The organism is Ketobacter sp. MCCC 1A13808 (assembly GCF_009746715.1).
Classification (GTDB): Bacteria; Pseudomonadota; Gammaproteobacteria; order Pseudomonadales; family Ketobacteraceae; genus Ketobacter.
Window position 1 is genome coordinate 173,015 of sequence record NZ_VRKW01000005.1, and the last position, 57,671, is coordinate 230,685.

The 57,671-nt window shown below is 50.0% G+C and carries 54 protein-coding genes and 1 pseudogene (1 of these 55 cut by a window edge); 31 read left to right on the plus strand and 24 right to left on the minus strand.

Features of this window, described 5'->3' with window-relative positions:
- Window positions 1-130 precede the first annotated feature (130 nt).
- Window positions 131-1,123 (minus strand): GlxA family transcriptional regulator, encoded by a 993-nt coding sequence (locus FT643_RS11990; RefSeq protein ID WP_156871638.1) that lies wholly within the window; start codon window positions 1,121-1,123, stop codon window positions 131-133.
- 131 nt (window positions 1,124-1,254) lie between these two features.
- Between FT643_RS11990 and FT643_RS11995 the strand changes: the two genes are divergently transcribed.
- From FT643_RS11995 to bfr, 6 genes are all read left to right on the plus strand, one after another.
- Window positions 1,255-1,779, plus strand: coding sequence for a hypothetical protein (locus tag FT643_RS11995; protein WP_156871639.1), 525 nt, complete (start codon window positions 1,255-1,257; stop codon window positions 1,777-1,779).
- 13 nt (window positions 1,780-1,792) lie between these two features.
- Window positions 1,793-2,596: a thioesterase family protein gene (locus FT643_RS12000; protein ID WP_156871640.1), complete on the plus strand. Its 804-nt coding sequence runs from the start codon at window positions 1,793-1,795 to the stop codon at window positions 2,594-2,596.
- A gap of 186 nt (window positions 2,597-2,782) precedes the next feature.
- Window positions 2,783-4,132 carry a DegQ family serine endoprotease gene (locus FT643_RS12005; protein WP_156871641.1) on the plus strand — a complete coding sequence of 450 codons (1,350 nt, stop codon included), beginning with the start codon at window positions 2,783-2,785 and terminating at the stop codon, window positions 4,130-4,132.
- 280 nt (window positions 4,133-4,412) lie between these two features.
- A complete protein-coding gene (locus tag FT643_RS12010) occupies window positions 4,413-4,646 on the plus strand; it encodes a hypothetical protein (RefSeq protein WP_156871642.1) in 234 nt (77 codons plus the stop codon).
- A 98-nt stretch (window positions 4,647-4,744) separates the two neighbouring features.
- Window positions 4,745-4,924 carry a (2Fe-2S)-binding protein gene (locus tag FT643_RS24040; protein WP_156871643.1) on the plus strand — a complete coding sequence of 60 codons (180 nt, stop codon included), beginning with the start codon at window positions 4,745-4,747 and terminating at the stop codon, window positions 4,922-4,924.
- A 102-nt stretch (window positions 4,925-5,026) separates the two neighbouring features.
- Window positions 5,027-5,497, plus strand: a complete 471-nt coding sequence (gene bfr, locus FT643_RS12020; protein WP_156871644.1) for a bacterioferritin — start codon at window positions 5,027-5,029, stop codon at window positions 5,495-5,497.
- Window positions 5,498-5,532: 35 nt separating this feature from the next.
- On the opposite strand, the gene FT643_RS12025 is transcribed toward bfr, so the two are convergent.
- The 9 genes from FT643_RS12025 to FT643_RS12065 form a co-directional block, all read right to left on the minus strand.
- On the minus strand, window positions 5,533-6,486 hold the full coding sequence (locus tag FT643_RS12025; RefSeq protein WP_198043504.1) for a DUF4123 domain-containing protein: 954 nt from the start codon (window positions 6,484-6,486) through the stop codon (window positions 5,533-5,535).
- A gap of 4 nt (window positions 6,487-6,490) precedes the next feature.
- Complete coding sequence (locus tag FT643_RS12030) at window positions 6,491-7,231, minus strand: hypothetical protein (protein WP_156871646.1); 741 nt, start codon at window positions 7,229-7,231, stop codon at window positions 6,491-6,493.
- Window positions 7,232-7,570: 339 nt separating this feature from the next.
- Window positions 7,571-8,533: a beta/alpha barrel domain-containing protein gene (locus FT643_RS12035; RefSeq protein ID WP_156871647.1), complete on the minus strand. Its 963-nt coding sequence runs from the start codon at window positions 8,531-8,533 to the stop codon at window positions 7,571-7,573.
- Complete coding sequence (locus FT643_RS12040) at window positions 8,523-9,182, minus strand: tetratricopeptide repeat protein (protein ID WP_156871648.1); 660 nt, start codon at window positions 9,180-9,182, stop codon at window positions 8,523-8,525. Before FT643_RS12040 ends, FT643_RS12035 begins: the two co-directional genes overlap by 11 nt.
- A gap of 159 nt (window positions 9,183-9,341) precedes the next feature.
- Window positions 9,342-10,139: a potassium channel family protein gene (locus FT643_RS12045; RefSeq protein ID WP_156871649.1), complete on the minus strand. Its 798-nt coding sequence runs from the start codon at window positions 10,137-10,139 to the stop codon at window positions 9,342-9,344.
- Complete coding sequence (locus tag FT643_RS12050) at window positions 10,140-11,162, minus strand: AraC family transcriptional regulator (RefSeq protein WP_156871650.1); 1,023 nt, start codon at window positions 11,160-11,162, stop codon at window positions 10,140-10,142.
- Between the two features lie 296 nt (window positions 11,163-11,458).
- Window positions 11,459-12,121 (minus strand): TIGR04211 family SH3 domain-containing protein, encoded by a 663-nt coding sequence (locus FT643_RS12055; protein WP_156871651.1) that lies wholly within the window; start codon window positions 12,119-12,121, stop codon window positions 11,459-11,461.
- Window positions 12,122-12,180: 59 nt separating this feature from the next.
- On the minus strand, window positions 12,181-12,480 hold the full coding sequence (locus FT643_RS12060) for a YciI family protein (protein WP_156871652.1): 300 nt from the start codon (window positions 12,478-12,480) through the stop codon (window positions 12,181-12,183).
- Between the two features lies 1 nt (window position 12,481).
- On the minus strand, window positions 12,482-13,066 hold the full coding sequence (locus FT643_RS12065; protein ID WP_156871653.1) for an inner membrane-spanning protein YciB: 585 nt from the start codon (window positions 13,064-13,066) through the stop codon (window positions 12,482-12,484).
- Between the two features lie 108 nt (window positions 13,067-13,174).
- Here FT643_RS12065 and FT643_RS12070 point away from each other — a divergent pair, with 108 nt between their 5' ends.
- The 6 genes from FT643_RS12070 (at window position 13,175) to rluB (ending at window position 18,928) form a co-directional block, all read left to right on the plus strand.
- The gene (locus tag FT643_RS12070; RefSeq protein ID WP_156871654.1) at window positions 13,175-14,014 is read left to right on the plus strand and encodes a PHP domain-containing protein; all 840 of its coding nucleotides are present in this window, start codon (window positions 13,175-13,177) and stop codon (window positions 14,012-14,014) included.
- A gap of 32 nt (window positions 14,015-14,046) precedes the next feature.
- A complete protein-coding gene (locus FT643_RS12075) occupies window positions 14,047-14,667 on the plus strand; it encodes an L-threonylcarbamoyladenylate synthase (protein ID WP_156871655.1) in 621 nt (206 codons plus the stop codon).
- A 172-nt stretch (window positions 14,668-14,839) separates the two neighbouring features.
- A complete protein-coding gene (locus FT643_RS12080) occupies window positions 14,840-16,054 on the plus strand; it encodes a tryptophan--tRNA ligase (protein ID WP_156871656.1) in 1,215 nt (404 codons plus the stop codon).
- Between the two features lie 2 nt (window positions 16,055-16,056).
- On the plus strand, window positions 16,057-17,097 hold the full coding sequence (locus tag FT643_RS12085; protein WP_411267810.1) for a segregation and condensation protein A: 1,041 nt from the start codon (window positions 16,057-16,059) through the stop codon (window positions 17,095-17,097).
- Window positions 17,087-17,917: an SMC-Scp complex subunit ScpB gene (scpB, locus tag FT643_RS12090; RefSeq protein WP_156871657.1), complete on the plus strand. Its 831-nt coding sequence runs from the start codon at window positions 17,087-17,089 to the stop codon at window positions 17,915-17,917. Before FT643_RS12085 ends, scpB begins: the two co-directional genes overlap by 11 nt.
- 171 nt (window positions 17,918-18,088) lie before the next feature.
- On the plus strand, window positions 18,089-18,928 hold the full coding sequence (rluB, locus tag FT643_RS12095; RefSeq protein ID WP_156871658.1) for a 23S rRNA pseudouridine(2605) synthase RluB: 840 nt from the start codon (window positions 18,089-18,091) through the stop codon (window positions 18,926-18,928).
- An 86-nt stretch (window positions 18,929-19,014) separates the two neighbouring features.
- Here rluB and FT643_RS12100 read toward each other — a convergent pair whose 3' ends face one another.
- Genes FT643_RS12100 through FT643_RS12115 form a run of 4 tightly spaced genes read right to left on the minus strand, consistent with a single transcriptional unit; the run spans window position 19,015 to window position 22,552 of the window.
- Entirely contained in the window at window positions 19,015-19,773 is a 759-nt protein-coding gene (locus FT643_RS12100) for a YciK family oxidoreductase (RefSeq protein WP_156871659.1), read from the minus strand.
- A gap of 58 nt (window positions 19,774-19,831) precedes the next feature.
- Window positions 19,832-20,512, minus strand: coding sequence for an HAD-IA family hydrolase (locus FT643_RS12105; protein ID WP_156871660.1), 681 nt, complete (start codon window positions 20,510-20,512; stop codon window positions 19,832-19,834).
- 7 nt (window positions 20,513-20,519) lie between these two features.
- Window positions 20,520-21,218, minus strand: coding sequence for a bifunctional 2-polyprenyl-6-hydroxyphenol methylase/3-demethylubiquinol 3-O-methyltransferase UbiG (gene ubiG / locus FT643_RS12110; protein WP_156871661.1), 699 nt, complete (start codon window positions 21,216-21,218; stop codon window positions 20,520-20,522).
- Window positions 21,215-22,552, minus strand: coding sequence for a TRZ/ATZ family hydrolase (locus FT643_RS12115; RefSeq protein WP_458859526.1), 1,338 nt, complete (start codon window positions 22,550-22,552; stop codon window positions 21,215-21,217). The genes ubiG and FT643_RS12115 overlap by 4 nt, the downstream gene beginning before the upstream one ends.
- Window positions 22,553-22,748: 196 nt before the next feature.
- On the opposite strand from FT643_RS12115, the gene mtnA reads away from it, so the two are divergent.
- The 9 genes from mtnA to FT643_RS12160 all read left to right on the plus strand — a co-directional run bounded on the left by mtnA (window position 22,749) and on the right by FT643_RS12160 (window position 35,954).
- Entirely contained in the window at window positions 22,749-23,822 is a 1,074-nt protein-coding gene (gene mtnA, locus FT643_RS12120; protein WP_156871662.1) for an S-methyl-5-thioribose-1-phosphate isomerase, read from the plus strand.
- 224 nt (window positions 23,823-24,046) lie between these two features.
- Window positions 24,047-26,719: a DNA gyrase subunit A gene (gene gyrA / locus FT643_RS12125; RefSeq protein ID WP_156871663.1), complete on the plus strand. Its 2,673-nt coding sequence runs from the start codon at window positions 24,047-24,049 to the stop codon at window positions 26,717-26,719.
- Window positions 26,720-26,724: 5 nt separating this feature from the next.
- A complete protein-coding gene (gene serC, locus FT643_RS12130; RefSeq protein ID WP_156871664.1) occupies window positions 26,725-27,804 on the plus strand; it encodes a 3-phosphoserine/phosphohydroxythreonine transaminase in 1,080 nt (359 codons plus the stop codon).
- Between the two features lie 8 nt (window positions 27,805-27,812).
- Window positions 27,813-28,913 (plus strand): prephenate dehydratase, encoded by a 1,101-nt coding sequence (pheA, locus tag FT643_RS12135; RefSeq protein ID WP_156871665.1) that lies wholly within the window; start codon window positions 27,813-27,815, stop codon window positions 28,911-28,913.
- Between the two features lie 64 nt (window positions 28,914-28,977).
- Window positions 28,978-30,078, plus strand: a complete 1,101-nt coding sequence (gene hisC, locus FT643_RS12140; RefSeq protein WP_156871666.1) for a histidinol-phosphate transaminase — start codon at window positions 28,978-28,980, stop codon at window positions 30,076-30,078.
- A complete protein-coding gene (locus FT643_RS12145; protein ID WP_198043505.1) occupies window positions 30,075-32,324 on the plus strand; it encodes a bifunctional prephenate dehydrogenase/3-phosphoshikimate 1-carboxyvinyltransferase in 2,250 nt (749 codons plus the stop codon). The genes hisC and FT643_RS12145 overlap by 4 nt, the downstream gene beginning before the upstream one ends.
- Window positions 32,317-33,015 carry a (d)CMP kinase gene (cmk, locus tag FT643_RS12150; protein ID WP_156871667.1) on the plus strand — a complete coding sequence of 233 codons (699 nt, stop codon included), beginning with the start codon at window positions 32,317-32,319 and terminating at the stop codon, window positions 33,013-33,015. The genes FT643_RS12145 and cmk overlap by 8 nt, the downstream gene beginning before the upstream one ends.
- A gap of 287 nt (window positions 33,016-33,302) precedes the next feature.
- Window positions 33,303-34,982, plus strand: coding sequence for a 30S ribosomal protein S1 (gene rpsA, locus FT643_RS12155; protein WP_156871668.1), 1,680 nt, complete (start codon window positions 33,303-33,305; stop codon window positions 34,980-34,982).
- Between the two features lie 138 nt (window positions 34,983-35,120).
- The gene (locus FT643_RS12160) at window positions 35,121-35,954 is read left to right on the plus strand and encodes an SDR family NAD(P)-dependent oxidoreductase (protein ID WP_156871669.1); all 834 of its coding nucleotides are present in this window, start codon (window positions 35,121-35,123) and stop codon (window positions 35,952-35,954) included.
- Between the two features lie 82 nt (window positions 35,955-36,036).
- Here the strand turns inward: FT643_RS12160 and FT643_RS12165 are convergent, their stop codons facing one another.
- Window positions 36,037-37,371 carry a TolC family outer membrane protein gene (locus tag FT643_RS12165; protein ID WP_198043506.1) on the minus strand — a complete coding sequence of 445 codons (1,335 nt, stop codon included), beginning with the start codon at window positions 37,369-37,371 and terminating at the stop codon, window positions 36,037-36,039.
- Window positions 37,372-37,468: 97 nt separating this feature from the next.
- Here FT643_RS12165 and FT643_RS12170 point away from each other — a divergent pair, with 97 nt between their 5' ends.
- Entirely contained in the window at window positions 37,469-37,813 is a 345-nt protein-coding gene (locus FT643_RS12170) for a YqcC family protein (protein ID WP_156871671.1), read from the plus strand.
- Here FT643_RS12170 and FT643_RS12175 read toward each other — a convergent pair.
- The 3 genes from FT643_RS12175 to FT643_RS12185 all read right to left on the minus strand — a co-directional run bounded on the left by FT643_RS12175 (window position 37,802) and on the right by FT643_RS12185 (window position 42,874).
- Entirely contained in the window at window positions 37,802-40,243 is a 2,442-nt protein-coding gene (locus FT643_RS12175) for a hybrid sensor histidine kinase/response regulator (RefSeq protein ID WP_156871672.1), read from the minus strand. The two genes, FT643_RS12170 and FT643_RS12175, sit on opposite strands and share 12 nt — an antisense overlap.
- 91 nt (window positions 40,244-40,334) lie before the next feature.
- The gene (locus tag FT643_RS12180; RefSeq protein ID WP_156871673.1) at window positions 40,335-40,754 is read right to left on the minus strand and encodes an HIT family protein; all 420 of its coding nucleotides are present in this window, start codon (window positions 40,752-40,754) and stop codon (window positions 40,335-40,337) included.
- Entirely contained in the window at window positions 40,754-42,874 is a 2,121-nt protein-coding gene (locus tag FT643_RS12185; RefSeq protein WP_156871674.1) for a carboxy terminal-processing peptidase, read from the minus strand. Before FT643_RS12185 ends, FT643_RS12180 begins: the two co-directional genes overlap by 1 nt.
- A 414-nt stretch (window positions 42,875-43,288) precedes the next feature.
- Between FT643_RS12185 and FT643_RS12190 the strand changes: the two genes are divergently transcribed.
- The 6 genes from FT643_RS12190 to FT643_RS12215 all read left to right on the plus strand — a co-directional run bounded on the left by FT643_RS12190 (window position 43,289) and on the right by FT643_RS12215 (window position 48,273).
- Entirely contained in the window at window positions 43,289-44,158 is an 870-nt protein-coding gene (locus FT643_RS12190) for an OmpP1/FadL family transporter (protein WP_156871675.1), read from the plus strand.
- A complete protein-coding gene (locus tag FT643_RS12195) occupies window positions 44,095-44,925 on the plus strand; it encodes an OmpP1/FadL family transporter (protein WP_156871676.1) in 831 nt (276 codons plus the stop codon). The genes FT643_RS12190 and FT643_RS12195 overlap by 64 nt, the downstream gene beginning before the upstream one ends.
- Window positions 44,926-44,973: 48 nt before the next feature.
- Window positions 44,974-45,525: a histidine phosphatase family protein gene (locus tag FT643_RS12200; protein ID WP_156871677.1), complete on the plus strand. Its 552-nt coding sequence runs from the start codon at window positions 44,974-44,976 to the stop codon at window positions 45,523-45,525.
- The gene (locus FT643_RS12205; RefSeq protein WP_156871678.1) at window positions 45,526-45,816 is read left to right on the plus strand and encodes a DUF503 domain-containing protein; all 291 of its coding nucleotides are present in this window, start codon (window positions 45,526-45,528) and stop codon (window positions 45,814-45,816) included.
- Between the two features lie 492 nt (window positions 45,817-46,308).
- Window positions 46,309-47,829 carry a porin family protein gene (locus tag FT643_RS12210; protein ID WP_156871679.1) on the plus strand — a complete coding sequence of 507 codons (1,521 nt, stop codon included), beginning with the start codon at window positions 46,309-46,311 and terminating at the stop codon, window positions 47,827-47,829.
- Between the two features lie 12 nt (window positions 47,830-47,841).
- A complete protein-coding gene (locus FT643_RS12215) occupies window positions 47,842-48,273 on the plus strand; it encodes a phosphate ABC transporter substrate-binding protein (RefSeq protein ID WP_156871680.1) in 432 nt (143 codons plus the stop codon).
- Between the two features lie 61 nt (window positions 48,274-48,334).
- Here FT643_RS12215 and FT643_RS12220 read toward each other — a convergent pair whose 3' ends face one another.
- Window positions 48,335-49,372, minus strand: coding sequence for a DUF2804 domain-containing protein (locus FT643_RS12220; RefSeq protein ID WP_156871681.1), 1,038 nt, complete (start codon window positions 49,370-49,372; stop codon window positions 48,335-48,337).
- A gap of 20 nt (window positions 49,373-49,392) precedes the next feature.
- On the opposite strand from FT643_RS12220, the gene FT643_RS12225 reads away from it, so the two are divergent.
- Window positions 49,393-49,779 carry a SirB2 family protein gene (locus FT643_RS12225; RefSeq protein ID WP_156871682.1) on the plus strand — a complete coding sequence of 129 codons (387 nt, stop codon included), beginning with the start codon at window positions 49,393-49,395 and terminating at the stop codon, window positions 49,777-49,779.
- Window positions 49,780-49,814: 35 nt separating this feature from the next.
- On the plus strand, window positions 49,815-50,600 hold the full coding sequence (locus FT643_RS12230; RefSeq protein ID WP_156871683.1) for a thioesterase family protein: 786 nt from the start codon (window positions 49,815-49,817) through the stop codon (window positions 50,598-50,600).
- Window positions 50,601-50,622: 22 nt separating this feature from the next.
- Here FT643_RS12230 and FT643_RS23900 read toward each other — a convergent pair.
- Window positions 50,623-51,232 (minus strand): annotated as a pseudogene (locus FT643_RS23900) (SDR family NAD(P)-dependent oxidoreductase).
- A 93-nt stretch (window positions 51,233-51,325) separates the two neighbouring features.
- Entirely contained in the window at window positions 51,326-52,462 is a 1,137-nt protein-coding gene (locus FT643_RS12240; RefSeq protein ID WP_156871684.1) for an acyl-CoA dehydrogenase family protein, read from the minus strand.
- Window positions 52,463-52,747: 285 nt separating this feature from the next.
- On the opposite strand from FT643_RS12240, the gene FT643_RS12245 reads away from it, so the two are divergent.
- Window positions 52,748-53,746 carry an AraC family transcriptional regulator gene (locus tag FT643_RS12245; RefSeq protein ID WP_317622013.1) on the plus strand — a complete coding sequence of 333 codons (999 nt, stop codon included), beginning with the start codon at window positions 52,748-52,750 and terminating at the stop codon, window positions 53,744-53,746.
- A 7-nt stretch (window positions 53,747-53,753) separates the two neighbouring features.
- Here FT643_RS12245 and FT643_RS12250 read toward each other — a convergent pair whose 3' ends face one another.
- From FT643_RS12250 to FT643_RS12260, 3 genes are all read right to left on the minus strand, one after another.
- Window positions 53,754-55,475 (minus strand): ATP-binding SpoIIE family protein phosphatase, encoded by a 1,722-nt coding sequence (locus FT643_RS12250; RefSeq protein WP_156871686.1) that lies wholly within the window; start codon window positions 55,473-55,475, stop codon window positions 53,754-53,756.
- Complete coding sequence (locus tag FT643_RS12255) at window positions 55,468-55,764, minus strand: STAS domain-containing protein (protein ID WP_156871687.1); 297 nt, start codon at window positions 55,762-55,764, stop codon at window positions 55,468-55,470. The genes FT643_RS12250 and FT643_RS12255 overlap by 8 nt, the downstream gene beginning before the upstream one ends.
- 79 nt (window positions 55,765-55,843) lie before the next feature.
- Window positions 55,844-57,671, minus strand: the 3' portion of a protein-coding gene (locus FT643_RS12260; protein ID WP_156871688.1) for an ATP-binding cassette domain-containing protein. Its footprint extends 92 nt past the window's final position; the window shows 1,828 of its 1,920 coding nt (coding positions 93-1,920); its start codon lies beyond the right edge, outside the window — the gene reads right to left on this strand; it ends in the stop codon at window positions 55,844-55,846.

The following is a 57,671-nucleotide window of genomic DNA, read 5'->3' on the forward strand; positions in this document are numbered from 1 at the left end:
TTTTTAATTTAGCAGCTAGCCGCGCGTTTCCCGAACGCTTTGGTCTGTGTGCCGCAGCGATTCCTTGCTGCTGAACATGTTATTCCCAGATCGGTAATGCGGATCGGGGAAACCATTCGCTTACATTAAATTATTGAGTGAAGCGTTTGCGGTATTCTGTAGGGGATAACGCCACCTCGCGTTTGAATAAACGGCGGAAGGAGCTAACGTCGACGTACCCCACCTTTTCTGTAATATCATCCACACTCAACTGGGTCGATTCTAAAAGTCGCTTGGCTTCGTCAATGCGCAGCTTCTGAAAATATTGTTTTGGCGGCTTACCGGTGGCCTGATTAAAGCGGCGTATAAATGTACGTGGACTGACGGCGAGCTGGCTGGCTAAGTTATCCAGGTGGAAATCCTGATCCAGATTTTCCTGCATCCATTTTACAGCATTGCGAATGAGTTCATCTTTCTGCTTGAAATGGTGCGGTACCGGAATGTAGGGGGCTTGAGTGGTTTCTTTATTTTGCAACATGACTGTTTTTGCACAGCACTTGGCGATGCTTTCCCCGGCAAATTTTTCGATAAGCCGGATGCACAAATGCATGTAGGCCGTCATCGCTCCGGAACAAAAAATGTTGTTGTGTTCTGTGACCATTTTTTCAAGCTGCAGACGGACTTTAGGAAAGGAGTGGCTGAAATGGTGTGCCAGCCACCAGCTCGTGGTCGCCTCTTTTCCGTCCAGTAATCCTGTGTCAGCCAGTAAAAATGAGCCGCTGCAATTGGACGCGATAACGGCGCCCTGACTATGGTGATGCTTGATCATGTGTCCCAGGGTGGAACGCATTTCTACTGTCTTGTTCGTTACTTCTGAACCAAAGGCATGATCGATACCAGGAATTAAACACAGGTCAGGATTGCCAGCTTGATTATAGTGTCCGTCCACCGCAATGGTAATGCCGGTTGAGGTGTGAACCGGTTTGCCATCAGGCGAATATATTTTCCAGGAAAACAACGGATTGTCGCTGTTCTCTTTGCGGATTCGTTGGTGGATATTCGCAATATGGAATATATCGGTGGGGCCGGTCACGGAAGTCGATAAACATCCGTCATAGGCGAATATTGCCATTTTTGTTGTCATGTAAAAGCCCTCTCGGTGGCAAAATAAGCATTTGTGTTGTCATAAATGCCACTTTTGCGGTGTCGAGTCAAGAGGTAGTCTTAACCTTGCCAGCTAACCAACGTTTACCTTAAGGAAACAGGAGACCCGTCATGGCAACGCTCATACATGCTTTATCAAATATCTTCAGACAGCAAACGGCACCTTCGCGCACACCCTGGCGTGCAGATCCGAATCCGGGTGTATTCAGGCCCATGATGCTGTCGGCATTACAAGAAAGCACGGCACTTGTCTTGAATGTTGTCTCGAGAACCTTGTTGGGCGTATTGGTTGTGGTGGTCGTTGCAGTATCACTTCCATTTGCGCCTGGGATCGGGTTCTATTCTGCGCTTAGTGCCTCCCTTGCCCTGGTTTACATTGCCAGCCTGACGGATGTCAGACGCGTTCGGGACGCAATTTATCTGGTGACCGTTGCGGTATTTGTCGTTACCGTATTGGCGTTTAATCCGCTTCACCCGGTATGGGTCGGGTTAACGCTGTTCACTCATGTATTCATGTCCTTTTCCACGGGGCTGTCCCGTACCAGCGGTAGTCTCAATGAATTGAATCTGTGGCCGGTCTTATTTGGTATTGAACTTTCTGTTCTTTTGTTTTTTATCGATCAGATTTTGGTGTAGAGGAGAGGCGGGCATGACCACCGAGTGTTTATTTACCGAGGATAAGTCTGAGTTCTTACCGACTGCTTTGGCAGGAAGCCCCTGGCACCCAGGGATTCTGCACGGTGGCGCACCAGCGGCCTTGTTCGCTTACTGTTTCGAGAAGGGCGTGACACCTGAGCTGGTGCCGGCACGGCTTTCGATAGATTTGCTACGCCCGGTACCGAAAGCGCCTTTAACGGTGCATACGGAATGTGTGCGACGGGGTAAGCGAATACAGCTGTGGCAAGCGCGTATGGAGGCGGGTGGTACGCTGGTGGCTTTAGCTAATGCATTATTTGTAAAACAACGGCCGGTGCAGTTGCCAGATTATGCTCCGCAAATTCAGCCGTTGAACGTAAGCCCGGACCAGTTACAGGATGTCTGTTTCGGTGAAATCCTTTTCTCCCAGGCTAAAAATGTACCGCCAGGCCTGCATACCTGCATCCGCTTGCGCCCGGTTACGCCCTTGCAGGAGAAAGGGCGGGGAACGGCATGGCTGTCGTTGCCTTTAGACGTTATTGAAGCCCGTTCCACTACCCCATTTATGCTCGCCGCTCTGGCGTCGGATTTCGGTAACGGTGTCGGGCAACTTAATCTGGGTAGCGAAACCGGAACGATTAATGCGGATATACAGCTGATGCTCTCAAGGCCGGCCTCGGGCGAATGGATCGGATTACAATCAGAGGCGTTGATGGGGTCTACGGGAGTAGGCCAGGTGACAACCGCTCTTTTCGATACCCGTGGCCGCATCGGCCAGGTGGTCCAAACGATTATGCCGATGTCGGATTTGAGCTGATGGGTTTCTGATTGAGTATTTCGGGCTTCACTCCCAGTTTATGTTTGTCTGTTTTATCTTTCGTCCCGCTTGACTGCTAGCAGAGCCGGAACTTCTCATATTCAGCCGGGTCGAAATTCGGCAGATAAATGTTCCGGATTTTTGTTAACCGTTTAACCTAGAGAATGCGTTTTGAGGAGTGTAGCGATGCAATTAAGCCGACGTGCATTGGCGATGGTGCTGTTGATCTTTGTCAGTTTTCCGGCGATGGCCGTATGGCCTTTTGAGGATAGTAGCGGGCGAGAGTTACCCTCACTTGCGCCGATGCTAGAAGACGTGAACCCTGCAGTAGTGAATATTTCTACTTTTGCTGCCCGTCAGGAAACGAACCCCCTGATGAATGATCCCTTCTTCCGCCATTTTTTTGGTCCTAACCAATATCAGCAACCGCAAGCAAGGCGGTCGCAAAGCGCCGGCTCAGGCGTGATTGTTGATGCGAAAAAAGGCACGGTTATTACCAATTTCCATGTCATTGATGGAGCAGACGAAATCAAAGTGGGGCTCAACGATGGACGTTCCTATGTGGCAACCTTAGTGGGTTCTGATCCGGATGTGGACATCGCTATTTTGCAGATCGAAGCCGATGACATTAAGGCGATTAAAATTGCAGACTCGGAAGAAGCCCGGGTAGGGGATTTTGTGGTCGCTATCGGCAACCCTTTTGGGCTCGGGCAAACCGTCACCACCGGCGTCGTTAGTGCCATCGGGCGGACCGGTCTTGGTATTGAAGGCTATGAAAATTTTATTCAAACAGACGCATCAATCAACCCGGGCAATTCCGGTGGTGCATTGGTGAATCTGAATGGCGAGCTGGTTGGAATCAATACCGCCATTATTGCACCGTCCGGTGGCAACGTCGGAATCGGCTTCGCTATTCCGGCCAACATGGCGAAGCACAGTCTGGAACAGATTCTTGAGCACGGTGAGGTTAAGCGTGGCCAACTAGGGGTTGTAATCCAGGACCTCACACCCGATTTGGCGGAGGCATTCGACCTGAAAGGTGTTAGCGGCGTTGTGGTTTCGGAAGTACAGGAAGGCTCTGCTGCCGAGAAAGCCGGAATCGAACAAGGTGATGTACTGACTAAGCTGGATGGTAAAACCCTGAAAAGCTCCGCTCAGCTCAGGAATGCGGTAGGGGTTCGGAAAGTAGGTGCGCCCGTTGAATTGACCCTTATTCGTGACGGTAAGGAAAAGGTGATCAAGGCTAAAATCGGCGAGCCGAGTGGTGAGCAGATTGCTTCAACTGGGATACGCAAGTACCTCGATGGAGCACGGTTGGCCCCCAGTCGAGATCCTAAAGGTGTCTTGGTCGAGTCGCTTGAGCCGGGCTCGACCGCGCAAATCGCGGGGTTACGTGTAGGGGATATCATTACCAGCGTGAATAAGGCGCGCGTAGAAAGCCTGAATGACCTGAAGAAAGCCACTCAAAAGGATGGTAGTCAGCTTTTAATCCGGGTTTTAAGAGGCAATGCCGCGTTATATCTGGTGCTGAGATAGTCTGACGGCTCACCCGAGCATATACCCAGTCCAAACATTGCGGCCTGCGGGCCGCAATTTTAAACCGCACCCTGCTTACGGAATTGCTTCCCCCTCGGTAATTTTTTAAGCTCTTTTTACCTCCAGGTAGTACACCTCTTGTTCAGTTATCGCGGATAGTGGATAATCCTTCAATCGGAATAAACGGTTATAAACATGGCTATTCTTAGAAGCTGATCCCTCTTTGATAGCTTAACTGCATATTTTTCAAGGATTTGGATATCTCTCAAAGCATTCTGCTATGAAATTATCATTCTTTTCGCGCTTTTCTCGAAAAAAGAGAGTTACGGACCACGCGCCTGCGCAAGCAGCAACCCCGGAGGACATCCGCAGAAAACTGGAGAACTACCAGAAGCGGGAAGGTCCCGCAAATTTCGGTAGTGCGGAGTTGTATTTCGTCAGTGAAATCGATCAGGAACCGGAGGTAGAAGCCGGTCGGCTTTCCTCTCAAAGAGAGCCGGAGATAGAGAGCTAAAATTTAGTAAAGAAAAATATCAAATCTCACAACAAATGTAATTGACAATAATTCGCATTCAAAATATGATTCTCTCGTATAGTCAGAGGGAATCCCAAATGTATATATGCGTTTGTAAAGCGGTTACAGAAAAACAAATACAACAAGCCGTTCGTGAAGGTGCAAGCGATTATAAATCTCTGCGTGACAAAACGGGTGTCGCTTCAATGTGCGGCAAATGCGGTAATGAAGCAAAATCCTGCCTAAGACAACAACACCTCGGCCAACCTGCGTTTTAACTTCAAGTCTGTCCTCAAAATACACAAAGTTTTTGCAATGATGCCAATATCGGGTTAGTTTCACTAATTCGATTCAGGCGTGCTTGTGATGAGGAGATAGACATGAAGGGCGACGCGAAAGTACTTGAATATCTTAATAAAGTTCTCGGGAACGAGTTGGTTGCCATCAATCAATATTTTCTCCACAGTAAGATGTACAAGAATTGGGGGCTGGGGGAGTTGGCGGACCATGAGTATCATGAATCCATAGATGAAATGAAGCACGCCGACAAGCTGACGGATCGCATTCTTTTGTTAGAAGGCCTGCCTAATTACCAGCATTTGGGCAAATTGAGGATCGGCGAAGACGTCAAGGAGATGCTGGAATGCGACCTAAAGTTGGAAATGGATGCCTTACCGGATTTAAAAGAAGGCATAGCCTACTGTGAAAAGGTTCAGGATTACGTCACACGTGAATTGTTCGTAACAATTCTCGATTCAGAAGAAGATCATGTTGATTGGTTAGAGACGCAATTGGAACTCATCGATAAGGTGGGTATGCAGAATTTTCTGCAGGCTAAAATGTCCGAATAGTCGTTGTAGTTTGCTTGACGGGTGGGCGATCAGGCTCACCCCTTAGCCGTCCCCTCTGTTAATTCCCCGCCCTGGCTTTGCTGAACCTGCATTAGCCTTCTTTCAAACTCGATATCTGTATTTTTCTGACTCCAGATGGGCAGCCATAACGGTTGTCGCCAGAACGTCGGTAATTCCTTGAGCTGCAGGTAAATAAATCGAACCATATTGGCTTCTTTACGTACGCCCAGATCTTTTGCTTGCTTTATGCCGGATTGAATAATCTGCGGGATGAGTGGGGGGTAGACATGTCCCATCTGTAGCGGATACTGACGCCAGAGCTGGTCTTGAATATCACTTTCCTGAACCTGGTCGAACTGACGTCCGAAAGCAGTTAAGTGGTGTGAGCGGATCTGCCACCAAGCATCGTGATTATTGGTGGGTGTAGACGCCGGGCACTGGCTCAAATCTTTGCTTAACCAATGGTTATCTGCCGGTGCAAACAGAGTGTGTACTGGAGCAAATAATTGCTTGAGTTCGCTATCGGACAGAACGTTTAAATAGTTTTTGATAACGAAGCCGTCCCAGAAGCGATGCAGTATACGTTCGCCGAAGGGGGAGGTGGCATAGATTAAGCTTTGCCAAAAGGGGACTTGTTGTTTCAGGTTGAGATGGGACAGAAACCAAGTGATGTCACCGTCTGCTCGGCAGCCACTAGTCCTCAGGTAATCTGAATGGCGGGCTTCAGGCATTACCAAAAGGGGGCTGCGTGGGAAGCAGGGCTCTTTATCTGTTTTCAGAAAAAGAGGGAAATATTCGGCGTCCCATGCACAACGAAAAAAATCAGGTGCGGCCTGGTTGTTTCCGGTGGCGTCAATAAAGCCGTAAAGACGCAGGTCTCCGCCGTCGCTGGTGTTTTTGTCGATCGAAAGAAAATCGCTAAGCGTAGTAGCGAGTTCGATTTCGGAATAGGTGTCTTTTAACGTTTTTAATCCCACTTTACCGTTCAACTGTTTATTTTCGATGCAAGCAATCCTGAACCGCTTCGAACAGGTGAGGAGGCACAAGTTCGATCATTTTTTTGCGGGCGTTCAGCAGCATTATACGGACGTTAGTCACGCTATGGCCGGTTCGCTGAGAAATCTCGTGGGAATTCAGCCCGTCGCAGACCGCGTATCGAATATGCTTGTATTGAACCGGAGTTAAATGTCCGCGTAGCATTTCCACCATGACGGAAATGCGATCACTTTCAACTTGCTGTTGACGATCGGATTCTTCATGGAAGGAGTCCATGGATTCAGCCGCGAAAAAAGCGGATTCTGCGGACGGCATCTGCAAAGGTACAAATTCTGCTTGGTAGCTTTGATGCGGTGCGTCTTGAATCGTCTCATCTTCGGAGTATTCACCAAATTGCTCCAGTGCAATATAGGATGGGAACTCTTTGATTACAGCTTGAATCATTCTGGTGAATGCAATCATTTTAAGCGTTCCCAGCATAATCTGGTTGCGCCGGTCACCTGCGGCATCCATATTTTTTTTGTGCACCGTTTGTAGGGGTTTATATGCAACATCACAAAAAATACCGAGTAACGATTCTGTGGCGTCGCTTGGTAAATATTGTAGGCCAATTTTTTTAATCAAACTGGAACAGTAGCGATTAAAATTGGCTGCGATAAATAGATGAATATCAATATTCTGCCATTCTTCTGAGGACCAGTCCGCTAAATTGCGAAAGCGTGCCATACCTTTTTTCATAGTAACTCCCATCCTTAGAATCAAAGGTCAAAACCTGCAAAACATAAGCCCCCGCTTATGACAACTACAAAGTGCTATACAAAGACAGCTACATGGTTTTGCCCGGCTTACTCTTTTGGTTCGGTAAGCGTTGCGTAGAGTAGCAATCAGGTTTTGTCAAAACAATAGTCCTGCATCATTTTGAGCAATTTCTTACACGAAAATGTGATTAAGATTTCATTATTTGTGATTGCATTTCTTCTCATACAATAAATGTTGGAAATTGTTTTTTTTCTTGGCTGTTGTGTACACGAATACCTTTTCCTGAAAGAACTGTGCAACTAATTGCACAGTTCTTTTTTAGTTAAGATATCTGCGGATCGATCTTGCTGTAAAAACTAAATTCAGATTGTGATGCTGTCTTGTATGTTCCGGCTGAGTTAATGCTTGTATCAAAGCCTGGGTCATTAACGTGATATTTAATGGGCAAACGTCCGCGTTTTTATAAAGATTTATTAAATCGATATAAGCCTGCCAGGTTTGTTGTTCATCTGGTGCTTCGCCGATATTGCGCAGTAAAGCAATATGTTCAGGACTGAAAATAGTTTTTAGGTTTTGCCCCAATTGGCTCGGTTGTGTTGTGCAGTCTCCCGTTGACGAAGCAGGCTCCAGAAATAAAGTGTGAGAAATTTCCGACAGCATGAGTGTAAGCTGCTTTGAGTGGTAGTCGGTGGTGTTGCTGAATTCATCGATGGGGGTGTTTTCTAATGCGTGCCTGCCCTTTTCCGGTGCGCCGCCAAGTACTTCGTAGCGCGCAACTTTAGGTATGATGCTGCTTAGATCGCTTTTGTCTTCAATCGCTTGACGATACATCTCGCGCTTGATGTTGTCCGCTGTTTCATCGAGTAAATTCAGCGTCAGGTATTCGATCAGTAAAAGTTGGGGCAAGGGTGAATTCAAATCCAGAAGTGGCTGCTGTACTGAACTGACTTGCGTGATTGCTTTTTCGAATTGTTTTTCTTTCAAAAGGGAAAGGTATTCCTCTTCGTGATCGAGGATTTTCTTGATTCGCAGATACTCATCTGACCTTTTACTGATGTCTATCGTTGTTCCGATACCGTTAGCATCCAGCTCGTATTGCAGGTGCAGACGGGCTTCCTGAAGTTCAGGAGAGTCCGTGTCAGCTTGTAGCCGCTGATCGATATAGTGAAGAAAGCAATTAAGGTTTGGCGAGCGGTCGCAGGATGCGATAGCCGACACCGGGGAAGCCACAGTCAGCAATGTGGCTGCAATTACAAGAATTTGAATTTTCTTAACAAGCATCAGCGGTTCGTAGCGTCGGAAATCCGCGCTTTTCCAGCCATAGCAACGCGCGTTCCCGGCCAGGTGCCTTGTGCTCCCATTCAAGAAATTCTTTTGTGTGAGGGACTTGTCCGGTTGACTCGACTAGTTGGTGACAGCATTCGTGGTACACCAGATATTTTAGAACGAACAGCGGGGTGGGTAATTGGTTCAGGTGCGGGTGGATGGCAATTGTAGCCTGATCACTGTAGTAGCAAGCCGCTGGCACCGCTCGTACCGATTCGATATGTTTATTGTAGGACTGAGCGTAACGTTGCCATAAATTGTTACCAGCCCGTTTGTACAAGTGGCTCAGCAATAATTTGGATTCGGGGTGATTGGCATCGGCGCACTGGGACAGAAAAGGAATGGCTTCGAGATGTCTGCCCGATTGCAAAAGCGTCGTTGCCGTGTCAAACGCCGAATGTAAGGGGCTGCCTGGGGTGAGTGTTATTCCGCGCTCACCAATGAACATGGATACAGTGCCCTTGGGTACCTCCCAGGCAATATTCGCGGTGATGCGACTATTAAAATAACGTCGGTTCACCAGGTCGAGTATTTCCTGAAGTGATTTGTTGCAGGTTGATTCATTCCCTACCAAACATGGAGCGGGTTTGGCTACAGCTGTCATTGGGCTTCCCTGTCCTGTCGGATTCTGTTCCAGCCAGTTATTAAGCACACCGATCCGTGAATGCCGGAGCTGAAACTGATTTAAATGTATGGGTTGCGATTATAGAGACAGGGGGTGCGCAAAAATGTGGGAGATCTCTTACGATTTTGTGCGCTATTTTTACTTTTTCGTCGTAGTGTCAATCAAATGGTCAATTTTCTTTTCTATGGCTCGGATTCTTTCTTCAAGCTCCAGTAATTTTTTTAATTCCTGTTTCTCGTAGCGCGCCTTTTTCTCGTTGGAGCGTGATAGCAAATACGCGGAGACATTGGCTGTGATTAATGAGACTAGAGTGATGCCGGTCAGGATCAGCAACGATGCAAACACTCGCCCGGTTGCGCTGACCGGCACGACGTCACCGTATCCTACGGTGGTGACGGTAACCCATGCCCACCAGATACCGTCCGCCGGATTGGTGATGGCTGGATCGATTGCGGCGATCAGAATGCCGCCTCCGGTGATGAAAAACACCGCAACAACCAGGGTTTTGCCCAGGTTGTTCTGGGATAGCACATTTCGGATGGTGCGGAAGTTATGGCTCACGAACCCCACCAGGAAGAACATTCTGAGTAAACGCAGCAAGCCGAATTGTTGGTGCATGTCAAAAAGCGGCGGGAAACCAAGTAAAATTATGGCTACATTTGACCAGTTTCGTTTCAGGTGCCGTAATGGCTGGTCGCAGAGTCTGTATAAGATTGCGGTTTCAACCAAAAAGAAACTCCACACCAGCCAGTCATAAAGAGTCCGTTGTGAGTCGCTGGTCATGCCTTGGCTACTCATATACCAATCGACAATAATCCACAGCGCAACAAGGAGCATGGGTATTTCGAAGTAAGAGCCCCACCTTAATGCTCTGTCGTTTTCGGCAGCATGTACACCACCAAACCCGAACAACGCGTCCGCCGAGCGCCTTTCCATTTAGATATTCCGGTCCAAATCGTTATTCTGGCGATAGGCTCCCGGAGTCAAGCCTGTCCATTTCTTGAAAGCTCGGTGGAATGTACTGGGCTCAGAGAAGCCCATTAATTCGGCAATTTCATTGATAGTGGCTTGAGATCGATTCAAATAGTAAATGGCTGCGTCCCGTCGCATGGTATCTTTGATCTCCTGATAGGATGTACCTTCCTGTTTTAGATGGCGTCGGAGGGTTTGGGGTGTGCTATTTAGATTACGCGAAACAGTTTCAAAATCCGGGAATTCGTGGCGGAAATCGCTACCGATAATGGCGCGAATTTTAGCAGTGAGGCTGTCGTCATTGTCGGGAATTATGACGAGATTATAGGGCGCTTCACCGAGAAAGCGCTTCAATCCCGCCTCATTCTGAACAATGGGGTTGTCCAGGTACTTTTGTTTAAAGTGAAATGCGTTTTGGCTTTGGTTGAAAAGGATGCGGGTTCGAAATAGCCGTTGGTACTCCTCCCTGTATACCGGAGGCTCTCCGCTAAGGGTTACCTGAGTCAGTTCAAGGCGCTGCCCAATCAGCCAACTGAAAAAACGGTGCAATAGAACCAGACAACTGTCGGTCGTGGAGTGGTCCCAATCCAGTCCGGGGTCTTTGAAGTGAACGCTGACCATTGCATCTTCATTTCTTCGTTGCAGCTTGAAACTGACGTCGTCCAGAAATAAATTGTAGAATTGGAAGCTGCGCAGGATGCCCCGTTGTAAACTACCGCTTCCGATGACTGCGTGACACATCAAGGCAAAAGTACCCGGTTTGGTGCGTGTGATGCCGCCAAGCTTAAAAAATTCATCCCCGGTGGCCCTCACCAGGCGCATAGCCATACGTACGTATTCCTCGCTGGGGACGCGTGCAGTGGGGTCTTGCAGAATCTCCGGAGCGACATCCAGCCGATCTATAAAGGGTTGGATTTCAATGCCCGCTTGTTGAGCTCGTGCCAAAGCAGCGTTGACGTAATGTACGGATACTGTGCTAGTTTTCATTGCAGCGAGTCGTCTGTGCCTATCGATGTTGGTAGCTGAAGGTCAGCCCGGAATGTAGCTGCGGTAGCCTTTAGACCAGTAAAAGCAGTGACCAGGATTAAAAAAGTCCCCGCTGATCCGAGTCTGCTCTAACAATATACCCGATACCAGTCTGTAGTTGGTTTGCATTATTTACTATAAGGCATTATTCGGCTTTCATGACGGGGCTGATCCAGTGTGTGCAGACACGAGCGGGTGCGTTCGGAGCGCCCCAGGCCTGGAGTGGTATCGCTGGCCTGGGGTGTAAGTAAGCGCGTTTACCACTCGCTACGACGTTTTTTTGCGGTGCTTTTGGAGATCAGCCACGCCAGAATAATGCCCAGTATGACGGCCCCGACACCCCATTGTATGCCGGCTTTCAGGTTGTCTTCCGAGAGGCGGACGTTTTCTACCTTTAATTGTTCGATATCCACTTTTAACAGTTCCGCCTCTTCCTGCAATTGGCGATACGCTGTTTCGGTTGCCATGGCATTGCGCGAGACTTTTTGAATGCGGTCCAACTCCTCTTGCAACTTTTCTGTGCTGGAACTCATTTTGTTGTGGTCGGATTTGAGGCCGCCCAGTTCGCTGCGGGTGGTATTTAATTGTTCTTTTAGGGATTCGTTTTCCTTTTTAAGACTGTCCACTTGTTTGAATGCCGCAGCCAGCTGATCACGGGCAATGGGCTCTTCACTGGTGTATTGGGACTGAATCCAGCCTTGTTTTCCACCCGTCCTGACAAGTATCCAGTCGCCGGATTCCTGCAGCGTTTCCAGCCGTGTGCCGCTGCGTAAAAAATCAATTATTCGGTATTCAAGGCTGGCTCCGGAACGCATGTCTACCCGTAAATTGTCGTGGATATAGAGCGTTTTCGCGTTCGCGTGTTGTAAAAAAAGGAGGCTGAAGATTAAAACGAAAAAGGCGCGAGTAGAATGTTTCACTTTGGTTCCCCGTAGCTCGTAGTCTGGCGCAAAGTTGTAGTTAGTATTGTATAGGGCTGCTAAGGCAGCACTTTTTTGAAGGGTTTCACGGTGACATGGCGATAAACACCGGCTGTAATATAGGGATCGGCATCGGCCCAGGCCTGAGCGGATGTCAGGCTTTCGAATTCGGCAATGACGATGCTGCCGGTAAATCCTGCGGCTCCCGGATCGTCGCTGTCGATGGCGGGGCTGGGGCCGGCAATCAGCAAACGGCCCTGTTCGGTGAGTTGCTGAAGGCGGGCGAGGTGAGCCGGGCGGGCACTCTTTCGTTTTTCCAGGCTATTTTCAACATCTTCACTGACAATGGAATAGAGCATACTAGCTTTGTGACTCCTGTTTGTTTTCGGGTTCCACCTCTTCTATATACCGAGAGAGGTAAAGAAACTGTGCAACGAAGAAGACCAGGTTAATAACGGTAAAACCAACCAGTTTGAAGGTAACCCAAAAATCTTCCCCGAACTGAAAATAAACATAGAGGTTAATAACGCCAAGCGCCACAAAATAAAGTATCCAGGTGACACAGATTGGAGCCCATTTATTTTCCGGGAGATCCAGGCTCAGATGCGGAGCCTGTTTTAGAAAGGCCAGTGCCGCTTTGCGTACCAGGTTTTTTCCAAATACCAGACTGACCAAAAGCACACTGGCCAAGGTCCAATTGACGATGGATGGCTTCCAGACGACAAAAATAGGATCGTCCAGGAACAGGGTCAGGCCCCCCATAACAATCACGATGGCAAAAGTGACCAGATGCAGTTTCTCGACTTTGCGTTTCCACACCCAATAACCGGCAATTTGAACCAGGCTGGCGCCCATCAGGACTTTAGTTGCCAGCATAAAATCCTTGCTCATGGTGTAAGCTATAAAAAACAGCAACACCGGGAAAAAATCGAAAAACTGTTTCATTCTTAATAAATCCTGTTAACAGGCGTGATTACCTCCTGCGAGGCGCTGCCCAATGATAGAATATTTGGCCTGTCTAAGCACCTATCAACCCTTTTTATTGGATTTTCAATGCAAAATGTAGCTTCAGAAGTGGATTTTCATCTGCATACCACCGCATCCGATGGGGAGTTAACGCCGACAGAGCTGGTTGAGGCAGCGGTGCAGGCGGGTGTTACCTGGCTTGCGGTTACAGACCACGATACCGTGGCAGCGGTTCCTGAAATGCAGGCGCTTTGTTCCCGTAACGGTATTACGCTAGTAGCCGGTGTGGAAATTTCATCTCGCTGGCAGTCTCAGGATATTCATGTTGTGGGCTTGGGTGTGGATATAGGTCAACCCCACTTTAAAGACCATTTGGCAGCTCAGATGCAGCGGCGCAGACTTCGTGCGCTGGCGATGGGTGAGCGGCTGGAAAAACTTGGCATACAAGGCGTGTTCCAAGCCGCAGCAGCCATAGCGCCGCAAGGCATTCCTGCGCGTCCTCATTTCGCTCAGGCTTTGGTGGGCGCGGGGGTCTGCAAAGACCGAAAGCAGGCTTTTCAGCGTTATCTTGCGGTGGCTAAACCTGCTTACGTGAAAACCGACTGGCCGGAATTGGAACAGGTAGTGAACTGGATTTCTGCGGCGGGTGGGGTGGCTGTCTTGGCTCATCCCGGTCGATATAAGCTGACTCGGACCAAGTTGGGGCGCTTGGTGGAAGCGTTCTGTGCCGCTGGGGGGCAGTGTCTGGAAGTGGCGGTGGCAACACACAGTCCCGACATGGTGCAATATTTAGCCGGGCTGTGTGTGAAATTCGGGCTTTATGCTTCTCAGGGAAGCGACTATCATGGCCCGTCCATGCGCTGGGTCCAGCTGGGGAAAATGCCACCACTGCCCTCATGTTGTCGTCCCGTTCGAGACATTCTATAACTTTTCCAGTTCCCGCAGCAGGTGCAGTAGCGATGACCCAGATATTCAGAATTCACCCTGAAACGCCGCAAAAGCGTTTAGTAAAGCAGGCTGTTGATTGCATTCGATCAGGTGGGGTCGTGGTATACCCCACCGACGCTGCCTATGCCATCGGCTGCGCCTTGGAAAATAAACGGGGCCTGGAGCGAATAATCCGCATAAGGGAATTGGATGATAAGCACGAATTCACCATTCTGTGCCGGGACCTTTCTGAATTGGCGACCTACGCCAAGGTGGAGAACTGGGCTTTCAGATTGTTGAAAGCCCACACGCCGGGCCCTTATACCTTTATTCTGCGCGCAACCAATGAGGTGCCCAGACGCCTGATGCACCCGAAAAAGAAAACGCTGGGTCTGCGTGTGCCGGAAAACGCGGTGGTGCTGGCTCTGCTCGAAGAGTTGGGGGAGCCTCTGATGAGTACCACCCTCAAATTCCCGGGTGATGAGTACCCCTTGATCGACCCGGAAGAAATCTATGAACGCGTCGGCAGTCGCGTGGATCTGGTGCTGGATGGGGGCTGGGGTGAGATGGAAACCAGTACGGTGGTGGATCTGGAAGGGGAGGCGCCGGTGATCTTGCGCCTAGGGAAAGGGGATTCAGCCCCATTTCAGTGATCGCAAGCCGCGTTATTAGCTCATTTTAAACAGTTTTTCGGGAATGTGGTCGATCTGTCTTCGTACTCGGCGGCGAATACCGCTATAATCACCGATTCATACCGGACCATGGCCGTGAGGCTTTGGTACATACCTGTATCGGCTTAGTACTTTTCAAAATCAGGAGATCACCTTGAGTTCAGCAGTTTCGGAGCAGCGTGTTCTATCAGGCATGCGCCCCACGGGCAATCTGCATCTTGGTCATTACCATGGCGTTCTCAAAAACTGGGTCAAACTACAGCACGAGTACGAGTGCTTTTTGTTTGTGGCTGACTGGCATGCCCTCACGACCCATTACGAAGACCCGCGAGTAATCGAGGCGTCCGTTTGGGACATGGTAATTGACTGGCTCGCCGCTGGGATCAATCCGGGCTCGGCTACCTTGTTTATACAGAGCAGGGTGCCGGAGCACGCAGAATTACACTTGCTGTTGTCCATGATGACCCCATTAGGCTGGCTTGAGCGCGTACCCACCTACAAAGATCAGATAGAACAGTTGAAGGAAAAAGATCTGGCGACCTACGGGTTTCTTGGGTATCCGTTGCTGCAAAGTGCCGATATTCTGATTTACCGCGCCGGGCAGGTGCCGGTGGGGGCAGACCAGGTATCGCATATCGAGTTAACCCGTGAAGTGGCGCGACGTTTTAATTATTTGTATGGCCGTGAGCCCGGGTTTGAGGATCTGGTGGATCAGGCGATACAGAAAATGGGCAAAAAATCCGCCAAAATGTATCGCAAGTTGCTGAACAAGTTTCAGGAGCAGGGGGATGAAGATGCGCTGGAAACGGCTCATGCTCTGGTCCGCGAGCAGCAGAACATCACACTGAGCGATAAAGAACGGTTACACGGTTTTATTGAAGGCAGCGGTAAAGTCATTTTGCCGGAACCCCAGGCATTATTGACGCCGGCCTCCAAGATGCCTGGTCTCGATGGGCGTAAAATGTCCAAGTCCTATAATAATTACATCGGTTTGCGTGACAGCGAAGACGAAGTAATGACCAAAGTCAGAACGATGCCGACCGATCCCGCGCGTGTGCGGCTGACTGATCCGGGTGAACCGGAAAAGTGCCCGGTTTGGCAATGGCACCTGGTGTATTCCGACGACACGACAAAGCAATGGGTGCAGGAAGGTTGCCGCACGGCAGGTATCGGCTGTTTGGATTGCAAAAAGCCGTTAATTGATGCGCTGCAGGAAGAGCTCAAGCCCATCCGGGTGCGTGCCCAGGAATATTCAGGCAACCCGGACCTGGTGAAAAGTATTGTGGCAGAAGGTTGTGAAAAGGCCCGTGATGCAGCAAAGCAAACACTTGAAGATGTGCGCGATGCGATGGGACTTGGGTACCTCTGATAATGACTGAACCAGACGTGCAACCGTCACAGGCAGAAATAGCACCAGGTGGAGAACTCCATCCGCAACAAGGCGAGATGCCCTTTGCGCTGGTTTACGGTGAAGCCTTTACCAAGCTGCCGCAGGATTTGTACATTCCGCCAGACGCACTTGAAGTCATTTTGGAAGCCTTTGAAGGGCCGCTGGATCTGTTGTTGTATTTGATCAAGCGCCAGAACCTGGATGTACTGGATATTCCCGTTGCCCAAATTACCACTCAGTACATGAAATACGTTGAGATCATGAAGAGTCTCAACCTGGAGCTGGCTGCGGAATATCTGGTAATGGCAGCGTTGCTGGGGGAAATCAAATCGCGAATGTTGCTGCCCCGGCAACCAGATGAAGACGATGAAGAACACGATCCTCGTGCGGAATTGATCAGGCGCTTGCAGGAATACGAGCGCTATAAGAAAGCGGCCGAAGATCTGGATGTGCTACCAAGGGTAGGGCGCGACATTCATATAGTGACCACCGAACCGCCAAAGTATGACCGTGAGCGTGCGCATCCTGAGGTGGATCTGAAAGAGGTTTTATTGGCGTTACAAGACGTTCTGCATCGCGCCGATATGTTTGAAAGCCATCAGGTGAGCCGGGAAAAGCTGTCCACCCGTGAGCGAATGACGCAGGTATTGGAGCGTTTAGGTAATGACCGGTTCGTTCCTTTCGTCAGTTTGTTCACGTACGAAGAGGGTCGATTAGGTGTCGTAGTGACGTTCCTGGCGATATTGGAATTAGTAAAAGAGCAGTTGGTAGAGTTGGTACAAAGCGATGAATTCGGCTCAATCCACGTGAAAGCCCGCGAAGCTGTTCATGAGGTGGAGGAATACGACGAGCCGGAGCTGGTGGATGAAAACGCCGTAAACGAAAGTGTGTTTGAGCCTGCATCAGGGCCAGTACTGGCGGAACGTAACGAAGAGGATGTTTCGTTGCCGGAGTACCTGCAGCCTGGCGCGGCCGATAGCACCGCGAGCGATCAAGAGAACGAAGGCAACGATGTCACTTGAACAAGAAAAAGTAACTCAGATTATAGAAGGTGCGCTTTTTGCAGCGGGCCAGCCCATGAACCTGGAAAAACTGTCGAAGTTATTCCTGGATGAGGAATGCCCGCCCACAGAAATGCTGGTAGAAGCACTTGAGCAGCTGAAACAGATTTATTCTGAGCGCGGCGTCATGTTGAAGGAAGTAGCTACCGGGTTTCGTTTTCAGGTGAAAGAAGACGTCGGTAAGTGGGTCAGCCGCCTGTGGGAAGAGAAACCACCACGCTATTCCCGGGCATTGCTCGAAACCCTGGCTCTAATTGCCTACCGGCAGCCGATTACCCGGGGTGAAATTGAAGAGATTCGGGGAGTGAGTGTCAGTACTCACATCACGAAAACATTGTTAGAGAGAGAGTGGGTAAGAGTGGTCGGGCACCGTGATGTGCCCGGACGTCCGGCCATGTATGGCACTACGCGTGGCTTTTTGGACTATTTTAATCTGAAAAATATGGACGAGTTGCCGTCGCTGGCAGAAATACGTGACCTGGATACCATCAACGCCGAACTCGAGCTGAGTGGGCAGCTTGATGGTATGCCGCCACTGCAAAGCAATGAAGTGACAGACATCGACAAAACGGATGCGTTGATGGAGCAAGAAAATCCGGAAACAGAAGCTGAACCCGAGTCCCGAGCGACTTCAGAAGTTGATGTGAGTGATGCTTATAGTGAGGCATCTGTAACACCGGAAGAACCTGCAACCAGTAGGGATACTGATGTAGCCGAAACAGGTTCTAATGAGCGTGTTGAAGAAAGCGAAGTGGAGCTGGATACGCGTACCGGGCACTAACCCGCGGCCATATTACGATTTGCAACAGTGAGCTTGCGAATCGTAACGAACCCCGGTGCCCAGGCAAGGTACACTGTATTTAATTGTTGTTTGTTTATTCGACTGATATGTGAGTTGTGAGTGGGTGGGGTAGTGCCTTATCTCTCTTATATTTAATGAGTTTTGTAACGAATGAGTGAGAAGATACAAAAAGTTCTGGCGCGGGTGGGATTAGGTTCTCGCCGGGCGATGGAAGAATGGATCGAAGAAGGCCGCATCTCGGTGAACGGTAGTATTGCCACGTTGGGTGATCGTATCGAAGAGGGGGATGAGTTGCGCGTTGACGGTCGCATTGTGGAGTTCTCTACGGAAGAGGAAAGCATCCGCCGTGTCATCCTTTACTATAAGCCGGAAGGTGAAGTGTGTACGCGGACCGATCCGGCTGGACGTCCTACTGTCTTTGATTCCCTGCCCAAACTGAAAGACCAGCGATGGGTGGCGATCGGACGTCTGGATATCAATAGCCAGGGCTTGTTGTTGTTCACTACCGACGGTGACTTGGCGAATCGCATGATGCACCCCTCTTCCAATATTGAAAGAGAGTATGCGGTCCGCGTCCGTGGTGAGGTTACCGAAGACAGCCTGAAAGCGCTGCGAGAAGGCGTTATGCTTGAAGATGGCAAGGCGAGTTTTGATGAAATAAAAGATATTGGCGGTGAGGGCAGCAACCACTGGTATCACGTTGTGATCCGCGAAGGCCGTAAGCGTGAAGTGCGGCGTATGTGGGAAACTCAGAACGTACAGGTAAGCCGCTTGATCCGGGTGCGTTACGGGGTTGTCGAATTGCCACGTAGCTTGAAGGCAAGTCAATGGTTTGAACTGGATAAGGTTCTGATCGACCAGTTGGCAGAAAGCTGTGGCGCGGAGTTGCGTAAGCGGACCGGTTTGTATGGTCGTGCCAAGGTCCGCTCCGAAAGGGCGACCGAAAAAGTAGTACGTCGTGGCGGGTATTTGAGGCGTCGACGATATTAATCGCCAGTAATATCCAACTTCGCTTTATACAAAAAGCCCGGGCAATTTGCTCCGGGCTTTTTGGTTTGTTGACTGCAAGGGATGCGTTATTTCGGCTGCGCGTCCAGTGATTGTCCGCTGACCTCGGCTGAATCGTTACCCATTAAAAAATGATAGAGGCCCATTATGTCCTCGGGACTTTTCAGGCTGCCGGGATCTTCAGCGGGGTAGGCATTGGCCCGCATATTGGTTCGGGTGGCGCCGGGGTTAATGCAATTTACTCGCACTTTGCTGGTGTTTTTCAATTCATCGGCCAGTGTTTGCATCATGCCTTCCACGGCAAATTTAGAAACCGCATACGCACCCCAGTTTGCGCGCCCGACGCGCCCCACAGAAGACGTTGTCAGTATGACCGATCCGGTTTCAGCAGCGCGTAGCAAAGGCATCAGTGTGCGGATCAGTAAAAATTGCGCATTCACATTGACCTGCATTACTTTGGAAAACAGATCCAGCGGATAGTATTCAAGTGGGCGTAAGTCGCCCAGGATGGCTGCATTTAATAATAACCCGTCCAGGCGCCCGAATTCCTGCTCAATGGATTGAACTATCTGGCTGTATTCAACCGTGCTGGCAGTTTCCAGATTAAGAGGAATCAACGCCGGTTGTTTGCCGCCTTCCTGTTCGATCTGGTCGTAAACCTTTTCCAGCTTTTCTACACTGCGTCCCAGTAATACGATGGTGGCGCCTAGACGGGCATAGCTCAGCGCAGCCGCGCGACCAATGCCATCACCCGCGCCGGTCACCAGAATGACTTTATCCTGCAATAGGTGTGCGGGGGCTTGATAAAGGTGGTGTTGAGCGGGCATGCGGGCTCCTATACGTGGTGGGCAGGTTCATAGTTTAACAAATAGTGAGCAAAAGGTGCTAACGAAGCAGTTGTTGGTTGAGCCAGTGATTGAGAGCAGCGGGTGTTGCGCAGTCGAGGTCAGCCTGCCAGCTCTCTATTGTCTCGCCATCGTTTAGATAGCCCCAGCCTGCGGCAATGGTAAAGCAGCCCGCGCGACGTCCGGATTCGATATCTCTCGCGTGATCACCCACATAAACCGATTGCGCAGGGTCCGCGCCGATAGCGGCGCAGGCTTTCAGTATGGGTTCCGGGTGGGGCTTGCGGTGAGTAACATCGTCCGGGCAGATGACCACGGCGCAACCATGCTCCAGCTTCAGGCCCTTAAGCAGGGGTAGAGTGTAGCGGCTGGGCTTGTTGGTAACGATGCCCCAGGCTATATGGTTCTCCTGCAAGCTGGCCAGTGTGGTGTCGAGACCGCTGAACAGGCAGGATTCCTCGGCTAGCCCTTCCAGATAGCGTTCCAGTAAGGCACTCAAGTGAGTATCAAAGTCCGGGTTGGTATCCGCATCGCCGAAGGCCAGCGTTGTGAGTGCGCGGGCGCCGTTGGACACCTGGCTGCGAATCATCTCATAGGCCAGTTCATCCTTTTGATGATCCTGGCGCAGTGTGTTTAGCACCCGTGCGAAATCCGGCGCGGTATCGACCAGTGTGCCATCTAAATCAAACAACACGGCTTGCGGTTTACTGAATATCGTCATTTAATTCTCAATTGGATTTGCTGCAATATAAAAAATAATTCACTCCGACGTCATTGCTGATTTTAAATTCCATCGTGACCGGATTCACACTCATGCCATGAAGACTATTGACACCTAGCCCAGCCGCTCTGGCCCAGGCTGACAGCTCTGAAGGCTTAATGAATTTTAAATATTCGTGAGTGCCCTTTGGCACCAGTTTCATCACGTACTCAGCCCCGACAATGGCCATCAGATAGGATTTTGGGTTGCGGTTAATCGTTGAAAAGAAAACATGGCCGCCGGGTTTTGCCAGGGTGGCGCAGGCCTGGACGATGGCTGATGGATCCGGCACGTGCTCCAGCATTTCCATGCAGGTGACCACATCAAATTGTCCTGCCTGCTGTCTGGCGAGCTCTTCTACGGCAATGTCTTGATAGTTTATATCCAGGTTTTGCTGTTCGCTGTGCAGGCGCGCTGCTTGCAGGTTTGCTGCTCCCAAATCTATGCCGGTAACTTTGGCACCACGAAACGCAAGACCTTCACTGAGAATGCCTCCACCGCACCCGACATCTAGCACGGCTTGGTCTGCGAGCGCTGTGCGTTGGTTGATGTAGTTTAAGCGCAGCGGATTAATGTCGTGCAAGGGTTTGAACTCGCCTTCCGGATCCCACCAGTTGTCGGCAATGGCTTCGAATTTTGCGATTTCCTTGGGGTCTACGTTGCTCATCGGAGTGTCTCGTCGGCCTGTTGGATTTGCGCCCGCCACAGATGAGCTTTGGATAGTACTGCGGCTTGGTCGATGGTGGTTAACGTTCGCTGTTTCATGACTTGTCGCCCATTAATCCAGGAATCGGTCACCTGGCTGGAGGGTGTTGAATACACCAGTTGAGAGGCAAGATGGTAATGCGGCTGACAGCTGATGTCATTCATGTTCACTGCAATGAGATCCGCTGACTTACCAGTTTCCAGGCTGCCGGTAATGTCGTCGATGCCCAGCGCCTTGGCACCGTTTATAGTCGCTAGCTCGATAGCAACATGGGCCGGTACGGCGGAGGGGTTTTTCGAAACGCCTTTTGCCAGCAGCGCAGCAGTGCGCATTTCACCGAACATATCCAGGTCGTTGTTGCTGGCAGCACCATCCGTGCCCAGAGCCACGTTAACGCCTGCCTCTAGTAGTTTTTCAACCGGACAAAAACCGCTGGCCAGTTTTAAATTGGATTCCGGGCAATGGATAACATGGGTGCCGGTTTGCGCCAGTAATTCAATGTCGTCATCACTGAGCTGAGTCATGTGTACAGCTTGTAGCTGGGGGTTCAGCAGTCCCAGCTCATTGAGCCGCTGAATCGGGGATACGCCGTTTTTTTCAATAGCGTCCTGAACTTCAAATGCCGTTTCATGCAAGTGTATCTGCACCGGCATGTTGGTTTCCACTGACATAGTCGCTACTTTCATCAAAGGTGCATCGGATACCGTGTAGGGGGCGTGAGGGCCGAATCCGACACTGATCAGTTGATGATTTCGGTAGTCGTCGTGTAATTGCAGCCCTTTACGCAAATATTCCTCTGCGTTAGCAGCCCAGTTGGTTGGGAAATCCAGAATAGGAAACGCGATCTGGCAGCGCATGTGCGCTTCTGCGGCGGAGCGCGCCACGATGTTAGGATAAAAATACATATCACTGAAGCAGGTGGTGCCACTGCGAATCATTTCGGCCATGGCCAGTTGCGCGCCTTCCATAGTAAAGGCTTCGTCCACCCAGCGTGCTTCAGCCGGCCAGATGTGGTTTTGTAACCATTCCATTAGTGGCAGGTCGTCCGCCAGCCCCCGGAACAATGACATCGATGCATGGCCGTGGGCATTGATCAGGCCCGGCATCAACACATGGTGGGGCAGGTCGATTACCTCGTGGGCAGAGATTCGATGCTGGCCCTGGGGCTCGATAGCAACGATTTTGCCCTTGTCGATGGCCAGGCAATGATTTTCCAGAATGGATCGTTTTGAATTAACCGTGACTATCCAGCGAGCGTTAATCAGCGTCGTGACGATTTCATTCTCAGACATCATGAGTCCCCGTTCAATGTTTTGGGACCGCAATATTACTCTGCTTTAGCGGCAGAGTGAAAAAAGATTCTGCGGTAGAGTTAAATGCGGTGCCACCGTATAATTCCGCCAGCGTTGCAGGCTGCCGGTTCAGCGTCCGCTATTAGATCGGTTCTGCGCGCCCGAATCAAATTCACCCTAACCGATTTTCCGGAGGCATATGATGGCGTCGGCCCGTACTGTTAATGCGATTGAGTGGCGTGACGACACCCTATGGTTATTAGATCAAAGGGCGTTGCCGTTGGAAGAACTATGGATTTCCCATCCGGATACCGAGGCGGTTGTAAATTCGATACGGGACATGGTGGTGCGCGGTGCTCCCGCAATCGGTATCACTGCGGCTTACGGTGTGGTGATCGCTGCCCGTAACCGCCTTGAGCAGTCGGGCGACAATTGGATGCGCGCGTTATCTGAAGATTTTGAAGCCCTGGCGCAATCCAGGCCGACGGCAGTGAATCTGTTCTGGGCTTTGGGTCAGATGCAGAAAATATTAAGTAAACTAAATCAGGAAGAAGATCCGGTGGTGCAATTACTGCGGGAAGCGAAACGCATCCACGAAGCTGATTTGGCAGCGAATCATACCATGGGCAACCTCGGCGCCAGCTTGATCGCCCATTACAAAATGCCAGCCCCCGGGGTTATCACCCACTGCAATACCGGTTCTCTCGCCACCGGTGGGTACGGCACCGCACTGGGGGTGATCCGCAGTGCCTGGCAGCAAAAGCTGATTGAACGGGTATTTGCGGATGAGACGAGGCCATGGTGGCAGGGATCAAGACTAACCGCCTGGGAGTTGATGCAAGATGGTATTCCGGTCACGCTGACGGCGGATTCTGTAGCGGCAACCCTGATGCAGCAGGGGCGGGTTAGCTGGGTGATCGTAGGGGCAGACAGGATTGCCGCGAATGGTGATGTCGCTAATAAAATTGGTACTTATAATCTGGCGGTTCTGGCGAAGCATCATGGCGTGCGCTTTATGGTGGTGGCGCCAACCAGCACATTTGATCTGAGTATTTCAAGTGGCGTTGATATTCCCATTGAGGAACGCGATGGGCACGAGGTCCTTGAGGTGAAGGGAGTGCGGATGGCGCCGGAAAATGCACAGGCTTATAACCCGGTTTTTGACGTTACTCCGGCTCAATTGATCGATGCTATTGTCACCGAAAAAGGGGTGATAGAGAAGCCGTCCGCAGACTCCGTTGCCAGCCTGATGGCCGACCGGCAGTTGCACTGATTTTAAAAGACGCAAAAGCGTAATATTTCTACGAATTTTGGTGTTTTAGCTTAGCTCAAAGTGGGCCTTTTGTGCTATTATTCGGAGCTTTAATAGCGGCATCCTAGCCGTCAGGGGCAATGACAAAAACGACGACAGATCCTACCCCGGTCACTATGGCAACAGGCACCTCTGTTTTGCAGAAATGCCCTCGCTCTAGCCGTCATCATTAGATCAGGAACCCGATGTCAGAACTAGCCAAAGAAATCCTACCGGTCAACATCGAAGACGAACTAAAACAATCTTATCTTGACTATGCAATGAGCGTTATCGTCGGTCGGGCTCTACCCGACGTGCGTGACGGCCTCAAACCGGTGCATCGGCGCGTGCTGTATGCCATGCACGAGCTAAGCAATTCTTTTAACAAGCCCTATAAGAAGTCCGCCAGGGTGGTGGGTGATGTCATTGGTAAATACCACCCACATGGCGATTCTGCCGTTTACGATACCATTGTTCGTATGGCGCAGCCTTTCTCCCTGCGTTATATGCTGGTGGACGGGCAGGGTAACTTCGGCTCCGTCGATGGCGATAACGCCGCGGCAATGCGTTATACCGAAGTTCGTATGGCCAAGATAGCACACGATTTGCTGGCGGACCTGGAGAAAGAAACGGTCAATTTCGTGCCCAACTACGACGGCAGCGAGCATATGCCTTCGGTGTTGCCGACCCGGATTCCCAATCTTCTGATTAATGGGTCATCTGGCATTGCTGTTGGTATGGCGACGAATATCCCGCCCCACAACCTGGGCGAGGTCGTGGACGGATGTCTGGCATGCATTGACAACCCCGATATCGATATTGATGGGTTAATGGAATATATCCAGGGTCCCGATCTGCCTACCTATGGCATTATTAACGGTCGCTCCGGCATTATTGAGGCCTACCGTACGGGTCGCGGGCGCATGTATATGCGTGCCCGGGCCCACATAGAGACCGAAAAAAACGGTCGCGAAACCATCATTGTCACTGAAATTCCCTATCAGGTGAATAAGGCGCGCTTGATCGAAAAAATCGCTGAGCTGGTGAAAGAAAAGCGCATCGAGGGCATCAGTGAAATCCGTGATGAGTCCGACAAAGACGGCATCCGCATCGTTATTGAGGTGCGCCGTGGCGATAATGCGGAAGTGCTGCTTAACAATTTATACGCCCAAACCCAGCTCGAAACCGTTTTCGGAATCAACATGGTTGCCCTTGTGGATGGTCAGCCGCGATTGTTGAATCTGAAGGGGATTGTAGAAGCGTTTGTCCGCCATCGTCGTGAAGTGGTAACGCGCAGAACGGTATTTGATTTGCGCAAAGCCCGTGAGCGCGGTCATGTGCTGGAAGGATTGGCAGTAGCGTTAGCGAATATTGATCCGGTAATTGAATTAATTAAATCGTCGCCGAGCCGGGCAGACGCAGAAGAAGGGTTAATGGGGACCGGCTGGAAGCCGGGTAACGTCTTGGACATGCTGGAGCGTGCCGGTGGCCCAGATGTCTGCCGTCCGGACGATATTGACGCCAACTTCGGGATGCGTGATGACGGGTTGTATTATCTGTCTCAGGTTCAGGCAAAAGAAATTCTGGATATGCGCTTGCATCGCTTGACCGGGCTGGAAACCGACAAACTGCTGTTGGAATATCAGGAAAAACTGCAATTGATCGGTGAATTGATGGCGATTCTGGCAGACCCTGAATTGCTGATGAAGGTGATCCGAGAAGAGTTGGTGGAAATCCGCGCCCAATATGCAGATAAGCGCCGCTCCGAAATTGTTGTATCGCGCCTTGATCTGACCAACGAAGATCTGATCCCTGAAGAGAATGTGGTGGTTACCTTGTCTTCTGGCGGTTATGCCAAAACCCAGCCGATTGATACCTATCAGGCGCAGAAGCGGGGCGGCAAGGGTAAAGTTGCGACCTCGGTGAAGGATGAGGACTACATTGAACATTTGTTGGTGACCAGCACCCACGACACCATTCTTTGTTTTAGTAACCTGGGTAAAGTGTATTGGCTCAAGGTCTATCAGATTCCGCGGGCCGGCCGTCAATCCAAGGGCCGTCCCATTGTCAATTTGTTGCCGTTATCCCCTGACGAGAATATCTCGGCCATTCTACCTTTGCGCGAATATGAATCCGGTAAATTTGTGTTCATGGCCACCAGCAATGGAACGGTTAAGAAAGTAGAGCTGGAATCGTTTTCCCGTCCACGCAGCTCCGGTCTGATAGCCATTGAACTGGACGACGGTAATCGCCTGGTGGGCGTGTCCATTACGGACGGCGAGCAAGACATTATGTTGCTGACATCCGAAGGCAAGGCAATACGCTTTGCTGAAAAAGATGTGCGCGCCATGGGCAGGACTGCCCGCGGCGTGCGGGGCGTTAATTTACCGGAAGGCGGTAGCTTGATTTCCCTTATTATTCCTGAAGCAGGGCACCAGGTTCTCACTGCCAGTGAGAACGGGTATGGCAAGCGCACGGCGGTCGAAGATTTTCCGACTAAAGGCCGTGGCGGCAAGGGCATGATCGCGATGCGGTGCAGCGAGCGAAACGGGGCTTTGATCGGGGCTAAGCAAGTTTGTGAAACCGATGAAATCGTTCTGATCTCGGATCAGGGAACCCTGGTTCGTACTCGGGTGTCAGAAGTGTCGATTCAAGGTCGCGATACACAAGGTGTTATGTTGATCCGGATTGCCAGCGATGAAAAACTGGTTGGTCTGGAACGTATCGCAGAGCTCGAAGGTGTTGTTGACGAGCTGGATGATGAAATTGACGCGAGTAACAGTGCGGATGCAGCGGAACAGCAGGACCAAAGCGGCACTGCAAGCGAAAGTGACGCAAACAAGGATAGCGCAGACGATGGCCAGGGCGAGGATAGCTAAGCAGTATGAGCAGAGCGTTTAATTTCTGTGCCGGCCCGGCGGCGTTGCCGCAAGCGGTGCTTGAAAGAGCCCAGCAAGAACTGGTTGATTTTCGTGGCTCCGGTTTGTCCCTAATGGAGATGAGCCATCGCTCCGACGAGGTGGTCGCAATGGCCACGAAAGCGGAGCAGGACCTGCGTGACCTGATGTCCGTTCCGGACAACTACAAGGTACTGTTTCTGCAAGGGGGAGCAAGCACCCAGTTTGCTATGGTGCCGCTTAATCTGGCCTCTATTCATGGCCAGGCAGACTATGTTAATACCGGTCAATGGTCGATTAAAGCGATCAAGGAGGCCGGAAAATACTGCAATGTCAATGTGGTCGCGACGGGTGAGGACAATCGGTTTACCAGCGTTCCTGCGTTTGAATCCTGGTCGGTTAGCGGTAATGCGGACTATCTACATTACACTCCCAACGAAACTATTGGTGGTGTGGAATTTGACTTTATCCCGGAAGTGGAAACGGATCTGGTTGTGGATCTTTCGTCTACCATTTTGTCCCGTCCACTGGATGTGAGTCGCTTTGGCTTGATTTATGCTGGCGCACAAAAAAATATCGGACCGGCCGGCATAACGGTCGTTATTGTGCGTGAGGACCTGTTGGGGAAGGCAATGCCCGCCACGCCGACTATGCTGGATTATAAGGTCCACGGTGATAATGACTCTATGTATAACACGCCGCCTACCTTTGCCTGGTATTTATCTGGCCTGGTATTTGAATGGCTCAAGGAGCAGGGTGGCGTGGCAGCCATGGCGAAACTGAATAAAGCCAAGGCTGACAAGCTGTATCAGTATATAGATGGCAGCGGTTTCTATACTAATCCGGTCGCCGTAAATAATCGTTCGTGGATGAATGTGCCTTTTACCCTGGCAGAGGATGCGCTGGATAAAGCGTTTCTGCAGGAAGCCGGGCAGCGCCAGTTGTTGAATCTAAAGGGGCACCGGACAGTTGGGGGCATGCGCGCCAGTTTGTATAACGCCGTACCGATGGAAGCGGTGGATGCGCTGATTGAATTCATGCAAGATTTTGTAAAACGCAGGGGATAGTCAGGATAATGTCCGAGTCCAAGCCCGACCTGGAAAAACTACGGCAGAATATCGACCAAATTGATCAGCAAATACAGGACATGATCAATAAGCGGGCGAGTTATGCCCAGCAAGTGGCCGATGTAAAGCAGGAATCCGCCAGCGATGGTGAAAAAGCCGTATTCTATCGCCCTGAGCGGGAAGCCCAGGTGCTGCGTAAAGTGATGAATCGAAATCAGGGCCCCCTGGATAACGAGTCGATGGCTCGCTTGTTTCGGGAAATCATGTCGGTTTGTCTGGCGTTGGAAGAGCCGATGAACATTGCCTATCTTGGCCCGGAGGGCACGTTTACCCAGGCTGCAGCGCAAAAACATTTCGGTCATGCAGTCAAAACGTCGCCACTGGCCACTATTGATGAAGTCTTTCGTGAAGTGGAATCCGGCAGTGCCCATTACGGTGTGGTACCTGTGGAAAATTCAACCGAAGGGATGGTGAATACCACGCTCGATTCGTTTATTCATTCAACTCTCACAATCTGTGGGGAAGTTGAGCTGCGAATTCATCACAACCTGTTGGTGGGTAGCAATACACGCCAAGAATCTATCACCCGCATTTATTCTCATCAGCAGTCACTGGCACAATGCCGGCAGTGGCTGGATGCACATTATCCGAATGCAGACCGGGTTGCGGTCAGTAGCAATTCCGAAGCAGCACGGCGTTTGCAAAGTGAATGGAACGCGGCTGCCATTGCGGGAGAAGTCGCAGCCGAAATTTATGACCTGCAAAAGCTGGCGACCAATATTGAAGATAACCCTCACAACACAACCCGGTTTTTGATTGTCGGCAGGGAGCACGTGCCTGCCTCCGGCGAAGATAAAACATCGGTGATTGTCTCCATGAAAAATAAGCCGGGCGCTCTCTATGAACTCCTGGCCCCGTTCTATGATGCCGGAATCATGTTGACCCGGGTGGAGACCAGGCCTTCTCGTGATGGAACCTGGACCTATCTATTCTTCATTGATTTCGAAGGGCATGAGTCTGACGCTCAGATAAAAGGCGCCATGGGGCGCGTTGAACAGATTGCTGTTTATCTGAAAAAGCTGGGATCCTATCCCAAAGCGGTGCTTTAATCAGGCGCATGTAACCTGTAGGACTGATTAAACCCTCGTAACGACAATTAAGAGTTCGAATACTATGTCTTGTGATTACATCGCGTTGGCGACCCCTGGTGTACAACAACTTACGCCTTATGTGCCTGGCAAACCTGTGGAAGAATTGGGCCGCGAGTTGGGCGTGCGCGATATCGTGAAACTAGCCAGTAACGAAAACCCTATGGGGCCGGGAGCCCGGGTTCTGGCCGCGCTGGATGCTGTGAAGCCTGAGCTTAGCCGTTATCCAGATGGTAACGGGTTCATGTTGAAGCAGGCGCTAGCGGCAAAACTGAATGTGCAGGAAAGCGGGCTAACCCTGGGAAACGGTTCCAACGATGTGTTGGAACTGATCGCTCGAGCTTATCTGCAGCCCGGCACAGAAGCCGTTTTTTCTCAATACGCGTTTGCGGTTTATCCCATCGTCACGCAAGCGGTGGGCGCCACAGCCATCGTCACTCCAGCTAAAAACTGGGGGCATGATCTGGAGGCGATGGCAGCAGCAATAACACAAAATACCCGCGTTATATTCATCGCCAATCCGAACAACCCCACTGGTACCTGGTTTGGCGTGGAACCGTGGGAGAAGTTTATGGGATCAGTTCCTGAAGATGTGTTAGTGGTGCTGGACGAAGCGTATATTGAATATGTCGGCACTCAAGGCGGTGTGCTGAATGGTTTAAATTATTTGCAGCAATTCCCGAACCTAATCGTGACACGTACTTTCTCCAAGGCCTATGGCCTGGCCGGGTTGAGGGTCGGTTATTCCGTCTCGCATCCCCAGGTGGCCAATGTGCTGAACCGGGTCCGGCAACCCTTCAATGTGGATTCTTTCGCACTGGCCGCTGCAACCGCTGTGCTATCCGATACCGAGTATCTGCAAAAGAGCCGGTTGGTCAATGAGCAGGGTATGGCTCAATTAATCGAGGGCTTTGCAACATTAGGATTGGATTATATTCCTTCAGCCGGGAATTTCATTGTGGTTCATTTTCAAGGTGATGCCGGTCCCATCTACCGGAATTTGCTGCGAGAAGGGGTTATTGTGCGCCCGATTGCCAATTACGGGATGCCGGAGTCGTTGCGGGTTAGTATCGGGCTTGAACCTGAAAACCAGCGTTTCCTGCAAGCGCTTGAGCGTGTGTTATGAGCACGCAAACGGACGTTATGTTCCCTTTGCAGCGGGTCGTTGTGGTGGGCTTGGGTTTGATAGGCGGCTCTTTTGCAAAGGAGCTAAAAACCCAGCACCTGTGCGTTGAAGTGGTTGGGTGTAGCCGTAGTCAGACGACCCGTGATAAAGCGCTGGAGCTGGGGTTGATCGATACGGCGGAAGGCAATCTTGAAGCGGCGGTCAAAGGAGCGGATCTCGTTCTGTTAGCGGCGCCTATTGGCGCGACAGAAGCGTTGCTTCGGAAGATGGCTCCGGCACTCAATGGTCGTACCATAGTGACCGATGCCGGCAGTGTGAAAGGCAACGTGATTGCGGCGGCAAAAACCGTCTTTGGTGAAGTGCCTCCCTGGTTGATTCCGGGGCACCCCATAGCCGGGTCGGAACGCAGCGGAGTGGGTGCTGCCAAACTGGATTTGTACCGTGATCACAGGGTGATCCTGACGCCTGCGCCTGGCGCGGACCAAACGGCGCTGGAGACGGTTACAAGAATCTGGCAGTGCATGGGGGCTGAAGTGGTCACAATGGACGCGGAATACCATGATGCAGTGCTGGCGGCCACCAGCCATTTGCCTCACCTGTTGGCATTTTCACTGGTTGATACGTTGTCTAAAGAGGGTGAAAATCAGCAGATTTTCCGTTACGCTGCCGGCGGTTTCAGAGACTTCACCCGAATTGCTTCCAGCGATCCGACTATGTGGCATGACATTTTCATAGCCAATCAACAGGCGATACTAGCCGCGGTTGATCAGTTTCAACAGGGTTTGCAGCGATTCAGACAAGCGGTAGAAGACCAGGATTCCAAAGCCATGCTGGGCGCGATGACACGTGCAAAAGTGGCTCGGGATCACTTCACCAAAATGTTAGCTAAACGTGCATATAGTAGAACTATGACTGAAAAGAACATTGTGTTCACTGCCCGGCCGGGCGGTGTAGTTAACGGCAGTATTCGTGTTCCTGGCGATAAGTCCATATCCCACCGCTCTATCATGATGGGGTCTCTGGCTGACGGCATCACGGAAGTGTTCGGGTTTTTGGAAGGTGAAGATAGCCTGGCGACTCTCCAGGCGTTCCGCGATATGGGCGTTACCATCGAAGGGCCCAATAAGGGCCATGTAAAAATTTACGGTGTCGGGATTAACGGGCTCATGCCGCCACCCGGCCCGCTTTACCTGGGCAATAGCGGTACGTCAATGCGGCTATTGTCCGGTTTATTATCGGCCCAGTCATTTGATGTCGAGCTTACCGGTGATGAATCGTTGTCAAAACGCCCCATGGGGCGAGTGGCGAATCCATTGCGCGAAATGGGCGCAGCGATTGAAACCGGTGATGATGGAACCCCCCCGATCCGTATTAAGGGGAGCCAGACGCTGAATGCCATAGATTACAAAATGCCGATGGCCAGTGCGCAAGTGAAGTCCTGCGTATTATTGGCTGGCCTATATGCGAAGGGGGAGACTCGGGTTACCGAGCCTGCTCCGACACGCGACCATACTGAGCGCATGCTGAAGGGCTTTGGTTATCCGGTGCAGGTGGATGGGGCAACGGCCTGTGTCCGGGGTGGCGGAACCCTGGTAGCAACGAATATTGACGTACCTGCGGATATTTCATCTGCCGCTTTTTTTATGGTCGCAGCCAGCATTACTCCTGGGGCCGACCTCTTGCTAGAGCATGTGGGCATCAACCCCACCCGCATTGGAGTAATCAACATACTCAAAGCGATGGGTGCTAACCTGGATGTCAGCAATGAGCGCGAAGTCGGGGGCGAACCGGTAGCGGATATCCGTGTGCAATACGCGCCGCTAAAGGGGATCCGTGTGCCTCAGGACCAGGTACCGTTAGCGATTGATGAATTTCCAGTGTTGTTCGTGGCGGCAGCCTGTGCTGAAGGCACCACGATATTGACCGGTGCGGAAGAATTGCGGGTAAAAGAAAGCGACCGGATACAGGTCATGGCGGATGGTTTGCTCGCCTTAGGCGTGGAGGCGGATCCGACACCGGACGGCGTGGTTATAAAAGGAGGCCCGATCTCTGGCGGCCGTGTGGAAAGCCATGGGGATCACCGAATAGCAATGGCGTTCGCTGTTGCGGCGCTGCGCTCAAGTGGTGAGATAAAGATTAACAACTGCGCGAATGTAGCTACTTCTTTCCCTAATTTCGTTGAACTGTCACGAAAAGTGGGTATGAAGCTCGATGTCGCAGAAGCAGGAGGCAGCGAAGATGCATAACAGTCCGGAAAATTCGCCCGTCATTACGATAGACGGGCCAGGGGGATCAGGTAAGGGCACCATTGCTCAACGTGTGGCGCAGTCGCTTAATTGGCACCTTCTCGACAGCGGGGCGCTCTATCGATTAGTGGCGTTGGCTGCAAGTAATCATGGCGTTTCCTTCGATAATGAAGAAAGTCTGAAAATTCTGGCCGAGAATATGGATGTGCAGTTTCTGGTGGATGACCCGGATCAGCCGATCAAGGTAATACTGGAAGGGGATGTGGTCACTAAGGATATTCGCACAGAAGAAGTGGGCCGTAATGCGTCCATCGTGGCAGCGTTACCCAGTGTCCGTCAGGGGTTGTTACAGCGACAGCATGATTTTCGGGACAATCCGGGCTTGGTTGCCGATGGCCGGGATATGGGAACCGTGGTTTTTCCGGATGCTGAGCTGAAGATATATCTTACCGCCAGCAGCCAGGAAAGAGCCGAAAGACGCTTCAAACAGTTGCAAGATAAGGGCATGAGTGCTAATTTAGCCGACCTTCAAGCAGCGATACAATCCCGTGATGAGCAGGATACCAATCGCTCGGTGGCACCACTGGTGCCTGCCAACGGCGCTATTATAATTGATAGCACTGACATGAGTATTGATGAGGTATTTACTGAATTAATGAATCATGCCAGGAGTGTAGGGCTCGCCAAGTAGCAAACTAAACAGTTTCAGGGCTTAGTTTCAGATTTTTTTGCTAAGGAATCAATGGCATAAAAGACATTTGATTAGCTAAGTTAACGGCCGGGAAATAGTCCCGGATATAAGAATAAAGCGTATGGGGAGTCACCTCAGGGTGGTTTTCATTCGCTTTTTTTCGCGTTTTTCATCGCTGTACTCGCCAGCTTGCTTTGAAAGACACTTTTAAAATAACCCGTACGGCGCTGGTGGCGTATGGCGGAAAATGCTAACTCAGTTAGCAAAACATGACAGGTTTATAAAACATGAGCGAAAGCTTTGCCGAACTATTTGAAGAAAGCTTAAAAGAACTGGACATGACCCCGGGTGCCATTGTTAAGGGCACAATACTTTCTATCGACGACGACTGGGTTACTGTATATGCGGGTCTGAAATCCGAAGGTGTGATTCCCCGTGAACAATTCATCAGCGAAGCCGGCCAGCTCGAAATCGTCGTAGGTGACGAAATCGATGTGGCCCTGGAATCACTGGAAGATGGGTGGGGTGAAACCCGACTGTCTCGTGAAAAGGCGAAACGCGCTGAATCATGGAAACGTCTCGAAGCGGCATTCGAAGCCTCTGAAGTGGTTAAAGGTGTTATCAATGGTAAAGTCAAAGGTGGCTTTACGGTGGATATCGAATCTGTTCGTGCCTTCTTACCCGGATCTTTGGTGGATGTTCGTCCAGTGCGCGATACGTTGCACCTGGAAGGCAAAGAGCTCGAGTTTAAAGTCATCAAGTTGGATGCGAAACGCAACAACGTGGTGGTTTCCCGTCGTGCAGTTCTGGAAGCAGAAAACAGCGCCGAGCGCGAAGCTCTGCTGGAAAAACTGCAAGAGGGAATGGAAGTCAAAGGTATCGTCAAAAACCTTACCGACTACGGTGCATTCGTGGACCTGGGCGGGATCGACGGCCTGTTGCACATTACCGATATGGCCTGGAAGCGCATCAAGCATCCGAGCGAAATCGTGGAAGTGGGCGACGAAATCCTGGTGAAAGTATTGAAATTCGATCGCGAGCGCAATCGTGTTTCTCTTGGCCTCAAGCAGCTGGGCTCTGATCCATGGGTTGAAATTACCCAGCGTTACCCTGAAGGCAGCCGCGTAAAAGCGAAAGTAACCAACCTGACTGACTATGGTTGTTTTGCTGAGCTGCAGGAAGGCGTTGAAGGTTTGGTTCACGTATCCGAAATGGATTGGACCAACAAGAACGTTCATCCTTCTAAAGTGGTTTCCATTGGTGAAGAAGTTGACGTAATTGTTCTTGATATCGATGAAGAGCGTCGTCGTATCTCTCTGGGTATCAAGCAATGTAAACCAAACCCCTGGGAAGAGTTCGCTGGTAACTTCGATAAGAACCAGAAAATTTCCGGCAAAATCAAATCCATCACTGACTTCGGGATCTTCATTGGTCTGGATGGCGGCATAGATGGTCTGGTTCACTTGTCTGATATTTCCTGGGATCTTCCGGGTGAAGAAGCGGTTCGTGAATACAAGAAAGGTGACGAGATCGATACCGTTATCCTGTCTGTAGATCCTGAGCGTGAGCGCATCTCTCTGGGTGTTAAGCAACTGGAACAAGATCCGTTTGCTCAATACGTACAGGACAATGACAAAGGCGCGATTGTTACCGGTAAGGTTAAATCCGTTGACGCTAAAGCGGCTGTTGTTGAATTGGCAGAAGGTGTTGAGGCAACACTGAAAGCATCTGAATTGAGTCGTGACCGGGTTGAAGACGCTCGTTCGCACCTTAACGAAGGTGATGACGTTGAAGCCCGCATCATCAGTGTTGACCGCAAAAATCGTGGTATCAGCCTGTCGGTGAAAGCGAAAGACGTAGCTGACGAGAAGGAAGCAATGCGTAGCCTGAATCAGAATCAAGCGGAAGCTTCGCCGAAAACCATCGGTGATCTGATCAAGCAACAACTGGAAAATGCTGACAAATAAGTTAAGCTGATTTCAGGTGATAAAAAGGCGCTGTTCTTTATGAACAGCGCCTTTTTTGTTTGTGGACGGCGCCAAGGCAATAGAGATTCCTTTTTATCGTTTTAAAATGCATTAAATGCCATAGCACAGGAATAACAGATGAAAAATTTGCGGGGTAAAGTGGCCGCCATCACCGGAGCGGGTTCCGGTATTGGGCAAGCATTGGCGGTGTCGTTGGCGGGGTTGGGGTGCCATGTTGCGATATCAGATAACAACGAAGCCGGTCTAGACCAAACAGAGGCGTTGGTGGCATCGATGGGCGTTAAGGTCAGTGCCGTGCTTCTGGATGTGGCGGATCGTGAAGCCGTTTACACCTGGGCTGAGGGCGTGGTCGCTGATATGGGCCAGGTGAACCTGATATTTAATAATGCAGGCGTAGCGCTGAGCGAAACCGTAGAAAATATGGGTTACGAAAATTTTGAATGGCTAATGAACATCAATTTTTGGGGTGTGGTCTACGGTACCAAAGCTTTTCTACCTTATTTAAAAACCGCCGGTGAAGGGCACATTATTAATATTTCCAGTGTGTTTGGTATGATCGGGGTGCCAACTCAAAGCGCCTACAATGCTGCAAAATTTGCGGTGAAGGGGTTTACCGAATCGCTACGGGAGGAAATGGCGATCGAGGGTTATAATATCAACGTGACTTGCGTTCATCCCGGTGGCATAAAAACCAATATTGCCCGCAGCGGGCGCTTCGGCGATGGGGGTAAAGCCGGTACGTCGGACCCGGTCAAAGCGGCGAAAATGTTCGATAAGGCAGCCCGCACCACGCCCGACGAAGCCGCGCAGATTATTATAAGCGGCGTATTAAAGAATAAACCGCGAGTTTTAATCGGAGCCGATGCGAGGGTGATTGATACCCTGCAGCGCTTGCTGCCAACCGGCTATCAGGATTTATTGGTTTGGGGTGCCAAACGAAGAAGTAAATAGCACCCTTGAAGGGAGATTTAAACCTGCAACCGCCGCAAGTGCTTGTCTTGCGGCGGTTGTTTATTGCTGTAGCGGTTACCGGTTAGGAATTTTTCATCCATTGCTGCAAAGCCAGAACTTCCTGTTCTGTCAGCATGCCCGCAACGCGTTTTAATCGAAGCCCATTCAAAATATAGTCAAAGCGTGAATTGGCATAATCTCGCTCATTCTGGAATAGATTCCGTTGTACATTCAGCACGTCCACAATCGTTCTTGTGCCGGCTTCGTATCCTGCCTGCGTAGCATCCAGAGCGACTTTGGCGGAGAGCGAGCTTTGCTTGCGTGCGTTTACCTGGGCGACATTGGCGATGACCAATTGATAGAAATTGGTTGTGTCCTGTATAACCTCCCGTCGACGAAGGCGTTCGACATCCTGCGATGCCAGAAACTGGTATTTACTCTGGCGTCGATTGGCGCTGGTGTTGCCACCGGAATAAAGGGGCAACTCCACCTGAATGGCAATACGATTAGTCGTTGTATCGGGATTTGTCGTACTGGTCACCAACGAGCGGGAGTCGGAACTGTCATAAGCATGAGCGCCGACCAGATCAACGGTGGGTGCATGGTCGCCACGTTTGGCTTTGTAGTCCTGTTCCGCGGCTTTAGCTGCAAAAATCGCTGATTGCAGTGCGGCGTTGTGTTCCATGGAAATTGTCAGCCATTGATTTATATCTATGGGATCAGGCGGCAGAATCGGCAAATCTTCTTTCAAATCCACGACATCGTCAACGGTGGCACCGGTAATCGTTTCCAGCAGGCGTAAGGCAACAAATTGCTCAGTTTCAGCACTGATGCGCTCACTGACCGCGGTATCATAAGCCGCCTGAGCTTCATGTACATCTGTAATCGCTACCAGGCCTACGTCAAATCGCTGTTTACTTTGTTCGAGCTGTCGCGAAATGGCTTCCTGCTCTGCTTTCCTATATTCCATATTTGCGTTTGATCGCAATACTTCAAGATAGCTGGTAACCACCCGCAAATAGAAGTCCTGGGTGTCGTTGTGATAGTCCGCGTCAAATTGACTGTTCAGGGCTTCACTGCGCTTAAATGTATGCCAGTTGTTGAGGCGGAATAGGGGTTGTACAATTTCTGCAGAATACCCTTTGCTGTCAAATTTATCGTCGCCAAAGCCATCGTATTCCACTTCGTTCTTAGCTACATTTCCCCTCAGGGTTATCTGGGGCAAAATAGTGGAACGTCCCTGATCAATGACCTGTTGATTGGCAGAATATTGATCTTTAACGGCGGCCCATTGCGGATCATTTTGTAATGCTAACTCATAGGTTCGCTGCAGATTCAGGGTTTCTGCTACAGACAGCGATGCTGCCATCAGGCAAATACCTGAAACCAAAGCGCTTCTGAGACGGTGCTTTTTCATGTAATTCCTCATAGCCGGGTTGATTTGGGTTAAGGTGTCACGTGGCAGCATGAAGTGTATCACTAAACCCGAATCCGGACATACATAGGAACGCTTGATGATAGACCGGGAATTGTTGTTATCCATTATTAAGAATCTGGAAACGGAGTTGAAGGCGCTTGATTTGTGGGAGGCAACTATGCCACCAGCACAAGCATTTGAAAGTGAAATCCCTTTTTTTCATGACACCATGCAGTTTCATCAGTGGCTTCAATGGGTTTTCATTGCCCGCTTCAGAGCCATTATTGAAGGGGAGCATGAGCTTCCGGCCCGCTGTGATATTGCCCCGATGGCGGAAGAATATTTCAAAACGAATGCGTTATATGCTGACCCGGTAATTGGTTTGTTACGCCGTTTTGATCAACAGTTTTCTGCAACCGGAGACGCCGCATCAGGAAGCTGAATTCCCCTCCTGCATACAGTGTTTGATTTTCTGACGCATTGCATCCAGACGAATAGGCTTGGTGATATACTCATCCATACCCGCTTGCAGGCACAGTTCTCTGGATTCGCCCACAGCATGGGCTGTGACTGCGATGATCGGCTTGCGGGTTAATTGATTGTGTAGTTCGAACTCGCGTATTGCCCGCGTCGCTTCGTAGCCGTCCATCTCCGGCATTTCACAGTCCATCAATACGGCATCAATCTGATCATGTTCGACCTTGTAGATAGCGACTGCTTCCATGCCGTTGGTGGCAAACTTGGCTCTAGATCCCAGTTTGTTAACCAGTCCTTTCACTACCACGCGGTTCACCTCATTGTCCTCCGCGACTAATATGGTGATGTCCAGCTTTTCCTGATGCTCTTCTTTGGGCTGGGTAACGGGCCCTTGGCTATCTGGTGGCATATCGGTGAGTTTGCCGACTTCGAAACGGCAGGTGAACCAGAAAGTCGATCCCTTATTGAATTCGCTTTCTAAACCGATTTCCCCCTGCATAATGTGAACGAGCTCTTTGCAGATAGAGAGCCCGAGTCCGGTACCTCCATAGCGCCGGGTGGTGGAGCTGTCGGCTTGAGTAAAAGGAGAAAACAGATTTTGCTGGATATCTTTTGAGATACCGATGCCGGTGTCTTTCACCTGAAAGCGTATTTCGATTCGGTTGTTCTCCAGCATTTCGATCGTGGAGACTATACCGATACTGCCGTGCTTTGTGAACTTCACGGCGTTGCTCATCAAATTGAGAAGGACCTGCCGTAAGCGGGTCGGATCACCGATCAGCACAGACGGTATGTCCTTGGCGACCCGGGTATAAAAGCTCAGATTGCTTGAAAGCTCTTTGCTCTGAAACACCGATAAGCACTCTTCGATCAGATCATGAGGATTGAACGCAATTCTTTCAAGGTCCATTCTTTTGGCTTCAATTTTGGAAAGATCGAGTATGTCATTGATCAGGTGCAATAGCGCGTTGCCGGAATTGTAGATGGTGTCCACGTAGCGTTTTTGCTCTTTGCTCAAGTCCGTCTCACGCAGTAGCTCGGCGATTCCGATTACGCCGTTCATCGGGGTGCGTATTTCATGGCTCATCTTGGCCAGGAATTCACTCTTTGCGGTGCTGGCGGCTTGGGCTTTATAGGCTTCGCGCATTTTTTCCAGTAGTTGCGATTGTGCTTTAGACTTGGCGCGGCGCTCTTCGGTAAAGAAGCTGCCGAACGCCATTGACAGGAGGGCAACCTCCACTGCCGAACCGATCTGCCCGGCATTTTCAGTAATGAAATTACTGGGGATCAATCCGGTATAATTGAGTGCGAATAAACTGAATCCGCTAGCAACCATCAGCCAGGCCAGAGTGTAGTACCGGGCGACATGGGCACCCTTTCTCCAGGCCAGTATTCCGGCTATTAAATTCACCAGCATAGTAATTAAAAGCCCATACATAGCATATTTGATTAGCACCGAATAGGGCGCTACAAAACTGAGTAACAGCAGCACTAAGCCGAACAGGGATATTCCCGACATTAGATAGAACATCCGTGGCAGGTACCGCCTGGCTTCCAAAAAGAAAATCGAAAACAGCATGGCAAACGTGATGGTGCCACCAAGGAAAAAGATAGTGGATATCTGATTCCAGGTTGGCCAGTTAGGCCAAAGATATTGAAAGCCATAGCCACGCCATATGGCAAACGCAAATACCTGGCAGAGAATGTACATAATATAAAAAAGGTAAGAGCGGTTGCGGACCACGAAAAACAGGAAAAAGTTATAGAAGAACATGATAAACATTGAGCCAATATAAAAACCCTGGCCCAACATAAACCCCTGATCCGATTTGATGAATTCCGCTTCTTCCCACAGGTAAAGCGGCATTTTGACCGTGCCTTCTGTTTTTAAACGGATATAGACTTCCACGGATGCGCTGTTTTCCATTACGAATGGAAATATAAAGTTGCGGTGGTCAATCGGGCGATGTTCATGGGGGAGCCGGTCGCCAACATGATATGACTGAAGAATCGATTTATTATGAACATAATAAATATCCAGATAATCATGCATCGGATAGTCGATCCCCAGCAGCCATTCTGTGCGGAGTGGGTGGCGATTGCTGAGTTTTACTCGAAACCAATAACTGCTCTTACTATATCCAAAATTCGGTACGGTATCCGATACCCGGAACCAGGGATATTGGTCCGGATCACGCAGAAAATTAGAGATGCGGATAGAGTTGTCGGAGTCCTCGAGGATTTCAAGGTTTGGGGAGAGGTTATAAACGCTTTGGCTGTCGTCGATAATTAAGCTGAATGCTAAGGACGGGGTCAAAAGTAAAAAGGTAACTACAACGAAAAGCGCTTGCAGTTGTTTGGGCGGTCGGGGCATACGGCGGTTATTTTTTCCCATATTATTAAATTTGCCGTCCGTGTTCTGTATTACAAATCCGAAAGTCTACTTTGCAATGTCAGTTAGCGATAACTGGGGAACCCTGGTAACTCTACGTCTGCGTCAGATTGAATTGTCGTGTTAAGCTTTCAATCCGATGTTCTTTTGTCGCCTGATCCATTGCTTGGGCGGGAGGGGCGAATCCCCAGACAGGGTTTGGCCAGGCATCGTCCTCCGGGTGGCGACCAATCACATGAATATGCAGTTGACTGACGACGTTGCCCAACGCCGCTGTGTTTATTTTTGTCACGCTAAAGGCTTGCTTGATCGATTCACCCAGTTTGACGCAAAACAAATGGATATCCGTTTGCTGTCGTCGGGTCAGCTCATGCCACTCCGTTACGTTTGGCACCTTGGGGACGACAATGAACCAGGGGTAACGCCGTTCGTTCATCATCAGCAACAGGTGTTCCGGGGTGTCCTGTACCGGATAGGTGTCATTTGCCAGTCTGTGATCAAGCTGGAATGGCATTACTGAGCTGCCATTCTGGTTTGCTGCAGGTGTAGCTCGATGAAGTCTGCCAGTACGTGACCTGTTTCCTTTAGCTCGTAATCAATCTCGATTCCATGTTTGCCTGCCGCAGCTGACTCTTCATTAGACTCGGACTCCATTTCAGACTTTAATTGCTCGATGTCCTTGAAAGGCTTTTCGCCCTTGGCGCTGCGGCGCTTGTTTTCAATTTGCAGGCGCTTTTGTTCCAGGTCTTCCTTTTCCTGTTGGCGTGTTTTCCAATTCAAGCTCACTTCGGTTTTATTGCGTACCACTTCCAGGCTCGCCATTTGGTCACGTACGTATTGAAATTCAGGGTTGTGATCCACCCGTTTGTTATGGGCTGCACGCAGGAAGGTCAGGGCAGATTCGAGCTCCGTATCGTGATAGTAACGGGCCGGACGAATCTGATCGGAAGGCAGCGCGTTCGGCAAGGAGCTTTCACCGATCTCTTCGTGGTCAATCAGGCTTGGATATTCTATGTCGGGAACAATGCCCGCATGTTGATTGCTGACGCCTGATACCCGATAGAATTTAGCCATCGTAACTTTCAGGCGGTCTCCGCGGGAGCCATAGTTAAGGGGTTGTAGAGATTGCACTGTTCCTTTGCCGAAGGTCCGGTCACCGACAATGATGCCGCGTTGATAATCCTGAATTGCACCGGCAAATATTTCGGAAGCCGATGCACTGAGACGGTTGACCATTACTGCCAGCGGGCCGTCATACAGCACACTCGGGTCGTCATCTTCCAGCACTTCCACATTACCGCTCGACGATTTTATCTGTACAGTAGGGCCGGTTTTGATAAAAAGTCCAAGCAAGTCATTCACTTCGGTTAAAGAGCCGCCACCGTTGTTACGCAAATCCACGACCAGCCCGTCGACCTTTTTGGCCTTTAGCTTCTTGATAAGCTCGCTGACATCGTGAGTAGTGGAACGGCAGTTGTCTCCGGAATGCTTTTGGCAGGACAGATTGGCGTAAAATGCGGGAACGTTGATGACGCCGAACGTTTTCGGGCCTTCTTCCGTTTCTATTTCCATGGTGTCCGACTGAGCTGCCCGGTCTTCGAGATTCACGGTATCTCGTTTGATGCTGACGACCCGGGTATCGGAATCGCTCTTTGAACTGGCAGGTATGACTTCCAGAAAGACAGTGGTGCCTTTTTTTCCGCGTATACGTTGTACGACTTCATCAAGGCGCCAGCCGACCACGTCCACGATTTTATTGCGGCTTTGCCCGACACCAATAATCCGGTCGGCCTCTTTTAGTTCCTGGCCTTTTTCCGCCGGACCACCGGTGACCAGGCTGACGACTTTGGTGAACTCTTCATCACTTTGTAATACGGCACCTATGCCTTCTAACTGCAGATTCATATTAATGTCAAAATTTTCAGACACTTTGGGTGAAAAGTATTGAGTATGGGGATCGTATATTTGGGTAAAAGCATTCATGTAGAGCTCGAAGGCGTCTTCACTGTTGGCCTGATTCACCCGGTTGAGCTGGTTTGTATAACGCTTCTTCAGTGTTTTCTCGATGTCTTTATCTTTTTTGCCCATCAAGCGCATCGATATGATGGTGTCTTTAAGCCTGCGGCGGGAAAGGTCGTTTAACTCTTTTTCATTTTTTGCCCAATGGCTTTTGTCCGGATCGCGCTCCAAGGTTTCATCAATGGTGAAATCCAGGTTTTTGATGCCTTTCTGTATTAAGGAGATAGTGTATTTCAGGCGCTCAGAAATCCGTTCTTGGTAGCGGTTAAAGATTTGGAACGCCGGCTTCAGATCGCTGCTCTGGAGGGCTTCGTCCAATTGGTCCCGGTAAGGCTCGAATGCCTGTATATCGGACGCCAGAAAATAGGCTTTACCTGAATCCAGGGTTTCAATATAGCGGTCAAAAAACTCCTCAGACAGGGCGTTATCCAGCTGATGTTTGCGTAAATGCCAGCGATTTACCCCTTCCAGTATCCGCACGGAGGTAATTTGTTGAGCGCGGTTCGGCTCCAGGTCGTGGTATTCAGGAATATTTGCAAAAGAGTGGTTGGCTGAGAGAGCGAACGCTAGTGCAAGAGTGAAGGATGAGAGCAAAGTATTACGGGTTAAATTCATCTTTTTACCAATAATTTTCAGCCACGTCAGACAGGGCCGGGAAATAAACAAAATAACTTTGTATGCGTTCACCATATTACGGCACGCGGCTAAAGATCAAGCATGATCTGTCGTTGAGTACTCCTAAGTGTAACCTATCCCCAACCAGTCACTGTGAGTTTGTCTAAAAAAGACTTTAATTTATTGAATTAGTTCGATTTTATGGACTGTTTTTTGGCCTGTAAAAAAGCGCTTGAAAAAGATCGTAGCTGGCATAGACTAGACAAATATTAAAAAATGTCTCACTTGCTGGCGTGTCAGTACGCAGGCATGCTTCAGAGCCGAACGATTAATAATAATAATCACTAATAAAAACAACGGTATAAAGTGCCGGGGCACGATCGCAAGGTGCTTCAGGACATTTTGAGGGACTTCATGTTGACGGTATTTGAGAGCCAGCGCCCTGGTTGTTGGTTACGTTGTACTCTTGTAACCTGTTTTTTGCTTGGCCCTCAGCTGAGCTATGGCGAACTGGTGAATAACCTGACGATTGGCAACCCTATCGCGTTGGCTTTGGGCAACGCAGTCACTGCAGATCCACCAGGCGTGGATTCCATCCATTTTAATCCTGCTGGCCTGGCGCGCTTAAAAGGTCGCGAAGCCCTCTTTAAAGTCGCTGCGGCCAGTTTCAACTTCGATGTAGAGTTTGGGCATTTTTCACCACAGGCACAGGCAGAGATTGATAAGTGGGGATACGACGACTCCGTTGACAACACCCGTAGTCAGGCAGATAGCATTTATTTGAAAGTCCCCTTTGTGGGTGGAAGAACCGAATGGCCTCTTGATTTTTTGGTGGTGCCCACGGGCGGCGCTTCTTTTGCTCCGGAAGGGGCCAATTACACAATAGGGACAGCCGCGTACTCGCCTATGGCCGCCGGTTATGGCCGAAACGAGGATAACCCGGGGCGATTCATGGGGCGCGAGATGGCGCTTACCCGCATTACTTATTTTTCTCCCACCATTGGCTTCAAGTTAAACGACGAATGGTCGATTGGGGCGGGTATCCACTTTTCCTACCAAGGCATTTCAGCTTTCACCGATCTGCGGGTGCCCAACGTAGCCCTTGCTGTGGTCGATAATTTGTTGCAGCAGCTGGGTTCGCAAGCCAATTGCTTGGGCTTGAGCGCTTGCGAAGGGGCTTTCGGCCCGTTTGATCAGGCGGCTACTTTGGAGGTGTGGATGTGGAAACCGGGCTCAGCACGACCTTTTCATTTGGTTTGCTGTGGGAGCCGACATCTTGGTTGACCTGGGGCATGGTGTACGAGAGTGAAGCCATGAACCGAATGAAGGGTTCCTATCGGATGACTTATTCTGACGCTTGGCAAGCGGTCTTTGGTGGTTTAAATCGTGATGTTCCCTCTTTGGTCCGGCTTCTGGGACTGCCCAACGGCTTACAAAACTCACCGGATGGCGTCGGCATACAAACCGGAGATGCGAGGGTAAACTTAAAAACGCCAGCTCACTTTTCTACCGGAATCAGTGTTCAGATACTTCCCGCGTGGAAGTTCAATATGGATGCAAAATGGACCGATTGGGAAGTTTGGGACGGTTTGCATATCGACTTTGATGAGCCGCAGGAATTTGCCAGGCTGGCCAGCGTGATCGCTCCCAAGTACTCTGATATCGATAAGTTGATTATACCGCGTCACTACGAAAGCGTATGGAACTTTGCTTTTGGCGTTGAGCATCAGTATAGCGACCGCCTAACACTGCGAGCGGGCTGGGAACCTCGAAAATCCTCAATTCCCTGGCACAAGCAGGATGTGTTATTGCCTATCGGTGATGGGAATTTATATTCTATTGGCTTCGGCTATGACTGGAAAAAAGAACAGCACTTTGATTTTGCGTTGGGCTATTACCACACTGAAGCTAATGTGCCTGCAGGAAGCAGCACTAACGCAAACAGTGAGGATCAGCTAACCAACTTTTTATATAACCCTTATGCCGGATTAACCTTTACGTCAGAAATTACGGCGTATCTCGTAGAGTTCAGTTACAACTGGCAATTTTAAATAAGCAAAGCCCTTCTATTGAAAGTTCCGTTAAGCTAGCCTTGGCAGATGATTGAAATTTTATGTATTCGCCATGGCCAGGCCGCCGCTAGCTGGCAAGAAAACCCTGACCCCGGATTAAGCGAGGAGGGAACTCGTCAAGCACTGGGTCTAGTCCCGGTCCTACGCCAGGAAAAGATCCGGAGCATAATCAGTAGCCCCATGCAGCGTACTCGGCAAACGGCAAGCCCCCTATGTAAAGCGCTGCATCTGCCGGTTACGATTGATAACAACTTTTGTGAAATTCCTACGCCAGCGCTGGTGCCTTTGGAAAAGCGGCTAGACTGGTTACGGGCAAGCTCTCATTTAAAATGGCCGCAACTGGAAGAGGGTTTGCACCGATGGCGTGATAACATCCTGAACTCTATCAGAGCCATTCAAACGCCTACGATCATCGTAACTCATTTTATGGTGCTCAATGTTGTCGTCGGCAGTATCCGGGGCGATGTTAAGCTAGTAAACTACCGACCCGATTATTGTTCGGTGCTTAGGTTAGGCCTGACTGAACAGCAGATCGTTCTTCTAGACCTTGGTTCGCAGGCTCAAAGCCGCCTTTTATAAATGACTTCAACGCAAATTCTTTATACAGAATTCGAAATATATATTCCCTACAGTCAGTCCCTCAAACAAAAACGCCAGATTATAAATCGGGTGCGAGATCGAATTCACAATCAATTTAATGTCTCCATTGCTGAGGTCGCTTTTCTGGATGAATGGCAACGTGCAGGTATGGCGCTGGTGATGGTGGGGAATGCCCGCCCGCCGCTGGAAAAACGATTGTCCGATATCGAACAGTATTGCATTGAACGTATCGACGCAGAGTTGATGTGGTTGAACCGAGAGTGGCTTTAGACGAAATCGGCTAACGTATTGAGGTGTGGGTCAGTCCGGGATCCCGTTTAGTATGTTTATTCTAAAAATAGTTGGTAACCTGCTTTTCATGGTGGTGATGGAAATGCTTATCCCGCCTCAGAATTTGGTTGTGCCGACCGATCCTGTTGTTGAATGAAACGTACTTTCTCGCCCGGACCTCATCGGGCATTCCCTTTGCCCGCCTCCCAGCGGGCATTTTTTTTGTCTGATTAATAACCCTAGAAAACACCCTTAAAGCTTAAATTGCAGGCGTTCTATGACTGTTTATTCTGATTAATAAATGAGCTTTTTGAGGTGTTTCTTCATTAAATCATAAGGTTGTGGCCTATTTTTTGTGATTTTTTTGGATGTTGTCGCTATATGGCCTATTCTTGGATAGACAGCAGAGGTCTTTCATTGTTATTACCATGCTGCCAGTCCATTTTCGGTAATAACTGGGATTTTTGTCGACACAAACTAAAGGAATCACCAATGGTTAAGAAGAAAGCGACCTTAGCCTTGTTGCCCTTCACTCTATGCTTCTCCAGTGCGACGGTATTAGCCGCAACCACCGCAGAACTGGAGAGCAGGCTAGAGCAACAAGAACAGCAAATTAAACGCCTGGAAAATCGCCTTAAAGGCACCAGAGCTGCCGTGAAAGAAAACAGAACCCGCATGGCCGATCAGTCCGATCGTTTGAAAATCAATGGATTTTTCTCCGGCGGTTTTGCCACGAATGACGGCGATGATCTTGTGTTGACCAGCAATGGAATTGGTGACGATTACAATTCTTCCTCGGTCACCAAGTTCGGTGTTCAGATGACCTTCGAAGTTAGCGACAACATTTCGGCGACCGGTCAGCTTACCAGCAAAGGGCTGGACGATTACAACGTTGAAGCGACCTGGGCTTATCTGGATTACGAAGTTACAGACGATTTTAAATTGCGCTTGGGGCGTACCCGTCTCCCTTATTATCTAATGTCGGAATACCTGGATGTAGGTTATGCCTATCCATGGGTTAGACCTCCGATTGAACTCTATAATCTTCCGATTACCGAGACTGACGGTTTAACCGCTTTCTATGATTTGGCTGTCGGGCCGGTGAATGTAACGTTTCAATTATATGGTGGTAGCACCAGCGGATACACGAAAGAGCTGAATGCGTCTTTCACTAATAACAATCAGTGGTCTTTTGTCACGCAAGCCGACGTATCGGACTTCACCTTCCGCGTGGCCTACAGTACTTCCAAATTGCAATTGACGGATCTGGGTGTCGAGGGTGATCCCGGATATGATCTGTTGTACGGTATAAATGGCGCAATTGCTGTTGGTAGTGGCATCGCGGGCTTGGCACCAGCTCTGGGCACCGCACCTACAATATCATCCGTTGGGTTGGATAATCACAAAGTTGAGTATTTGTCTGGTGCAATTTCCTACGACAATGGATCATTGCTTGTGATGGGTGAAATTGCCAATCTCCAGGTCGAAAATATTTTTCAGCCCGCTGGTGATAGTGGCTATGTTACCGTAGGCTACCGATTCGGTAAGTGGATGCCACATTTGACGTTCGCCAAAACCTACACTGATAGTGACAGCGACGAGAAGTTCCATACCCAAATGGCGTATCTCGATACGCTGGATACGGCATTGGCAGGCCCCTTGGCGGCGACCACCATTCCCGGAGTGGGTCTTACTGGCGCTGAATACGCTGCAATTAACACGCAGCTCAGGAATGGTATATCGGGCCTGATCCGGCAACAGCAATCCTACACCCTGGGTCTCAACTACGATCTTTCCAGTCGGGTAAAAGTGAAAGGTGAAGTCGCCTTTTACGAAGGATTCGGTGAAAACGAGGTCATGACGGGGTTCGTTCCGGGAGGACCGTTAGGTGTCACACCAACGTACGGTAGTGCGCCTGGTATCGGCCTGTTCAGTCAGACCGACACGACCAATCGCGCCACTGTGGGTAATCACACGGCGATTTATTCATTCTCAGTCGACGCTGTATTTTAAGGGGGAATGGATATGAACGTTAAAACTCAAATAGGAAGAGCGCTTGGTGCAGTTGGTTTTTTGATAGCTGCTGGTTTTGCATCTGCTGAGGTCGTTGTTGTGGTTAATTCTGCGTCTGCAGTGCAGCAAGCTTCCGCTTCGGAAATACAACAGGTGTATCTGGGCAAGCGTAACGATATCGGCGGTGCCAGTCTTACTCCGGTCGATGTGTCAGAAGGCAGCGAGATAAGAACTATTTTTTACGATAAGGTAATTGATAAAGATCCGGCTCAGCTGAACGCCTATTGGTCTCGATTAATTTTCACCGGTAAGGGTAAACCACCCAAGCAGTATTTTGACGAAGCAGAAGTGGTTGAAGTAATCCTGGAAAACGAAGATAGCATCGGGTATATCGATGCGGCCGGAGTGACGGAAGGTTTACGGGTTATCTATACCGTTAAATAATTCGGCAGCCACGGTTGAAAAGCCGCGTTAGTTGTCAACGCGGCTTTTCTTTTTCTGCAGGCTACCACTTGGCGTAATGGTCTTCAGCCAACCCTGTTACACGCTCCAGCACTATTTTTTTGCCGCTATCGCAGGTCAGTGTGCCAGAATATTTACCCGGTAACTGACTGAAGTTGGACGCGACGAAAACCGCATTAACTTTTTCATTAAAATTTCCTTCCGGAATAAACTTCAGATCTACTTGGCTATTTTCAGTCGTGATCGTCCAGGGTTGCATCCGGTTAAATCGATTAAACTGAAAAATAGCCGGGCCCACACGATTTAGTTTTCCATCGATCCAGAAACCATTTTCGTTATATTCCGTTTCGTTTACACCGGCTGCCAGATTGAGGCCAACCGTTCTCCCGGCATTATCGGTGCCGCATAAGCTCGCCCAGTTCCATGCCGTTTCGCGGCGCATATAGCCACAACTCCAGTCGCTGCTACCCAGAAAATTATCACTTTCCACAGTGATGTTTCTGCCTCCCCAGGCGATAACGCCGGAAGCAGTTAATCCGGTAAGCTTTTCTGTAAAAGCCCAACCGTTGTAGCCCGCGCGGGTACACACCGCCAGAGGCTGAAGCTGTTCGGGTTGTGTCAGTACCAAGTCGACGGCAATCTGCTTGTTGAGGCGGGCGGTAAGGTGATACTGGTTGGGTGCATCGGTGGCAATAATTTCGAACTGATTGCGACCTTTGATAAAATAACTACGGCCATTGTGAGGCTGGTTGGAGAGCTGGCATCGTAATCCCATGGGTTGTGTAAAGCGCTGGGTGCTCATTGTGCGGGATTCGCTGTCAAACAGATAAATAAACGCGGTGGCGGCATATCGCACATCGGCGATGGCGCATGCCAGCACGTAGCGATCACTTTGCACGGTCAAGAATTGAAATTGGTTCAGGCCAAAGTGTTTCTGAAGGCGGGAGGCGGGGCGATCCATAACCGTCCGATAATCGAAATCGGCGTGGTTAATTTCCTTCATTGACTGGGTAAAACAACCATATTGAGGTTGCCCATCCGGCCGAATCAACTTATCGTATGCGGTTTTGTTAAACGACATTTCTCTCTCTGGGGTAATCTATGTATCTTGCATTCAAGCACAGCCACATGATGTTCGCTGTGATCAGTGGTTTATTATTTTTGATCCGGGGTTTTTGGATGATGGCAAATTCCGGAATGCTGCAGAAAAAGTGGGTGAAGATTCTACCTCATGTTAATGACACGCTCTTGTTACTGTGTGCCATTGTTTTGTGTGTGATGTCGCAGCAATATCCGATTCAGCAAGATTGGCTGACAGTAAAGGTAGTGGCTTTGATCGCCTATATAGTGTTGGGTGTGGTAGCCCTGAAGCGGGGTAAAACCAAAACGATTCGTATTGTGGCGTTTTTTGCTGCCTTGCTGGCCTTCATCTTCACTATGTCCGTGGCTCGCACGCACAACCCCATGGGGTTCTTTTCACTATTGTAGCGTTTATAAATTCAGAGTTGTTATAGAGAAGCAGTATGAGTGATTTTTGGAAGGATACACAGGTCACGGCCCAAGGAGATGGGCGCTTTTCAGCGCAGGTTAGCAATCGTTGGGGCGTGGGAGACATTGCGAATGGCGGATATATGATGTCTATAGCGGCAAGAGCGTTTCGTGAAGCGCTGTCGCATCCCGATCCGTTGACAATCACTGGCCATTTCGTTGAAAAGGCGGCTGCCGGGCCGGTTGAGTTGGAGGTGGATGTAATTCGAGAGGGAAATACGGTGTCCACCGGATCCTTGCGATTTATGCAGGAAGGACGTGAAAGAATCCGTTTTACAGCCAGTTATGGTGATTTGGATAAAACCGCTGGCACCACCTGGGTGGGGGATCAACCTCCGGTCATAAATAGGGATACCTGCCGGACCTCTCCTCGGTTTATGGCGATACATGAGCGGGTGGAGCTTCTCTTTTCAGCCACCACCGCCGAATGGTTGAGAGGGAAAACGATTGATCGGCCAGAACATGAGCTGTTTGCTTTTTTCCGCGATGGCACTGAACCCGATGTGATGTCGCTGCCTTTCTTTTCTGATTGCGTGCCACCCACGACGTTTTCCAAATATGGGGCGGTGGGATGGGTGCCGACGCTTGAATTAACCGTACAGGTTCGGGCCAAGCCAGCGCCGGGTGACCTGACCTGTCGTTTCAAAACCCGCTATCTGATAAATGGCTTAATGGAGGAGGATGGCGAGATCTGGGATTCTCGGGGTAAACTGGTTGCGCTAAGCAGGCAGTTGGCTAAGTATCGTGGTGGCGCGTTGTAGTTTGCTTGCCGGATTCAGGCGGTCAACGGTTGCCAAGATTGGTCATCATTTTAATCATGGCATCCTGGCCGTTCTCCGGGTGGTCTGCATCAGTAAAGTCGACCACCTGACCCCACTGTTCGTTGACGTCGTCTGCAGTGAAACCATCGCTCAGCTTGAAGCCGATACCCTTTTGAAGCCGATACCCTTACAACGTTCCCAGCGTAACCGGCCCATCCATCCGGCCCCGACCTCATATAGCCCGCCACTTTCAGTGCTGTTCTCATCGCACAGTTTAATCACCAGCGGAGTGACATATTCGGTCATTTTTGCAAAGCTTTTATCCCTTAGGATGCCTGCATTGTTAATAACTACATCAATACGACCGAAATTATCCATTACGGTTTGAACAATTTTGTCACCGTCGATAACGGAGTCGTCACTAGCGACCGCTTCGCCACCGCTGGCTATGATTTCTTCGACCACTGCATCGGCTGCGCTTTGCCGCCACCGTCACCGGCCGCATTACCACCCAGATCATTGACCACCACTTTGGCGCCGCGTCGCGCAAATTCCATCGCATGACTTTTACCCAAACCGTTGGCTGCTCCGGTAACGATTACGACGCGTTCGTCAAAGCGAATTGCAGCCATGGTGGTCTCCAGTGCTTCTTATTTTATTTTTATATTGAGTTTCCCTCTTGCAGACAGCTGAAAGGCAACTGTCTGCAGCTAGCCCTTTGCTGACTACAGACCAAGCCCTCGACCTATGATTTCCTTCATGATTTCATTGGTTCCAGCGAAGATCGGAGTAATACGAGCATCTACATAGGCACGAGCGATGGGGTACTCCATCATATAGCCTGCACCGCCGTGGAATTGAACGCCTTGGTCGACTACCCGGTTATATAAATCTGTGCACCACCATTTAGCCATGCTGGCTTCGTCCGGAGCCAATTTGCCCTCGGATAACTTCATCACCAGACTGTCTACGAACACCTGTCCAATGGTGATTTCGGTTTTCATTTCCGCCATTTTAAAACGCGTGTTCTGAAATTTGCCGATGGGTTTGCCGAACGCGGTGCGCTCTTTGACAAATTTCAGGGTTTCATTGAAGGCAAAGTGCGATCCGCCGATGGCGCCTAATGCTGTGACCAACCGCTCCTGCGCCAGCTTTTGCATCAGGTAGATAAAACCCTGACCGGGTTGACCCAAAACATCGGTTTTAGGCACTACCACGTTTTCAAAAAATAACTCGGCGGTATCCTGGGATTTCATTCCCATTTTCTTAAGGTTGCGGCCTCGATTAAAGCCCTCGGCACCGCGCGGCACACAGACCAGAGTGATGCCTTCGGGGGCTTTGGCAACCACCACGACCAGGTCGGAGATAATACCGTTACTGATATAGGTCTTGGAGCCATTCAGAATATAGTGGTCGCCTTTGTCTTCCAGTTTGGATTTGATAGCTTGCAAATCACTGCCGGTATCGGGCTCGGTCATCGCAATAGCCAGGATGGTTTCCCCGCTGCAGACGCCGGGTAACCAGCGGCTCTTTTGTTCTTCATTGGCATAGGCGGTGAGGTAGGGGGCAATTACATCGTTATGCAGGCCCAGGGCAAAACCGGATTCACCAATATGTGCCAGCTCTTCGATCATGATCTGTGAGTAGCGAAAATCGTCCAGGCTGAGGCCGCCGTACTCTTCGTCTACGTTGGGTGCCAGAAAGCCATTCTCACCGGCTTTTTCCCAGATCTCCCGGTCTACGATACCCTGCTCAAGCCATTTTTCCTGATAAGGCACGATTTCTTCTTCACAGAACCGGCGAAAGTTCTCGCGGAATACATTATGTTCTTCTTCGAATATGGCTCTGTTGTCTTGACTCATTTTACTCTCCGGTGGGCTTACGCAGCATGCGTAAGCCATTGAATTTTAATTATCCATTTTAAACTTATTATTGTGCGCAGGTGTGCCCTCAACAATGACGTAATGTGCCAATTTTCCTGACCTAATACGACATGCTGCTGGAAGTTGCACGCGGAAGCCAGTAAAGTTAGGCGCTTAATCTTGTTCCTTTTTGACGTAGAATAAAAATACTCGTATAACGTTGCGTGCCCGTCAAGGCCTGCCAACTCGCTGATTAATAATAAATTAAAGGCATCTGTGGTAAGTGTGAGTTCAATTCCTATAAATCAGGTCATCTTGCTGCTGGAAGGCGCAAAACGCAGTGGATTAACGACCGAGTTGTTGTTACAGGAGTGTGGCATCGATGTCGGTTTGCTCAACGATGCTGAGGGGCGTGTCGATAAAAAGTCTTTTATCCATCTGATGCTGGCGGTCATGCGCCACACCGAAGATGAATTTATGGGGCTGGGCTTCGGTAGGGTATCCAAGCCGGGTACCTTCAGTATGATGGCGCATGCTGTAATCAATTGTGCCACGCTTGAAAAGGCCATCCGCCGCGGTATCAAGTTCTATGAGTTGTTTGATTTCGCGATATATTCCAGGTTAATTCCCTCCGATGATGAAGCTATTATCCGCTTTGAATCCCGCGGCGAGTTGTTGTTTCGTGCACACATCCTTGAGGCTGTGGTGTTTTTAACCCTGCGTTTTCTTAGTTGGTTGGTAGGCCAGCAAATAGTACCGAAACGGATTAATCTTGATTTTGAATGTCTGGATGACGGGGAGTTTTCATCTCAGTTTCCCTGTCAGGTGCACTATCAACAGGCGCGTAGTGAAATTGTTTTGGATAGTCGCTTTATGACCATGCCGTTGGTGCAGAATCAGTTATCTTTGAGTAAATTTTTACGTGCATCGTTGGAAGAGCTAATGGATGGCGATATTGAAAATGCCAGCCTTAATGCCCAGATCCGTGGCATTATCAGTAAAGAATTTGGTAATAATTTTCCTGATTTTCTGGTGGTATGTGACAAGCTGGCAATGACGCCGCAGACCTTGCGTCGGCGTCTGAAAGATGAGAACACCAGTTACCAGGAAATCAAGGACAGTATCCGTAAAGATGCTTCAATTTATTATCTATCAAAGCCGGAATTAACAATTGATGAGATTGCGTTGTTAATGGGGTTTTCGGAAGCCAGTTCGTTTCATCGTGCATTCAAAAAGTGGACGGGTAAAACCCCTTCAGCGTATCGGCAGGAATTGCTGAGCTAACTACGGGCTAGTCATCAATACGATAGGTCACTTCCACCCGGGTCCCGTTCTGACTATAAGTAACGCTGTCACATAAAGACTCAATCAACTCAATTCCACGGCCGAAGGAGTCATTGTCTCCCGTTGCATTGCGGCTGTTTATATCGAAACCGGGTCCGCTGTCATCCAGCTGAATCATTAGATAACCTGTGTGGTCGTTGACATAAAAGCGGATGTTTATTTCTAGTTCACCCTGGTTGAGTGATCTGAGCTTGTGTGCCCGTTGCTGGTAGTAATCCAGGTATCCCTGTTCGGTACGTTTCAGGTCAGAATCTAATTTCAGAATGCCATGCTCTAACGCGTTTGCAAACAGCTCCGTCAATATGGTGTGGAGGTAATCTTTGTGGGCTTCGATGCCGGGAGCATTACCCACCATGTCCGTTAATTGTCCAACCGGGGAGTGGCCCTGACATAATTCCTTTGCCGTCAACGTCATCCTGAACTGCCAAGGGAGAGTGTGGGCTGCATCAAATGTTGGAGCGGGGTTGACCTGGTCCGATTGCACCGGGCGACAGGTGAGTTCCAGCAAAGTAATGTCGTCGATTTGCCCTTTGTGGCCGGTATAATCAATGACATCGCTAATCAATTCGTTAAATGCATTGGGCTTACTACTGCTGAAGTGTTGCAGCAGCCTTTCTTCGCCGTACATTACGCCGTTACAGTTTAGTGCCTCGGGAATGCCGTCAGTATATACATATAGCCTGTCGTTTGTTTCCACTTCAAGAATGAAAGGTTCTCTCTCAAATTCATGATCCTCCAAGATGCCGAGTGGCATATGCGCGGATTGTATTTTTTGTTTCAAGCGACCTTTATGATCAGTCAATATCGCGTCGGGCATACCGCCCATCCATAGGGTGACCCGAGTGCCTTCTGCGTTCAGCTCGGCAATCGCCGCAGCGGCAAACATGTCATCGGGTAAAAACTTTTCGAGGCTTCGGTTGAGGTCGCGGGCGATACTGCTGACGGAGACCCCTTGTTCTGTTGCATCGAAAAATACCTGCGAAAGCGGTACCGCGCCGATTGCAGCCGGTAAACCATGGCCGGTGAAATCAGCCATTAATGTATAGAGGCCCCCGGATGGGCTATAAGCCGCTAATAACAGGTCTCCATTGAAAGTGGCGGCGGGGGAGATGTAATGGCGGATATTGGGGTCATCCAGCTTACTGGCTGCCAGTGCGCCTTCGAATACGGTTTTGGCAATCTTGTGTTCGTGTTCTGTGAGCTGGTGCATCTTAGTGAGTTTGGCGTTTTGTTCATTGAGCTGTTCATTCAGATCTTTGATTCGGCTGTGCGCTTTGATTTTTGCCTGTAACACCTGTTCGTTAATGGGTTTGCTAAGAAAATCATCGCCACCAATAGATAAGCATTTTGCCAGCGAGGCATCATCCGATAAAGCGGTTAAAAAGATAATTGGTACGTGCTTGCCGCCCAGATATTCTTTGATCGCTTTGGTGGCTTCAAACCCATCCATAATAGGCATCATGACATCCATCAGAACCAGGTCGGGATTCGTCTCCTTGAACAGCGCGACGGCCAGTTCGCCGTTCTCCGCCTCCTGCACTGTGTGACCTTCGTCTTCTAGCATCCAGCCGAGTAACCGACGATTGGCCTCCGTGTCGTCCACCACTAAAATTTTCATCGCTTTAGCCGATTCCTGGCTGTCACTGATGTCTTCATCGACTTTATTCAATGATGAACTTTTTATCGAAACGGGAAATGGTCAGAATTTTTTTGATCTGAGGGCGACAATTAATTAATGATATTCGGGCGTTGTCTCCCAGGCTTTTGCGCATATTCAGCAACATACCCAGAGCCGAGCTGTCCATGTGTTCGCAGGCCCTCATGTCGATTATGTAATCTAGGTTATTGTGCTCCGCATAGGCACTCCGGAATTCTTGCACGATTTCGAAATCAAAGCGGCCACTGATACCAATGGTAAGGGCTTTTCCATCGCTGGAAAGGGTACTTTCTACAGGCATTGCATTCTCCTGACCTGATTTTAATAGGGTGAAATTTTTTATTGTTTAGGGTTGTTGTGCATATTGCCATTTTCAGAGTTTATGCGCCATTACGCAAAGCTTCCAATTCTTCCCATCGCTCAAAGGTGGCTTCAAGCTCGGTTTCCAGCTCGCCTGCCTTGCGAGTCAGCTCGTTTACCTGGTCAGGCGATTCCTGATATAGGTCAGGGTCGGCCAGCTTCTGGTGTAAGTCTTCCAGGGATTGTTCCAGCGTTTCTATTGCCAAGGGCAATGATTCCAGCTCCTTTTGATCCTTGTAACTAAGTTTTCTGGGTTTGGTGGCACCGGGTTTTACGGGTTCTGCTTGGGTATTAAGTTGAGCTGCAGTCTGGGCTGATTTCTTGGTGTCCGACTGTGGCGAAGTCACAGCCGGACGCTGCCGCAGCCAATCGTCATAACCACCGACAAACTCGTCTATTTTACCGTTGCCTCCGAACACAAGGGTGCTGGTCACGATATTGTTAAGAAATTGACGATCGTGGCTTACCAATAGAATAGTCCCCTGGAATTGGTCCACCAGTTCTTCCAGTAGTTCCAGCGTTTCAATGTCCAGGTCGTTGGTCGGCTCGTCAAGCACCAGCAGGTTGGCCGGCTGAGTAAAGAGTTTGGCCAGCAGCAGCCGATTCCGTTCGCCTCCGGATAGGGCTTTAACCGGCGTATGGGCCCGATCAGGGCTAAACAGAAAATCCTGCAAATAGCCAATGACGTGTTTATCCTGCCCGTTGATTGTCACAGTATCGCTGCCTTGCCCTACGTTTTCACGTACGCTCTGGCTTTCATTTAACTGCCCGCGTAGTTGGTCAAAATAGGCAACTTCTACGTTGGTGCCCATATTGACCGTGCCCGAGTCGGCTTGCATCTGGCCCAGTAAAACCTTGATTAACGTGGATTTGCCGATGCCGTTGGGGCCAATGAAACCGATTCTGTCACCCCGCAGGATCAGGGTCGAGAAATCATCGATAATGCTTTGTCCGCCAAAACTCAGTTGCAGATGCTTTGCTTCTATGACTTTTTTGCCGCTGGATTCCGCTTGTTGAATGGTGGCGCTCATGGTGCCCTGACGTTCCCTTCGCTGGGAACGTTGCTTGCGCATTTCTTCCAAAGCCCGAACCCGGCCTTCGTTGCGAGTGCGACGTGCCTTGATGCCCTGGCGAATCCAGGTCTCTTCCTGGGAAAGCTTTTTGTCGAACCGGTCCCATTCCAAGGCTTCGGCATTGAGGTGCTCTGCTTTACGCTCTAGATAGGTATGGTAATTACCAGGCCAACTGGTGAGTTGTCCGCGGTCCAAATCAACGATGCGGGTGGCAAGTTTGCTAAGAAAGGCTCGGTCGTGAGTAATGAAAAGAACGCTATTGCGAAAATTGAGCAGGAATTCTTCGAGCCAGGCGATCGAGTCAATGTCCAGATGGTTCGTCGGTTCGTCCAAAAGCAGAATGTCCGGGTCCTGCACCAGTGCCCGAGCCAGTAACACCCGGCGTTTCACTCCTCCGGACTGATCCTCGAATTGATTGTCGCCGTCCAATGATAGAGTTGATAACGTTGTTTCCACCCGTTGCTGCAATCCCCAGCCGTCCATTGCCTCGAGATCACGCTGGACCGGTTCCAATTGAGTGAAAGCGTCTTCATCGCCACTGGCCATGGCTTCGATCAAGTCGTGGTAACGCTTAATCAGTTCGCCAACTTTGCCCAGGCCAGATGCCACGACGTCGTAAATGCTGCCCTGGGCATCCCGCGGTACCTCCTGTTCCAGCCAGGCTATTTTGGTGGTCGGGGCGATCTCTATCTGGCCTTCGTCGGGTTTGATCTCGCCGCTGACAATCTTTAGCAGCGTCGATTTGCCGGTGCCGTTGCGCCCCACAAGACAGACC

Excerpts from the sequence above, each read along its gene's own strand:
- FT643_RS11990 (WP_156871638.1), bottom strand. The coding sequence starts at position 1,123 with ATGACAACAAAAATGGCAATATTCGCCTATGACGGATGTTTATCGACT.
- FT643_RS11995 (WP_156871639.1), top strand. The coding sequence starts at position 1,255 with ATGGCAACGCTCATACATGCTTTATCAAATATCTTCAGACAGCAAACG.
- FT643_RS12000 (WP_156871640.1), top strand. The coding sequence starts at position 1,793 with ATGACCACCGAGTGTTTATTTACCGAGGATAAGTCTGAGTTCTTACCG.
- FT643_RS12005 (WP_156871641.1), top strand. The coding sequence starts at position 2,783 with ATGCAATTAAGCCGACGTGCATTGGCGATGGTGCTGTTGATCTTTGTC.
- FT643_RS12010 (WP_156871642.1), top strand. The coding sequence starts at position 4,413 with ATGAAATTATCATTCTTTTCGCGCTTTTCTCGAAAAAAGAGAGTTACG.
- FT643_RS24040 (WP_156871643.1), top strand. The coding sequence starts at position 4,745 with ATGTATATATGCGTTTGTAAAGCGGTTACAGAAAAACAAATACAACAA.
- bfr (WP_156871644.1), top strand. The coding sequence starts at position 5,027 with ATGAAGGGCGACGCGAAAGTACTTGAATATCTTAATAAAGTTCTCGGG.
- FT643_RS12030 (WP_156871646.1), bottom strand. The coding sequence starts at position 7,231 with ATGAAAAAAGGTATGGCACGCTTTCGCAATTTAGCGGACTGGTCCTCA.
- FT643_RS12035 (WP_156871647.1), bottom strand. The coding sequence starts at position 8,533 with ATGCTTGTTAAGAAAATTCAAATTCTTGTAATTGCAGCCACATTGCTG.
- FT643_RS12040 (WP_156871648.1), bottom strand. The coding sequence starts at position 9,182 with ATGACAGCTGTAGCCAAACCCGCTCCATGTTTGGTAGGGAATGAATCA.
- FT643_RS12045 (WP_156871649.1), bottom strand. The coding sequence starts at position 10,139 with ATGGAAAGGCGCTCGGCGGACGCGTTGTTCGGGTTTGGTGGTGTACAT.
- FT643_RS12050 (WP_156871650.1), bottom strand. The coding sequence starts at position 11,162 with ATGAAAACTAGCACAGTATCCGTACATTACGTCAACGCTGCTTTGGCA.
- FT643_RS12060 (WP_156871652.1), bottom strand. The coding sequence starts at position 12,480 with ATGCTCTATTCCATTGTCAGTGAAGATGTTGAAAATAGCCTGGAAAAA.
- FT643_RS12065 (WP_156871653.1), bottom strand. The coding sequence starts at position 13,066 with ATGAAACAGTTTTTCGATTTTTTCCCGGTGTTGCTGTTTTTTATAGCT.
- FT643_RS12070 (WP_156871654.1), top strand. The coding sequence starts at position 13,175 with ATGCAAAATGTAGCTTCAGAAGTGGATTTTCATCTGCATACCACCGCA.
- FT643_RS12075 (WP_156871655.1), top strand. The coding sequence starts at position 14,047 with ATGACCCAGATATTCAGAATTCACCCTGAAACGCCGCAAAAGCGTTTA.
- FT643_RS12085 (WP_411267810.1), top strand. The coding sequence starts at position 16,057 with ATGACTGAACCAGACGTGCAACCGTCACAGGCAGAAATAGCACCAGGT.
- scpB (WP_156871657.1), top strand. The coding sequence starts at position 17,087 with ATGTCACTTGAACAAGAAAAAGTAACTCAGATTATAGAAGGTGCGCTT.
- rluB (WP_156871658.1), top strand. The coding sequence starts at position 18,089 with ATGAGTGAGAAGATACAAAAAGTTCTGGCGCGGGTGGGATTAGGTTCT.
- FT643_RS12100 (WP_156871659.1), bottom strand. The coding sequence starts at position 19,773 with ATGCCCGCTCAACACCACCTTTATCAAGCCCCCGCACACCTATTGCAG.
- FT643_RS12105 (WP_156871660.1), bottom strand. The coding sequence starts at position 20,512 with ATGACGATATTCAGTAAACCGCAAGCCGTGTTGTTTGATTTAGATGGC.
- ubiG (WP_156871661.1), bottom strand. The coding sequence starts at position 21,218 with ATGAGCAACGTAGACCCCAAGGAAATCGCAAAATTCGAAGCCATTGCC.
- FT643_RS12115 (WP_458859526.1), bottom strand. The coding sequence starts at position 22,552 with ATGATGTCTGAGAATGAAATCGTCACGACGCTGATTAACGCTCGCTGG.
- mtnA (WP_156871662.1), top strand. The coding sequence starts at position 22,749 with ATGATGGCGTCGGCCCGTACTGTTAATGCGATTGAGTGGCGTGACGAC.
- gyrA (WP_156871663.1), top strand. The coding sequence starts at position 24,047 with ATGTCAGAACTAGCCAAAGAAATCCTACCGGTCAACATCGAAGACGAA.
- serC (WP_156871664.1), top strand. The coding sequence starts at position 26,725 with ATGAGCAGAGCGTTTAATTTCTGTGCCGGCCCGGCGGCGTTGCCGCAA.
- pheA (WP_156871665.1), top strand. The coding sequence starts at position 27,813 with ATGTCCGAGTCCAAGCCCGACCTGGAAAAACTACGGCAGAATATCGAC.
- hisC (WP_156871666.1), top strand. The coding sequence starts at position 28,978 with ATGTCTTGTGATTACATCGCGTTGGCGACCCCTGGTGTACAACAACTT.
- FT643_RS12145 (WP_198043505.1), top strand. The coding sequence starts at position 30,075 with ATGAGCACGCAAACGGACGTTATGTTCCCTTTGCAGCGGGTCGTTGTG.
- cmk (WP_156871667.1), top strand. The coding sequence starts at position 32,317 with ATGCATAACAGTCCGGAAAATTCGCCCGTCATTACGATAGACGGGCCA.
- rpsA (WP_156871668.1), top strand. The coding sequence starts at position 33,303 with ATGAGCGAAAGCTTTGCCGAACTATTTGAAGAAAGCTTAAAAGAACTG.
- FT643_RS12160 (WP_156871669.1), top strand. The coding sequence starts at position 35,121 with ATGAAAAATTTGCGGGGTAAAGTGGCCGCCATCACCGGAGCGGGTTCC.
- FT643_RS12165 (WP_198043506.1), bottom strand. The coding sequence starts at position 37,371 with ATGAAAAAGCACCGTCTCAGAAGCGCTTTGGTTTCAGGTATTTGCCTG.
- FT643_RS12170 (WP_156871671.1), top strand. The coding sequence starts at position 37,469 with ATGATAGACCGGGAATTGTTGTTATCCATTATTAAGAATCTGGAAACG.
- FT643_RS12175 (WP_156871672.1), bottom strand. The coding sequence starts at position 40,243 with ATGGGAAAAAATAACCGCCGTATGCCCCGACCGCCCAAACAACTGCAA.
- FT643_RS12180 (WP_156871673.1), bottom strand. The coding sequence starts at position 40,754 with ATGCCATTCCAGCTTGATCACAGACTGGCAAATGACACCTATCCGGTA.
- FT643_RS12185 (WP_156871674.1), bottom strand. The coding sequence starts at position 42,874 with ATGAATTTAACCCGTAATACTTTGCTCTCATCCTTCACTCTTGCACTA.
- FT643_RS12190 (WP_156871675.1), top strand. The coding sequence starts at position 43,289 with ATGTTGACGGTATTTGAGAGCCAGCGCCCTGGTTGTTGGTTACGTTGT.
- FT643_RS12200 (WP_156871677.1), top strand. The coding sequence starts at position 44,974 with ATGATTGAAATTTTATGTATTCGCCATGGCCAGGCCGCCGCTAGCTGG.
- FT643_RS12205 (WP_156871678.1), top strand. The coding sequence starts at position 45,526 with ATGACTTCAACGCAAATTCTTTATACAGAATTCGAAATATATATTCCC.
- FT643_RS12210 (WP_156871679.1), top strand. The coding sequence starts at position 46,309 with ATGGTTAAGAAGAAAGCGACCTTAGCCTTGTTGCCCTTCACTCTATGC.
- FT643_RS12215 (WP_156871680.1), top strand. The coding sequence starts at position 47,842 with ATGAACGTTAAAACTCAAATAGGAAGAGCGCTTGGTGCAGTTGGTTTT.
- FT643_RS12220 (WP_156871681.1), bottom strand. The coding sequence starts at position 49,372 with ATGTCGTTTAACAAAACCGCATACGATAAGTTGATTCGGCCGGATGGG.
- FT643_RS12225 (WP_156871682.1), top strand. The coding sequence starts at position 49,393 with ATGTATCTTGCATTCAAGCACAGCCACATGATGTTCGCTGTGATCAGT.
- FT643_RS12230 (WP_156871683.1), top strand. The coding sequence starts at position 49,815 with ATGAGTGATTTTTGGAAGGATACACAGGTCACGGCCCAAGGAGATGGG.
- FT643_RS12240 (WP_156871684.1), bottom strand. The coding sequence starts at position 52,462 with ATGAGTCAAGACAACAGAGCCATATTCGAAGAAGAACATAATGTATTC.
- FT643_RS12255 (WP_156871687.1), bottom strand. The coding sequence starts at position 55,764 with ATGCCTGTAGAAAGTACCCTTTCCAGCGATGGAAAAGCCCTTACCATT.